49 protein-coding genes, 1 tRNA gene and 2 pseudogenes are annotated in these 51,913 nt (G+C 38.0%); 29 read left to right on the top strand and 23 right to left on the bottom strand.

All coding sequences use genetic code 11. From position 1 onward, the window contains the following. Positions 1-147: transposase (locus FJR05_RS24920; protein ID WP_168644714.1), on the top strand; the 147-nt coding region annotated here is incomplete at its 5' end. 33 nt (positions 148-180) lie between these two features. Here the strand turns inward: FJR05_RS24920 and hsdR are convergent. The 7 genes and pseudogenes from hsdR to FJR05_RS24890 all read right to left on the bottom strand — a co-directional run. Beyond that, a pseudogene (hsdR, locus tag FJR05_RS28095) lies at positions 181-1,751 on the bottom strand (EcoAI/FtnUII family type I restriction enzme subunit R); the annotation flags it as partial. Further along, entirely contained in the window at positions 1,748-2,158 is a 411-nt protein-coding gene (locus tag FJR05_RS24910; protein WP_168646584.1) for a type II toxin-antitoxin system VapC family toxin, read from the bottom strand. The pseudogene hsdR and the gene FJR05_RS24910, both read right to left, overlap by 4 nt. Further along, positions 2,149-2,373, bottom strand: coding sequence for a hypothetical protein (locus FJR05_RS24905; RefSeq protein ID WP_168646583.1), 225 nt, complete (start codon positions 2,371-2,373; stop codon positions 2,149-2,151). The genes FJR05_RS24910 and FJR05_RS24905 overlap by 10 nt, the downstream gene beginning before the upstream one ends. Positions 2,374-2,562: 189 nt before the next feature. Then, the gene (locus FJR05_RS24900) at positions 2,563-3,771 is read right to left on the bottom strand and encodes a restriction endonuclease subunit S (protein WP_168646582.1); all 1,209 of its coding nucleotides are present in this window, start codon (positions 3,769-3,771) and stop codon (positions 2,563-2,565) included. After that, positions 3,768-4,070, bottom strand: a complete 303-nt coding sequence (locus FJR05_RS27485) for a hypothetical protein (RefSeq protein ID WP_254447091.1) — start codon at positions 4,068-4,070, stop codon at positions 3,768-3,770. Before FJR05_RS27485 ends, FJR05_RS24900 begins: the two co-directional genes overlap by 4 nt. Then, complete coding sequence (locus FJR05_RS24895; protein WP_254447089.1) at positions 4,037-5,290, bottom strand: class I SAM-dependent DNA methyltransferase; 1,254 nt, start codon at positions 5,288-5,290, stop codon at positions 4,037-4,039. Before FJR05_RS24895 ends, FJR05_RS27485 begins: the two co-directional genes overlap by 34 nt. Before the next feature lie 274 nt (positions 5,291-5,564). Then, a tRNA-Pro gene (locus FJR05_RS24890) sits at positions 5,565-5,638 on the bottom strand. A 125-nt stretch (positions 5,639-5,763) separates the two neighbouring features. Between FJR05_RS24890 and lipA the strand changes: the two genes are divergently transcribed. From lipA to FJR05_RS24865, 5 genes are all read left to right on the top strand, one after another. Further along, positions 5,764-6,633: a lipoyl synthase gene (gene lipA / locus FJR05_RS24885; RefSeq protein ID WP_168646581.1), complete on the top strand. Its 870-nt coding sequence runs from the start codon at positions 5,764-5,766 to the stop codon at positions 6,631-6,633. A 73-nt stretch (positions 6,634-6,706) separates the two neighbouring features. After that, positions 6,707-7,678, top strand: coding sequence for an NAD(P)H-dependent glycerol-3-phosphate dehydrogenase (locus FJR05_RS24880; RefSeq protein WP_168646580.1), 972 nt, complete (start codon positions 6,707-6,709; stop codon positions 7,676-7,678). A 560-nt stretch (positions 7,679-8,238) separates the two neighbouring features. Further along, on the top strand, positions 8,239-9,471 hold the full coding sequence (gene sigC / locus FJR05_RS24875) for an RNA polymerase sigma factor SigC (RefSeq protein ID WP_168646579.1): 1,233 nt from the start codon (positions 8,239-8,241) through the stop codon (positions 9,469-9,471). Positions 9,472-9,669: 198 nt separating this feature from the next. After that, a complete protein-coding gene (locus tag FJR05_RS24870) occupies positions 9,670-10,125 on the top strand; it encodes a Fur family transcriptional regulator (RefSeq protein WP_096663223.1) in 456 nt (151 codons plus the stop codon). Further along, positions 10,098-10,268, top strand: coding sequence for a hypothetical protein (locus FJR05_RS24865; protein ID WP_168646578.1), 171 nt, complete (start codon positions 10,098-10,100; stop codon positions 10,266-10,268). The genes FJR05_RS24870 and FJR05_RS24865 overlap by 28 nt, the downstream gene beginning before the upstream one ends. A gap of 160 nt (positions 10,269-10,428) precedes the next feature. On the opposite strand, the gene FJR05_RS24860 is transcribed toward FJR05_RS24865, so the two are convergent. Together FJR05_RS24860 and cobN are read right to left on the bottom strand one after the other, a co-directional pair. Then, the gene (locus FJR05_RS24860) at positions 10,429-11,487 is read right to left on the bottom strand and encodes a peptidoglycan-binding protein (RefSeq protein WP_168646577.1); all 1,059 of its coding nucleotides are present in this window, start codon (positions 11,485-11,487) and stop codon (positions 10,429-10,431) included. Between the two features lie 19 nt (positions 11,488-11,506). Continuing rightward, positions 11,507-15,310, bottom strand: a complete 3,804-nt coding sequence (gene cobN / locus FJR05_RS24855) for a cobaltochelatase subunit CobN (RefSeq protein WP_168646576.1) — start codon at positions 15,308-15,310, stop codon at positions 11,507-11,509. Positions 15,311-15,610: 300 nt separating this feature from the next. Here cobN and FJR05_RS24850 point away from each other — a divergent pair, with 300 nt between their 5' ends. The 5 genes from FJR05_RS24850 to FJR05_RS24830 all read left to right on the top strand — a co-directional run bounded on the left by FJR05_RS24850 (position 15,611) and on the right by FJR05_RS24830 (position 18,795). Continuing rightward, the gene (locus FJR05_RS24850; protein ID WP_168646575.1) at positions 15,611-16,489 is read left to right on the top strand and encodes an Rpn family recombination-promoting nuclease/putative transposase; all 879 of its coding nucleotides are present in this window, start codon (positions 15,611-15,613) and stop codon (positions 16,487-16,489) included. 125 nt (positions 16,490-16,614) lie between these two features. After that, positions 16,615-17,214 carry a Uma2 family endonuclease gene (locus FJR05_RS24845; protein ID WP_174783849.1) on the top strand — a complete coding sequence of 200 codons (600 nt, stop codon included), beginning with the start codon at positions 16,615-16,617 and terminating at the stop codon, positions 17,212-17,214. A gap of 209 nt (positions 17,215-17,423) precedes the next feature. Continuing rightward, complete coding sequence (locus FJR05_RS24840) at positions 17,424-17,675, top strand: hypothetical protein (RefSeq protein ID WP_168646574.1); 252 nt, start codon at positions 17,424-17,426, stop codon at positions 17,673-17,675. Beyond that, positions 17,662-18,033, top strand: a complete 372-nt coding sequence (locus FJR05_RS24835) for a type II toxin-antitoxin system VapC family toxin (RefSeq protein WP_168646573.1) — start codon at positions 17,662-17,664, stop codon at positions 18,031-18,033. The genes FJR05_RS24840 and FJR05_RS24835 overlap by 14 nt, the downstream gene beginning before the upstream one ends. 93 nt (positions 18,034-18,126) lie before the next feature. Further along, positions 18,127-18,795, top strand: coding sequence for an N-acetylmannosamine-6-phosphate 2-epimerase (locus FJR05_RS24830; RefSeq protein ID WP_168646572.1), 669 nt, complete (start codon positions 18,127-18,129; stop codon positions 18,793-18,795). Between the two features lie 21 nt (positions 18,796-18,816). On the opposite strand, the gene modB is transcribed toward FJR05_RS24830, so the two are convergent. The 4 genes from modB to FJR05_RS24810 all read right to left on the bottom strand — a co-directional run bounded on the left by modB (position 18,817) and on the right by FJR05_RS24810 (position 23,070). After that, on the bottom strand, positions 18,817-20,613 hold the full coding sequence (gene modB / locus FJR05_RS24825; protein WP_168646571.1) for a molybdate ABC transporter permease subunit: 1,797 nt from the start codon (positions 20,611-20,613) through the stop codon (positions 18,817-18,819). A gap of 132 nt (positions 20,614-20,745) precedes the next feature. Beyond that, the gene (gene modA / locus FJR05_RS24820; RefSeq protein ID WP_168646570.1) at positions 20,746-21,540 is read right to left on the bottom strand and encodes a molybdate ABC transporter substrate-binding protein; all 795 of its coding nucleotides are present in this window, start codon (positions 21,538-21,540) and stop codon (positions 20,746-20,748) included. A 272-nt stretch (positions 21,541-21,812) separates the two neighbouring features. Beyond that, the gene (locus FJR05_RS24815) at positions 21,813-22,646 is read right to left on the bottom strand and encodes a M56 family metallopeptidase (RefSeq protein WP_174783848.1); all 834 of its coding nucleotides are present in this window, start codon (positions 22,644-22,646) and stop codon (positions 21,813-21,815) included. Positions 22,647-22,650: 4 nt separating this feature from the next. Beyond that, positions 22,651-23,070: a BlaI/MecI/CopY family transcriptional regulator gene (locus tag FJR05_RS24810; protein ID WP_168646569.1), complete on the bottom strand. Its 420-nt coding sequence runs from the start codon at positions 23,068-23,070 to the stop codon at positions 22,651-22,653. A 239-nt stretch (positions 23,071-23,309) separates the two neighbouring features. Here FJR05_RS24810 and FJR05_RS24805 point away from each other — a divergent pair, with 239 nt between their 5' ends. The 9 genes from FJR05_RS24805 (at position 23,310) to FJR05_RS24765 (ending at position 31,689) form a co-directional block, all read left to right on the top strand. Continuing rightward, positions 23,310-24,431, top strand: coding sequence for a sensor histidine kinase KdpD (locus FJR05_RS24805; RefSeq protein ID WP_168646568.1), 1,122 nt, complete (start codon positions 23,310-23,312; stop codon positions 24,429-24,431). A gap of 282 nt (positions 24,432-24,713) precedes the next feature. Further along, positions 24,714-25,244 (top strand): universal stress protein, encoded by a 531-nt coding sequence (locus FJR05_RS24800; protein ID WP_168646567.1) that lies wholly within the window; start codon positions 24,714-24,716, stop codon positions 25,242-25,244. Between the two features lie 140 nt (positions 25,245-25,384). After that, entirely contained in the window at positions 25,385-25,897 is a 513-nt protein-coding gene (gene hoxE / locus FJR05_RS24795; protein ID WP_168646566.1) for a bidirectional hydrogenase complex protein HoxE, read from the top strand. Continuing rightward, positions 25,884-27,491 (top strand): NuoF family protein, encoded by a 1,608-nt coding sequence (locus FJR05_RS24790; RefSeq protein ID WP_168646565.1) that lies wholly within the window; start codon positions 25,884-25,886, stop codon positions 27,489-27,491. Before hoxE ends, FJR05_RS24790 begins: the two co-directional genes overlap by 14 nt. An 86-nt stretch (positions 27,492-27,577) precedes the next feature. Continuing rightward, positions 27,578-28,294, top strand: coding sequence for a bidirectional hydrogenase complex protein HoxU (hoxU, locus tag FJR05_RS24785; RefSeq protein WP_168646585.1), 717 nt, complete (start codon positions 27,578-27,580; stop codon positions 28,292-28,294). A gap of 35 nt (positions 28,295-28,329) precedes the next feature. Next, complete coding sequence (locus FJR05_RS24780) at positions 28,330-28,851, top strand: DUF3122 domain-containing protein (RefSeq protein ID WP_168646564.1); 522 nt, start codon at positions 28,330-28,332, stop codon at positions 28,849-28,851. A 12-nt stretch (positions 28,852-28,863) separates the two neighbouring features. After that, on the top strand, positions 28,864-29,409 hold the full coding sequence (locus tag FJR05_RS24775) for an oxidoreductase (protein ID WP_168646563.1): 546 nt from the start codon (positions 28,864-28,866) through the stop codon (positions 29,407-29,409). Between the two features lie 87 nt (positions 29,410-29,496). Continuing rightward, complete coding sequence (locus tag FJR05_RS24770) at positions 29,497-30,111, top strand: CP12 domain-containing protein (protein WP_168646562.1); 615 nt, start codon at positions 29,497-29,499, stop codon at positions 30,109-30,111. Between the two features lie 129 nt (positions 30,112-30,240). Continuing rightward, positions 30,241-31,689: a Ni/Fe hydrogenase subunit alpha gene (locus FJR05_RS24765; protein ID WP_168646561.1), complete on the top strand. Its 1,449-nt coding sequence runs from the start codon at positions 30,241-30,243 to the stop codon at positions 31,687-31,689. Positions 31,690-31,984: 295 nt separating this feature from the next. On the opposite strand, the gene FJR05_RS24760 is transcribed toward FJR05_RS24765, so the two are convergent. Beyond that, positions 31,985-32,347: a pentapeptide repeat-containing protein gene (locus FJR05_RS24760; protein ID WP_168646560.1), complete on the bottom strand. Its 363-nt coding sequence runs from the start codon at positions 32,345-32,347 to the stop codon at positions 31,985-31,987. Between the two features lie 264 nt (positions 32,348-32,611). On the opposite strand from FJR05_RS24760, the gene FJR05_RS24755 reads away from it, so the two are divergent. The 3 genes from FJR05_RS24755 to FJR05_RS24745 all read left to right on the top strand — a co-directional run bounded on the left by FJR05_RS24755 (position 32,612) and on the right by FJR05_RS24745 (position 37,562). Continuing rightward, entirely contained in the window at positions 32,612-33,055 is a 444-nt protein-coding gene (locus FJR05_RS24755; RefSeq protein ID WP_168646559.1) for a hydrogenase maturation protease, read from the top strand. 98 nt (positions 33,056-33,153) lie between these two features. Continuing rightward, complete coding sequence (locus tag FJR05_RS24750) at positions 33,154-35,907, top strand: bifunctional acetate--CoA ligase family protein/GNAT family N-acetyltransferase (RefSeq protein ID WP_168646558.1); 2,754 nt, start codon at positions 33,154-33,156, stop codon at positions 35,905-35,907. Between the two features lie 242 nt (positions 35,908-36,149). Then, a complete protein-coding gene (locus FJR05_RS24745; protein WP_168646557.1) occupies positions 36,150-37,562 on the top strand; it encodes a glycosyltransferase family 2 protein in 1,413 nt (470 codons plus the stop codon). Between the two features lie 43 nt (positions 37,563-37,605). Here the strand turns inward: FJR05_RS24745 and FJR05_RS24740 are convergent, their stop codons facing one another. Beyond that, positions 37,606-38,082, bottom strand: a complete 477-nt coding sequence (locus FJR05_RS24740; RefSeq protein ID WP_168646556.1) for a DUF29 domain-containing protein — start codon at positions 38,080-38,082, stop codon at positions 37,606-37,608. Between the two features lie 147 nt (positions 38,083-38,229). Here FJR05_RS24740 and FJR05_RS24735 point away from each other — a divergent pair, with 147 nt between their 5' ends. Next, positions 38,230-39,747: a TRAP transporter substrate-binding protein gene (locus tag FJR05_RS24735; protein ID WP_168646555.1), complete on the top strand. Its 1,518-nt coding sequence runs from the start codon at positions 38,230-38,232 to the stop codon at positions 39,745-39,747. Positions 39,748-39,871: 124 nt separating this feature from the next. Then, positions 39,872-40,090 carry an addiction module protein gene (locus FJR05_RS24730; RefSeq protein ID WP_168646554.1) on the top strand — a complete coding sequence of 73 codons (219 nt, stop codon included), beginning with the start codon at positions 39,872-39,874 and terminating at the stop codon, positions 40,088-40,090. 31 nt (positions 40,091-40,121) lie between these two features. Here the strand turns inward: FJR05_RS24730 and FJR05_RS24725 are convergent, their stop codons facing one another. The 3 genes from FJR05_RS24725 to FJR05_RS24715 all read right to left on the bottom strand — a co-directional run bounded on the left by FJR05_RS24725 (position 40,122) and on the right by FJR05_RS24715 (position 42,289). Further along, complete coding sequence (locus tag FJR05_RS24725) at positions 40,122-40,376, bottom strand: UPF0175 family protein (protein WP_027404542.1); 255 nt, start codon at positions 40,374-40,376, stop codon at positions 40,122-40,124. Between the two features lie 152 nt (positions 40,377-40,528). After that, positions 40,529-41,377 (bottom strand): Rpn family recombination-promoting nuclease/putative transposase, encoded by an 849-nt coding sequence (locus tag FJR05_RS24720; RefSeq protein ID WP_168646553.1) that lies wholly within the window; start codon positions 41,375-41,377, stop codon positions 40,529-40,531. 87 nt (positions 41,378-41,464) lie between these two features. Further along, entirely contained in the window at positions 41,465-42,289 is an 825-nt protein-coding gene (locus tag FJR05_RS24715) for an Rpn family recombination-promoting nuclease/putative transposase (RefSeq protein WP_168646552.1), read from the bottom strand. Between the two features lie 597 nt (positions 42,290-42,886). Between FJR05_RS24715 and FJR05_RS24710 the strand changes: the two genes are divergently transcribed. Together FJR05_RS24710 and FJR05_RS24705 are read left to right on the top strand one after the other, a co-directional pair. Further along, entirely contained in the window at positions 42,887-44,251 is a 1,365-nt protein-coding gene (locus FJR05_RS24710) for a hypothetical protein (protein WP_217385691.1), read from the top strand. 454 nt (positions 44,252-44,705) lie between these two features. Next, a complete protein-coding gene (locus FJR05_RS24705; protein ID WP_168646550.1) occupies positions 44,706-45,800 on the top strand; it encodes a phosphotransacetylase family protein in 1,095 nt (364 codons plus the stop codon). Between the two features lie 51 nt (positions 45,801-45,851). Here FJR05_RS24705 and FJR05_RS28090 read toward each other — a convergent pair whose 3' ends face one another. The 3 genes from FJR05_RS28090 to FJR05_RS24690 all read right to left on the bottom strand — a co-directional run bounded on the left by FJR05_RS28090 (position 45,852) and on the right by FJR05_RS24690 (position 48,808). Further along, on the bottom strand, positions 45,852-46,799 hold the full coding sequence (locus FJR05_RS28090) for a Ycf66 family protein (protein ID WP_168646549.1): 948 nt from the start codon (positions 46,797-46,799) through the stop codon (positions 45,852-45,854). A 208-nt stretch (positions 46,800-47,007) separates the two neighbouring features. Next, on the bottom strand, positions 47,008-48,414 hold the full coding sequence (locus FJR05_RS24695) for a hypothetical protein (RefSeq protein WP_168646548.1): 1,407 nt from the start codon (positions 48,412-48,414) through the stop codon (positions 47,008-47,010). After that, complete coding sequence (locus tag FJR05_RS24690) at positions 48,407-48,808, bottom strand: hypothetical protein (protein ID WP_168646547.1); 402 nt, start codon at positions 48,806-48,808, stop codon at positions 48,407-48,409. The genes FJR05_RS24695 and FJR05_RS24690 overlap by 8 nt, the downstream gene beginning before the upstream one ends. Before the next feature lie 133 nt (positions 48,809-48,941). Here FJR05_RS24690 and FJR05_RS24685 point away from each other — a divergent pair, with 133 nt between their 5' ends. Both FJR05_RS24685 and FJR05_RS24680 read left to right on the top strand, forming a co-directional pair. Further along, positions 48,942-49,748: an Rpn family recombination-promoting nuclease/putative transposase gene (locus FJR05_RS24685; protein WP_168646546.1), complete on the top strand. Its 807-nt coding sequence runs from the start codon at positions 48,942-48,944 to the stop codon at positions 49,746-49,748. A gap of 4 nt (positions 49,749-49,752) precedes the next feature. Beyond that, positions 49,753-49,992 (top strand): Rpn family recombination-promoting nuclease/putative transposase, encoded by a 240-nt coding sequence (locus tag FJR05_RS24680; RefSeq protein WP_168646545.1) that lies wholly within the window; start codon positions 49,753-49,755, stop codon positions 49,990-49,992. Positions 49,993-50,217: 225 nt separating this feature from the next. On the opposite strand, the gene FJR05_RS24675 is transcribed toward FJR05_RS24680, so the two are convergent. Beyond that, positions 50,218-51,531: a CHAT domain-containing protein gene (locus FJR05_RS24675; protein ID WP_168646544.1), complete on the bottom strand. Its 1,314-nt coding sequence runs from the start codon at positions 51,529-51,531 to the stop codon at positions 50,218-50,220. A 57-nt stretch (positions 51,532-51,588) separates the two neighbouring features. Beyond that, positions 51,589-51,913 (bottom strand): annotated as a pseudogene (locus FJR05_RS24670) (ISAzo13 family transposase); the annotation flags it as partial.

Below are 51,913 nucleotides of genomic sequence, written 5' to 3'. Positions count from 1 at the left end.
CTCAAAAAGCGATGGGTCGTAGAACGCACTTTCGGCTGGCTGATGGGGTGTCGTCGATTGGTCAGAGATTATGAGTTATTACCGGAAACATCAGAGACTTTTATTTACCTTGCCATGATCCGAATCATGGTGAGGCGATTAGCATAAAATTTTACCCATCAAAACTTTTCAAACACCCTCTAAGACAATATTCCGCACATTGCGAGCATCAACTCCGGTAGAAAGTTTTTGAGAAGTGGTTAAAATAGTGGGAATATTTTTTTCATTATCTTGAAACGTTTTGAGGTGTTGTTCTCCTAATTTGCCATCATTGGCTGTAACTCTGTGGCAATAATTAGGATTATTACTAATTTTCATTTGATTGATTAAATCTCTTACCGCTAGGGCATGATCTTGGTTAGCACAAAATACAATAGTTTTTTGATTTTGATCTATTTCCTCCATGAATAGTTGTACTCGGTAGCGTTCCCGTTCTTGAATTTCAATAATGCGATTAAAATCGGTTTCTGTATAAGTTTTTTCATCATCTATTGCCCCTTCTATGACATCATCATCAGGGCTATAAATATATTCATCTAAAGTAGTTTCTATTTCTCTAACTTTAAAGGGAGTTAAAAACCCATCATTAATCCCATCTTTGAGGGCGTAGATATAAACTGGATCACCAAAATAAGCGTAGGTATCGGCGTTGTGTTCCCGTTTGGGTGTGGCAGTTAGTCCTAATTGTACTGCTGGGGAAAAGTATTCTAAAATTCCTCGCCAGGTGCTTTCGTCTTTTGCTCCTCCTCGGTGACATTCATCAATGATAATAAAGTCGAAAAAGTCGGGGGGATAGTCGTTAAATTTGGGGGTGTTGTCTTCGACTTCGCTCAGACAACTGCTCAGAGAACCGCTTGTTTTAGTCATGAATGTTTGGAAAATTGTAAAGAAGATGCTGCCATTTTTGGGAACTCTCCCCCGTTTTTTGATGGTTTCGGGATCTATGCGAACTAGGGCATCATCAGGAAAGGCGGAAAAGGCGTTAAAGGCTTGGTCTGCAAGAATATTACGATCTATAGTATTCTGGGGCGGCGTGTAGGTTTACCGCTCAAGTTCCATCGGCTTTGGAAGAGTTTCCAGGCTAGTTGGAAAGCGATAAAGGTTTTACCTGTACCTGTGGCCATTGTTAATAAAATTCGGTTTTGTCCTTGGGCGATTCCTACGGAGCGCTTCGCTATCGCTTCTAAAACATATTTGATGGCATTATGTTGATAGTATCGAGCCTCCCATGTACCGCTTTTGTCTTCAAAGGGAATAGCTGCAAAGCGATCGCGCCATTCTCGTTCCCTGGTTTCGGTTTCGACTTCGCTCAACCGCCGGACTTCGCTCAACCACCGGGCTTCCCATAGTTCATGGGGTGTGGGATATTTGTTTATATAACCTTCTTTTCCGGTGTGCATATCTACTTGATAGATGCCAACACCATTGGTAGAGTAAGCAAAGCGAGTTTGTAATTTTTCGGCGTATTTTTTGGCTTGTCCTAAACCTTCCGTGTCGGGTAAGTCGCGTTTTTTGGCTTCGATAACGGCGAGTTTTTCCCCACGATAAACTAATACATAATCGGCGATGTCTGCTTTTGCCCGTTTACTGTTGCCAATTAAACGGCCAGGAGCGATGACTTCTCGACGAATACGGCTATTTTCAACTACTCCCCAACCAGCAGCAGTTAAGGCGGGATCAATTAATTCGGCGCGGGTTTCGGCTTCATTCATAGTCTTTGCTGGTGGTTGGGAATTACCTGAATTAGTCCAGTTTGAAATGCTGTATCGTAAGTGATGACGGGTAAACTTTCTAGTTCTGCTTGAGCCATAATCATACGATCAAAAGGATCTCGATGGGCAATTGGTAGGCTTCCTGCTCTGAGCGCATGGGCTGAAGTCATGGGAAGTTCTACAAATCTTGCCCGATGTAATATCTGTGAATATTCCTCAACGATTTGTTTTGCTTCAGGTAGTTTCCCAATGCGGTATTTAGTCGCAATTTCCCAAGCGGAAACACTGCTAACGAAAATGAGATGATCAGGGTTGCAAATGATGTTTCGACATTCGGTATCAAGTTTTGGGTCATCAAAGAACCACCACAACATGATATGTGTATCAATTAGGTAGTTTATTCCCATTGCTGAAGTTCTTCTTCTGGTAAGGGTTCAAAAAAAGCATCGCTGAGTTTTCCTGTTAGTAATCCAGGGGTACGCGGTTTGATTGTGCTTACCGTGAGAGGTTGAGGAGTTTCCCGATCTAAACCTAAGCGAAAGTGGTGAATTATATCATAAATTTCTGCTAATTTATCTTCAGGAATGTCTCGCAGTTCTTCAACTATCTTCTGTATCAACATAAGTTAAACTCTCTGCTAGTAAGTGTACATTTTTTGTCTGAATCAGGATTTCCAGGATTTGAGGATTTTCAGGATTGATTTCCTCGTTTTCTGTCGGTAATAAATACTATTTTATAATATCAATAAACATCCTGTACATCCTTTAATCCTGAGCATCCTGATTCAGACAAAATATTTTTATCATCTTTTCTATTTTTCCCCTTTATCTGTGGTGAGTTCTCCTGTAAATGCTTTTTGTAAGATGGATTGTTTTAGTTCTTTTAATGCGGCGATTTTTTGGCGGTAGATGTTTTCAAGGCGTTGGGTTTCAGTTAGTAAAGTATCAAGTTTTTCAACAATATTCTTTTGTTCTGAAAGTGGAGGTACTAAAATATTCAGTGATCTGATTCCATCTTTGCGTATTGTTTTTGTAGTAGTACCATTTAACCGTTCATAAATTTGCACCTTCCCAAACCGAGATTCTAAAAAGAAATACAAATAATCACTTTGTATTTGATTTAAGTTGGTTCTTAATAAGAATAGGTTCATAGCCAGTGAACAGGGTCTATCTATAGTTGGCATTAGATAAACTTTTCCTGCATTACCTATTTTGCTTATTATTATCTCTCCACCAAATACTTTGCTTTTGCTAAGAAATTCGTAAGCGTGCTTGTCAATATATTTTAAAGAATTAGTAAATTTGTTCTCGAAGTCTGTACTCCGAACCATATACGCATAACCATCATTATCTAATAATCTAACGTTTCGCTTTAATATTTCATAACTTCCATTTGCATGATAATCAGTTAAAGTATCTAACAAATTGCCCAACTTCTTCTCTTCCCACCCTTCGCCTTTTTGACTAAAAATAGAATTTAGATAACTTTCAAATAGTTCCCGTGCATTGCTGAGGTTTTTTTCAGTGTTGCTTATTGCTGTATCAATCCCCTCAAATGCCTCATCTGCGATCGCTACAATTCTCTTTTGCTCTGGAATAGCAGGAAGATAAAGGCTACGATTCTCCATTGCCTCTTTAGTAACGTGAATCATAGTCGTGCCAACACCTTGTTCTGTTTTGATTCTTTCGGTGTCCCACTCAAACCAATAATATAAATATTTCTTATCAACCTTGTCTAAGTTAAGATTGGTCTTCCAAATATGGTAATGATATATAACCTTTCCACCTTTCCAAATACGCGGGCCAAATGATGCTGACCAAGCATATAGTAGATCGCCATCATCACAATATTTACTATCGTCAAGCTCTAAATTTGAGTAATACCAGGAACGATTTGAAAAGAAATTCCCTACACGGAGAACAGGGTACTTACCTTCATGAAGCAATTCTGCTTTTTTGTAAGCTCTACCGTTGATTAAGTTACATATATCTCCAAGGCGTACAAGTTCCCAATTTTTCATAGTATTTCCCCAATTCCTGCCAAAATCTCTGCACTTTCCAGATCCAAAACTGCAATTTCATCTAAAATTTCCTGCGGTTCTCTTAACCTCAATTCCTCCCCCTTATTGGGATTTTTCACCGATAAATCAAAAGTCTCCTGATCAACATCAGCAACATCTACCAGCCAAGACTTTCCCGACACTGCAAAAGTAGCTTGTAACTCCACAAACTCCCGTAAATCATCATCATTCAGGGAATTAGTTTTCCCCATATTCCGCCCCGGATCTAATTGATAATACCAAATCTTTTTAGTCGCCATTTGTTCATTTGTTCATTTATTGACTTACCTTGATTAAAAATCGGCGTAGTCTGAATCGCGTCTAAAGGTTCTGCTTTTTCAAAAAATAAAACAACAGTTTTCACCCCCGCACCGATAAAAGTCCCACCCGGACAATCTAAAACAGTATGTAAATTACAACTACTCAAAAGCTCTTGACGTAAAGCCCGCGAAGCATTATCAGAATTAGAAAGAAAAGTATTTTTAATTACTATCGCCGCCCTACCACCAACCTTCAACATTTTGATAAAATGCTGCAAAAATAAAAACGCTGTTTCCCCAGTTTTAATATTAAAATTGTTCTGTACTTCCTTCCGTTCCTTACCCCCAAACGGCGGATTTGCTAAAATCACATCAAAACGATCTTTATCTTGAACATCGCTGAGATTTTCCGTTAAAGTATTAGTATGAATAATATTCGGCGCATCAATGCCATGTAAAATCAAATTCATGATGGCAATGACATAAGCTAAACTCTTCTTTTCCTTACCCGTAAAAGTATTTTTCTGGAGAATTTCCAGTTGTTTAGTAGTTAATTTCCCTTGCCGTAAATAGTCGTAACTTTCACATAAAAAACCCGCCGAACCGCAAGCACCATCATAAATTTTTTCCCCAATTTTCGGCTTAACAACCTGAATCATGGCGCGAATTAACGGACGTGGTGTATAGTATTCCCCACCATTACGCCCCGCATTTCCCATATTCTTGATTTTCGCTTCATAGAGATGGGATAACTCATGTTTTTCCTGCTGGGATCTAAATCTTAATTCATCAATATATTCCAAAGCATCCCGCAAACTATAACCACTTTGAAACCTATTTTTAATCTCGCTAAAAATCTCACCAATCTTATATTCTATCGTATCTGGACTAGTAGCCCGTTCCTTAAAACCCTGTAAATATGGAAATAACTTGCGGTTGACATAATCAATCAAATCATCACCAGTTAGCGCATGATTTTGATCTAACTTACCATTTTTATCTTTAGGTGCAGCCCAAACAGACCAACGATGAGTTTCATCAATGATAAACTGATAAGATTCCCCCGTTAACTCCGCTTTTTCTGCCTTTTCCTGTTCTAAATCATCCAAATACTTCAAAAACAGCAGCCAAGAAGTTTGCTCAGTGTAATCTAATTCCGTAGTACAACCTGCCTCTTTCCAGAGAACATCATCAATATTCTTAAAAGTTTGCTCAAACATTTAGCTTTATTCTAGAACTTCTATTATTAATAACTTGACTAAAATTCTACACCTACAAGGTTAAATAAAAATTTAAACCTTTGCTCCTTTGTACCTCTGCGCGTGCCTCTTTCAGAGGAACTATGCCTCCGGCACACTACGTGAACGTTAACGCGCAGCGTGCCGTAGGCATAACATAATTTATACTGCCATTAATTATTGTGTTAATTCAAAAAAACTCAAAATCATCGAGTTGACTTTAAAAACAGCCACTACGACATAATCATGTACAAAATCGGGATGACTGGATTCGAACCAGCGGCCCCTTCGTCCCGAACGAAGTGCGCTACCAAGCTGCGCCACATCCCGCCACAAAAATGGCATTATAAGGACATAATACCACAATCAGTACAAAATCACAAACTTTTTCTCTTCTACAAAGGTCTTTGCTTGCTACCATAAGATTTGTATAACTAAAATGGTAAAAGTAGACTGTGACTGTAAAACCAGACTGGTTGAGAGTGAAAGCGCCTCAATGGGAGCGTGTTGGTAACGTTAAAGAAATTTTGCGGGATTTATCCCTGAATACTGTTTGCGAAGAGGCATCCTGTCCCAATATTGGGGAATGTTTCAACGCGGGTACTGCCACATTTTTGATTATGGGTCCAGCTTGTACCAGGGCTTGTCCTTATTGTGATATTGATTTTGAAAAGAAACCCCAAGCCTTAGATCCCACTGAACCCACACGACTAGCGGAAGCAGTGCGGCGAATGCAGCTTAATCACGTCGTGATTACTTCTGTTAACCGAGACGATTTACCCGATGGTGGTGCATCTCAATTTGTTCACTGTATTAATGCTATTCATGAAGTTTCGCCTCATACAACAATAGAAGTATTAATTCCCGACTTATGCGGTAATTGGCAAGCTTTAGAAATAATTCTCCAAGCTAAACCAGAAGTAATTAACCACAACACAGAAACTATCTCCCGCTTATATCGCCGTGTGCGTCCCCAGGGAAATTACGATCGCACAATGGAATTATTACAACGTTCTCGCCAAATTTCTCCCACCACTTACACCAAATCTGGTATCATGGTTGGTCTAGGTGAAACAGATGCAGAAATTCGCCAAGTTATGGAAGACCTACGAAGAGTAGATTGTGATATTTTGACAATTGGGCAATATCTCCAACCCAGTCAAAAACACTTACAAGTATCTGACTTCGTAACACCAGAACAATTTGCAGCATGGCAAACTTTTGGCGAAGAACTAGGATTTTTACAAGTTGTTTCTTCACCATTGACAAGAAGCTCCTATCATGCAGAGCAAGTCAGAGAATTAATGAAACGTTATCCCAGATAGTCAGTTGTTCGTGGTCAGTGGTCAGTTGTTCTACCCCAATCACCAATCACCAATCACCAATTACCAATTACCAATGACCAATCACCAATTATCAAATTCAAAATCCGTCGTTATTCTTGGTGCAGGGGCTTGGGGTACAGCCCTAGCCAAATTAGCAGCGATTAATGGACATCAGGTGCATTTATGGTCACGTTCTGACTCCCAACCTCTAGAAAAAGTATTAGAGGATAAAAATGCTCAAGTTATCTTATCGGCTATTTCGATGAAAGGGGTGAGAGATGTTGCTTCTAGGGTGCAGTCTTTGTCCCTATCTCCACAGACAATCTTTGTTACCGCAACCAAGGGACTAGAACCACATACTACATACACACCTTCGCAAATTTGGCAAGCAGCTTTTCCTGATCATCCTGTTGTGGTTTTATCAGGGCCAAATTTATCTCAGGAAATTGCCCAGGAATTACCAGCAGCCACAGTCGTAGCTAGTACAAATACCAATGCTGCTCAAACTGTCCAATTGGTATTTTCCTCCAGTCGGTTTCGTGTCTATACTAACCCTGACCCGGTGGGCGTAGAATTAGGAGGAACACTGAAAAATGTGATGGCGATCGCTGCGGGTGTATGTGATGGGTTACACTTAGGCACGAATGCCAAAGCTGCCTTAGTCACTCGCGGACTAACCGAAATGGTGCGAATAGGTCAGACTTTAGGCGCGAAAACGGAAACATTTTATGGTTTATCCGGTCTAGGGGATTTATTAGCAACCTGCAATAGCCCCTTAAGTCGCAATTATCAAGTTGGTTATCAATTAGCCAATGGAAAAACGCTGCAAGGAGTCATGGCAAATCTTCCAGGCACGGCCGAAGGTGTGAACACTTGTCGGGTATTAATGGAAATCGCCCAACAACAAGGCATTGCTATTCCCATTACCGAGCAAGTTTACCAACTGCTGGAAGGAGAAGTAACACCAAGACTGGCATTAGATCAACTAATGTTACGAGATATCAAGCCCGAATTTGATAATTTTCCTACAGAACAAATATGGTAAACAGAGGAGAAATGCTGATAGTGTAAGGTGTCCAATTGAAATTAAACGACTACCGCAAAATCCCTGGAAAAAATTTATCAAATTGTCAGGAAATTACTTTTTGAGTGATGTAAATATAACCATGTAGTTTATAAACATCATCACAACTAGATGTATGTTAATAAACAGTTAAAAAAATAACCGTCAATATCTTTAAAGATGGTAGTATTGACTAGGTAACTCCTAATGAAAACTCTGGCTGAAGATTTACAGAGCTACTTGTTCAAGCACACAACTACTGGTAACGAACAACGCATTAAAAATGTATTTTTTTTAACCTAGTACACTGTGGCGAAAATAACTATCTAGTTAAAACAGTCCAAAAGCTGATAAATTAAGTTTTCTTCTCTTCGATCTGTTTGGATTAGTACAAAGTTTTGCAAAGAATTGTACAGTGAAGTCCAAACTATGTTATTTCATGACGAAATTACGGGAACAATAGCAACAGTTAAACAGTTAATTAGCTGACCGTAATTTTAGCTGACCGTAATCTATTGTTACCTGGAGCCATTTGAGACATCATGCCAGCAACATCTTTTTATAAAAATGCCGCCCACGAAGGGCAAAATCCTAGCCCACCCTTGGATATTGAAATCAATAATGATGATTTGCCAGATTTAGACATGGCTGCTGTTGAGTCTGATTTGGCCTTAGCCGCGCAAACTAGCCGACGTAGCACAGATTTGGTGCGTCTCTATTTGCAAGAAATTGGTCGAGTCCGCTTGTTAGGACGAGATGAAGAAGTTGCTGAAGCCCAAAAAGTACAGCGATACTTAAAGATGCGGTTATTGCTGAGTGCGGCTGCTGCTGAGGGAGACGCTATAATTGCTCCTTATTCGCGGTTAATTGAGGTACAGGAGCGGTTGAAATCAGAATTAGGACACCGTCCTTCTTTGGAAAGATGGGCGACTACTGCGGGGATAAATTTACCTGATCTCAAGCCGACTTTAGCCAATGGCAAAAGACGCTGGGCTGAAATTGCTAATTTAACCGTTGAAGAACTAGAAGAAGTTCAAACTCAAGGGCTACAAGCCAAATCGCACATGATTAAGGCGAATTTGCGCTTGGTGGTATCTGTTGCCAAAAAGTACCAAAATCGGGGTTTGGAATTGTTGGATTTGGTACAAGAAGGGACTTTAGGTTTGGAACGGGCTGTTGAGAAGTTTGATCCTACCAAGGGTTATCGTTTTAGTACCTATGCTTACTGGTGGATTCGTCAAGGTATTACCAGGGCGATCGCTACTTCAAGCCGGACTATTCGCCTCCCTGTCCATATTACCGAAAAGCTTAACAAAATTAAAAAGGCGCAACGGAAAATTGCCCAAGAAAAAGGTCGCACTCCGACTTTGGAAGACCTAGCTATTGAGTTGGATATGACAGCTATCCAAGTCCGGGAAGTGTTATTGAGAGTCCCTCGGTCTGTGTCTTTGGAAACGAAGGTAGGGAAGGATAAAGATACTGAATTGGGAGAATTACTGGAGACTGATACAATTACGCCAGAAGAGATGTTAATGCGAGAATCTTTACATAAGGATTTGCATAATCTTCTTGATGATTTAACCAGTCGAGAACGGGATGTTATCTCGATGCGCTTTGGCTTGTCCGACGGTCATGCTTACTCTTTAGCAGAAATTGGTCGCGCCCTTGATTTATCACGGGAAAGGGTCAGACAGATTGAATCTAAGGCTTTACAAAAACTCCGCCAACCCAAACGTCGTAACCTTATCCGCGACTATCTAGAGTCGTTAAGTTAGAAGGTAATAGGTAATGGGTAATAGGTGATAGGTAATAGGTAATAGGTGATAGGTAATAGACAACTGACAACTGACCACTAACAACTGACCACTGACAACTGACAACCAGTAATTATTCTCAATAAGCAATGATTGTTGCAAATCAAGCCAAATATTTGTTATATTCTCAATTAATGAGCTTTGTTGAGAAAATTTAGTATGACTGTCTACACAACTGGTTCACTTAAAGCAGAATTGAACGACCGAGGTTGGCGTTTAACTCCACAGCGCGAAACAATTCTACACATTTTTCAGGAACTCCCGCAGGGTGAACATTTAAGTGCAGAAGACCTATATCATCGCTTAGAAACTGATGGTGAAGGGATTAGTTTATCAACTATTTATCGCACTTTAAAGTTAATGGCAAGAATGGGGATTTTGCGGGAGTTGGAATTGGGTGAAGGGCATAAACATTATGAAATTAATCAACCTTATCCCCATCACCACCATCACCTCATTTGTGTTCGCTGTAATTCGACTATTGAGTTTAAGAATGACTCAGTTTTAAAGATTGGCGGAAAAACAGCGCAAAAAGAGGGTTTTCATTTATTAGATTGTCAAATGACAATTCATGCTGTGTGTCCTAAGTGTCAAAGAGCGTTGATGCCACTTTAGTAAGGCAAGAGGGAATAGGCAATAGGCAAGAGGTAAGAGTAATTACCAATTATCAATTACTAGCCCAAAGTTTGAAGGATGAATTAAGTCGTGGGGAATCTGATGACATCGAGAAAGCGGGAATTAAAAACTTCCGCTTTTAATATAGCGGTATGCACTTGAATGAGATATAGAATCTACAGTAAAAGCTATCCGGTAAGAGATTCTTACCTCCTGACTCCTGACTCCTGACTCCTGCTATATAGTGGTATGCACTTGAATGAGATACAGAATCTACAGTAAAAGTAATCCGGTAAGAGATTCTTACCTGCTGACTGCTGACTGTTGACTGCTGACTTCTGCTATATCTTTGAGACTGATACCATAAAATTCTTGAGCGCGACTAATTGCTTTTTTAGTATCAGATGCCATCATGCCGTTGATTTGACCTTTATAGAAACCTTTTTCATGTAGTCGTCTTTGGATTTCTAGGGTGGTAAAATTACTTTTGGTGGAGTTCTTAACTAAACTGTGTAACTTAGAACGGGTAGTTTGTCCAGCGAGTCCATTGATTTCTAATTTGTATTGTTTTTGAAAGCGTTTTACAGCATCAACTGTATTAGAACCATAGTAACCATTGGGCTGATTTTGGAGAAATCCGGCGGTGATTAGTTGTGCTTGGAGAATTCTGACAGCTTCACCGCGATCGCCTAAACTAAGTATATCTGGGTGATCTGATTTTTGAGAAGTGGTTGTTTGATTTTCATCGGTGACTGCTGGTAATTTAGCTAATGTAGATTTACCAACGACACCATCAACTGTGAGTTGATAAGCCTTTTGGAATCGTTTTACTGCTTCTTGAGTAATTGGACCAAAAATGCCTGTGGAATTACCATAATAAAAACCGGCGATTTTCAAGCGTTCTTGTAAAACTTTGACATCTGCACCTTCGTCACCTTTGCTGAGGAGATTGGGGTTTTTGCGTTTGTTACTTACGGAAATAATATTATTTGGGGTAGTGGAGGTTATCGGGGCTGTACTGATAACTTGGTCATTGGTGATTTCAATTTGAGATATTTCGTTTTGTTCGATATTGTTGACAGAATCACTGTTATTGGTGGTTTCAACTTGAGATATCCAATTTTGTTCGAGATGGTTTATGGTAGCAGAGGTATCATTTTTTTCTAAGGCGAAAACACTACTCACATTATTCAAAATGGATATAGTGATGATCAAGGGAATGATATATTTCCAGGCACTACCAGAAAAGAGTTGCCAATTTGGTGCGTCGGCTGTTTTAAATAAATGACTGAGGGATATTAACTCGGTGGTTTCTTCGTCTTGATTAGCGAAAGCTAAATGTAAATACGCAAGGTTTTCCATATCCAGTTCCTAAATGAAATTATTTTTCTTCAATAGTTGCTTCCGCCTGATGGACTAAATTGCGGAGGTTTTCGAGGGTTTGTATATTCACATCCTGCCATAAACCGCGTTGGTTTGCTTCTAGTAATCTTTCGGCAATATCGCGTAATGCCCAGGGGTTTTTGTCGTGGATAAATTCACAAACTGTAGGATCTTCTAAATAAGCTTCGACAACACCTTGATACATATAATCTTCGACACATTGGGACGTAGCATCGTAAGCGAAGAGAAAATCTACGGTTGCAGCCATTTCAAATGCACCTTTATATCCATGACGCATGACTCCAGCTATCCATTTAGGATTAACGACGCGGGAACGATAAACTCTGGCAATTTCGGCGCTAAGTTGGCGGATTTTGGGCTGGGATGTGTTGGAATTGTCGCCGAAGTAGGTTTGGGGATTTTTACCTTGGAGGGAACGCACGGCAGCGGTTAAGCCACCCTGAAATTGATAATAATCATCGGAATCGAGTAAATCGTGTTCTCGGTTGTCTTGATTGTGGAGGACGATTTGCATTTGCTTTAAACGTTGTTCAAAGGCTGCGGAATTGGGGACTGGGGACTGGGGACTGGGGATTGGGGATTGGGAATTGGTATTTTCCCCAGAATAAGGGTAAGCACTCCAATTGATGTAAGCTTGGGCTAAATCGTTGTCATCTTGCCAATTTTGGGAGGCAATTAAGCCTTGAAGTCCTGCACCATAAGCCCCTGGTTTTGAACCAAAAACGCGATATTGCGATCGCTCTTGGGCTACTTCTAAAGATAAACCTTCTTGAGTCCATTGTTCCGTTTCTTGACGAACTGTATCTGCAAGGGGATTTTGGTCTGGTGGTTCATCTAAAGCGGAAACGGCTTTCACGGCTTGATCAAATAAAGCGATTAAATTGGGAAAAGCATCTCGGAAAAAGCCGGAAATTCTCAGGGTGACATCCACACGGGGACGACCGACAATTGATAATGGTAAAATTTCAAAATCTACTACTCGTCGCGCTGCACCATCCCAAACGGGTTGAACACCGAGTAAGGCTAAGGCTTCGGCTATATCATCACCACCAGTCCTCATTGTGGCTGTCCCCCATACGGATAAACCCAGGGTTTGGGGATATTCTCCATGTTCTTGGGTGTAGGTTTCAATTAGGGTTTCAGCGGCTTTTCTGCCGATATCCCAGGCGGTTTCTGTGGGAATAGCCCGAATATCAACGGCGTAAAAGTTTTTACCTGTGGGTAGGACTTCGGGGCGGCCGCGGGTAGGTGCGCCAGAAGCACCGCTGGGAACGTATTTACCGTCAAGTCCTCGTAAGAGGTTGGTGGTTTCTTCTGTGGTTTTTCGTAGGGCTGGGAGGAGTTTGTCGCTGATCCAATCTGTAGGGGCGCAGGGCCTGCGCCCAGCGATAACTTCTTCCACTAAACGAGCGGCTTCTATTTCTAGGAGTTCGACGACATCGCCGATGATGCGGCAGGATTTAAGTCTCTCGCAGAGGCGCAGAGACGCGGAGAGGGGGGTTGAGAGGTCATCTGTGAGGGGGTCTATGTCTATTTGCCATTGTTGGGCTATGGCTCTAGTAATGCCGATTGAGTGGCGGTTGGGGATGCGGGCGATCGCTACTATGAGGTCTCGTAGTTGTGTTCCTTGGGGACATTGACCGAATATGTGTAAGCCGTCACGGATTTGGGCTTCTTTGAGTTCGCACAAGTAACCGTCTAGGGAGTTTAAAATTAAGGTTTCAAAGTTGGCGATGTCTTGGGGGTTGGTGATTCCTAAGTCTTTATACAGGTTTTCTTTGATGACGAGTTCTTTTATGCGATCGCCTATTGTTGGTAGTCTGGAAGGATCTAAACTTTCTGCTTCGTAATATTCATCAATTAGGTTTTCTACTTGTTGCAATGGTCCATATAATTCGGCGCGTGTCATTGGTGGTGTGAGGTGATCAATGATTACGGCTTGGGCGCGTCTTTTTGCCTGTGAACCTTCTCCAGGATCATTCACAATAAATGGATATAAATGGGGCATTGGTCCGAAGGCAATTTCTGGATAACAAGTATTAGATAAGGCGACACTTTTTCCGGGTAGCCATTCTAAGTTGCCATGTTTGCCAACATGAACTATGGCATCTGCTTGAAAGGATTCTCGTACCCAATAATAAAAGGCTAAATAATTATGGGTTGGTTCTAAATCGGGGGCATGATAATTTAAACTAGGGTCGAGATCATATCCTCTTGATGGTTGAATGCCGACAAAAACGTTACCAAATTGGATTCCAGAAATGGTGATTGGTGATTGGTGATTGGTGATTGGTGATTGGGAAGAATTTTCTTCACTAATTAATCCCCAACGGTCAATAATTTGTTTTTGGATTATTTCTGGTAGGGTAGAAAAATAGTTTTGATATTCTGCTGCTGACAAACTTTGATTTATTGGTTTCCAGTCTTTTCCTTCTGGATCATTGGTAACGCTAGAGGTGAGAATTTGAATTAATTCGTCCCCAGTTTCGGGAATAGTTCCTAATTCATAACCAGCTAATTTTAAGGCTTTGAGAATTTCTACACAACTGGCGGGAGTGTCCAATCCTACGCCGTTGGCAAGGCGACCGTTGGTGTTGGGGTAATTTGCTAAAATTAGGGCTATGCGGCGTTCTTGGGGTGGTTTGACCCGCAATCGTACCCAGTTTGCAGCTAGTTGGGCGACGAATTGAATGCGATCGCTCACGGGTTCATAAACTACGACATCGGTTTCTAATTTATTATTCCGAGTTTGTAAGGTTTTGAAAGACACAGCCCGACTAATAATTCGCCCATCTACTTCTGGTAATGCCACATTTATGGCAATATCACGGGGTGTTAAACCTTGTGATTCTGATTCCCATTGTTCAACGGAACTAGCACAAAGAATTACTTGCAAAACTGGAACATTTAATTTTTCCCAAAGTTCAGTTTGCGGTGTTTCTGTTTCTAAACTTGCTAGAGAAAAACTGGTAGTATTCATCAATAAGCTAACAGAATGATCATCTTTTGCTGCTAATAATTCACATAATTGATCACTAACACCAGGTTCACGCAATGAAGAAACAAAAACTGGTACAGGTTGTAAATTTTTCTCTATCAAAGCATTACATAAAGCATCAATAACTTTAGTATTTCCTGCTAAATAATGGGCGCGATAAAACAAAATCCCCACTTTAGGCTGATTCTTTCTTTCTTCTTCTTCTTTCTCCTGACTCCTGACTCCTGACTCCTGACTCCTCTTATACAATCCCACGCGGGGAATAGTTTGTGGTGGTGGGGGATTAAATGCTGTTGATAGGGATGTATCAGCGATGAATTGCAAAGCGTTGAGGAAATTTTCTGTACCACCTTCTTGAAAGTATTGCCAAATTTTCTGGACAATTTCTGGAGAAACTGTAGATTTGGAAATTAAATCAAAATCAAGTCCGTCATCTCCTGGCATGACAATGAGGTTTGTACCATTACGGTGTACAATTTCCTGTACCACTTCTAAACCATAAGCCCAGTATGAACTTCCTCCTATGAGACGAAGTACAATGACTTGGGCAGATTCTAAAACCTGTTCACCATAATCATCTATACTTACTTGTTGCTGTAGTTGTAATAAGTTGGCTACCCTGATTTGGGGGAATTGACTAGGTAATTTAGGAACTACAGCCGCTAGGGTTTGAATATCAGTATCGGCTGCTGTAATCAATACGAAAGGGGCAGGAGTTTGTTCAAGGAAAAATAAACCTTCTGATTGATTTAATCCGCCTGGTGTAGCGCTGATTCTGTGCATAATTAGTAATTAATGATGGGAATTTTTAGAGGATATTTGAAAAGTTTTAGGCAATGATAAATCTCTACTACATAAACAAAGTCCACCTGCATGGACTAACGAAAAAATAAGATTTTGAAACTCACGTAGGTGAGTTTTGTCTGTGTAGCCGCGACTTCTAGTCGCCAGGTAGATAATAAATTAAACTTTAAATAAGTCTATAAATAAATTCATCAGTAAATAGTAGTTTAACATTGATAACACTTGGCAAATTTATCAGATCAATTTAAAATCATACCCAGTAATTTATAATAATCCCTGATGGTCAAAAAAGCCGATATCAGCACCAAAAAATTAATCAGTCTCAATCCCGAAAATTGGGTAAAATGGGTAACACAAATCCCCGACATTACTACCGGAGAAATTCTTAATTCCGAATTTCAATGGATAAGCAGAGAAAGTGATGTATTAGTCAAAGCCACCAGTCCCCAGTACGGCGAATTTCTTGTTCTCAATGAGTTACAATTACGGTATAAGTCAGAACTGCCCAAAAGAATGCGGGCTTATACAGCGTTAGCAGAGGAAAAATATGACCTTCCCATATACCCTGTATTAATTAACATTCTCAAAGAAAGTGAAACAGAAATTCCTAAACGCTATGAATCAGAGTTTGCTGGCTTACAAGCGCGACAAGACTATCGAGTGATCAATCTTTGGGAAGTTGATGTAAACATAGCCTTGAGTCAACCTATTCCCGCGCTGCTTCCCTTTGTACCAATTCTCAAAGGTGGTGGAGAAGAATCAACAGTTAGACAAGCATTGCAAATGCTTCGTGCTGATGAAAAATTAAGCCAGTTGGAAACGGTTATGGCTTTTTTTGCTACCTTTGTACTAGATAGCGCCTTAGTTCAACAAATCATGAGGTGGGATATGGCAATATTACAAGAGTCTCCTTGGTATCAACAGATTTTCAGAGAAGGTGAAAAGCGGGGTGAACAGCGGGGCGAAAAACTGGGTGAAAGACGAGCTATACTGTCATCCATTGAACTAAGTTTAGAGATAAAATTTAGTCAAGAAGGTTTACAATTTATGCCCAAAATATCACAGGTTGCTGATTTAGAACAGTTAAAAAACATCCAAAGGAGCATTTTAACTGTGAATGGTCTTGATGAATTGCGGGAATTTATGCAAAGAGATTAAACTTCTGCTTTCACATTAGTATTCCCCCTTCAGTTGGGGGGATAATTGATAACTATCCTGAGTTTAATTAAGTTGCTGAATGAATTATTGTATATATATGTTAAAGTCCTGTGGAGTTAAATCTAATGACACAAATTGCAACCACAAATTTAGAATTAATTCAGCTTTTAGCTAATCATCAGGCTTTGACAGATGAGCAATTTATGTTATTGCAGGAAAATGATAATCTTTATGAATATGTGGACGGAGAGCTAATAATTGTAGCAAATTCAGGTGTAGAATATGGTTATTTAGCTCTGACTCTTGGATATTTTTTAACAGGTTTTGTGCGTGATCATAAACTCGGAATAACTTGTGATTCTAGCACAGCTTTTAAAATGAAAACTGGTAACAAAAGATCCCCTGATCTTGCTTTTATTTCTAAGGAAAGATTGCAAGGTTTAAAACGATTACCCAAGGGGTTTTTTGATGGCGCTCCTAGTTTAGCTGTAGAAATTATTTCTCACAATAACACTTTTGAAGAAATTCATAATAAATTAGTAGAATATTTTGAAAATGGAACTCGTTTAGCATGGGTGATATTGCCAGATGAAGAATGTGTATTAGTTTATCGCAAACCTAAGCCATCCCAGCTTTTGCAATTGGAAGATAGTCTTCATGGAGAAGATGTTATTCCTAATTTTAGTTTGCCTTTGATAGAGTTATTTCAAGAATTATCTTTTTAGATATAAATCTTCAACTATACAACATTTAGAAAATTTAGACTTTGCTGGTAAAATCAAGGAACTAATGGAAATTTTGAGGTTAAAAATTGGGCTTTTTATGTGCTACTTAAACTTAGCAATAAATAAATTAATTCTCCGAACACAGATGCTATAATTGCATTATTCTGTAAATAATTAGGAATTAACCCGCCGTTTTAATGGAGGATTTTATGCAAGTTAAAATTGATTTATCTGATGAGTTAGGAAAGCAACTTTTAGAAATGCCTGATATGCAGCTATTAGTACAGAAAGCTGTGGAAAAAATGTTATTGGAAGAGCAACAAAAACACAGTTCGACACCGCTCACTGTAAAATCATCTCAGTTATTAGTTGATCTAGTTAATGATTTGCCTGAATTTCCAACTTTCAAAAATCAAGATCCGTTAAATTTACAAAGAGCATTACGCGATGAATGGGATTAAGTATTTGTTAGATACAAATATCGTGATTAGGTTGCTTCAACGCAATTTAATAATTTTGAATATTTTAAATGATAGGCAAATTCAAATTGGTGAATGTGCTTATAGTGCAATAACTCGCATGGAGTTATTGAGTTTTCCATCTATAACACCCACAGAAAAAGAAGCTATTGTATTTTTATTAAGTCGTATGACATATTTAACAATTACACCAGCAATTGAAAATGAGACTATCAGTTTTAGATATACTCACAAAACAAAACTGCCTGATTCTATTATTGCTGCAACTACCAAGTATCATAGACTTGAGTTAGTAACGTTAGATAAGAAGTTAGCAAATAAGCTGAAATTAGATAACTGACAGCATGACATGATATTCATCAAATTAATAAACATTAATCCTTTTAGTAAATCCTCCTAATCGCCCAAGTTAACTTACAATTAAAAATAAAACATGACTAATTTACCAAAAGGATTAATTGTTTCCTGTCAAGCGCCTGTAAATTCTCCATTACATGATCCTTATGTAATTGCAGCAATGGCACAAGCCGCTGTGAATAATGGGGCTGTAGCTGTGAGAATTGACACTCCCAGTCACATTCAAGCTGTACGGAAAAAAGTCCAAGTTCCGATTATTGGACTTTGGAAACAAGTAATAACTGGTTCTGATGTTTATATTACACCACAATTTCATCATGCTGTGGCTGTATCTGAAGCAGGTGCAGATATTATTGCCATAGATGCTACTACGAGAAATCGTCCTGGTGATGAAAAGTTGACAGATATTATTACTCTAATTCATCAGCAATTAAATAAGCCAGTTATGGCAGATGTTGATACTTATGAGGCTGCACAATTAGCTGTTAATGCAGGTGCGGATATTGTGGGAACTACTCTTTTTGGTTACACGAAAGAAACTCAAGACTTTTCTCCTCCTGGTTGGGAATTACTCACTAAAATTATAGAAAATCTTGATACTTTTGTGATTTGTGAAGGTGGTGTTTCTTCCCCGGAAATGGCTAGAAAGGCTTTGGATTTAGGCGCTAATGCTGTTGTTGTTGGTGGGGCAATTACTGGGATTGATTTGTTAGTTAAAGCTTATGTAACAGAAGTCAGAAGTTAAGAGGTTTTGACTGGATGGGTTTTACTCCATTAAGAGTAATTGCGAAGGTTCTAATTGTACATACCAGGGAAAAGATTGATTTTGAATATTTTCCCATTTTTCTTTATATATTTCTCCTTGTAAGTGATAATCATGGGGATGATTACCAGGAGAATGGAGTTTGAGAAATACTGTCATGCGGTGAGGTGTTTCACTGGTACGCACTAAATAACAGGGGAAGGTGTTTATTTTTTGAGGATCTTTTGTGAAAATTAAATGATGAGCGCGAATACCAACATGAGATAATTGTGAAGGCATTTTTTCTCTGATTTGGAGAGTGCAATCCCAATCAATTGCTTCTATTTGTTGGGAAGATAAAATACTCGCACGGGAAAAGTTTTTACAACCTGTAAGTTGAGCGACATTTATACTTGCAGGATGTTGAAAAATCTCATATTTAGAACCATGATGTGCTTCTTTTCCCTGTTCTAATACTAATAGATTGGGACATAACCGATAGGCTTCTTCCATATTATGAGTAACAAACAAAGTTACTCCAGAATAATCATCGAGAATTTCTGTAACTTGTTGTTCTAATTGACTGCGAAGATGGGTATCTAAAGCGGAAAATGGTTCATCTAAAAGTAGTGCTTCTGGTTTGCTTGCTAAAGCCCTAGCTAATGCTACCCGTTGCTGTTGTCCCCCGGAAAGTTGATGCGGATAGCGATCGCCAAATCCTTGTAATTGCATGGCTATTAACTGCTTTTCTACCTCTTCTTTAACGTTTACAGATTTGGGTATGCCAAAGGCGATATTTTCCGCCACAGTAATATGTGGAAATAGGGCATAGTTTTGGAATAAAAAACCAATTCGGCGTTGATAAATGGGCAGATCAATTTTATTTTCTGAGTCAAATAATACCCGATTATTTAAAACTATTTTTCCTTTACTTGGTGTTTCTATGCCGGCAATACAACGTAAAATCATACTTTTTCCCGCACCAGAACCTCCCAATAATCCCAATGGTTGATTATCTGTGTTTAAGGTAACTTGAAGATGAAAATTGGCTAGTCTTTTGTCAATATCTAAAAATAAGCCGTTTTGGGAAGAGTTTTCTAATAGGAAAGAAGATTTATTTGCTAATTTTATTTGATTTTTAGATGGTTTTGTCAATTTTGATTTATAGGAAAGTTCTTGCCAAAAGTTAGCTAAAATAATCCCAGAAAGGGAAATAATCATCATGGTAATTGACCAAAACCAAGCTTCATTCATTGCCCCAGCTTCTACTGCGAAATATATGGCCATTGGTATAGTTTGAGTTTGTCCAGGGATATTTCCTGCTAACATCAAAGTTGCCCCAAATTCACCTAAAGCCCGGGCAAATGCTAAGGTGGTGGCAGCAATAATCCCCGGAAATGCTAGGGGTAAACTAATCCGCCAAAAAATTGTCAATTCTTTCGCACCTAATGTTCTGGCTACGCGCAATAAATTGGTATCAATTTGACTAAAAGCTGCCAATGCAGTTTTATACATCAATGGGAATGAAACTACTATAGCAGCGATCGCCGCACCATACCAAGTAAATACAACTGTTGTATTGAAGGGTTCTAGCAGTTTACCCACTGGACCATTTTTCCCAAAAAATATCAGCAGTAAAAACCCAACCACAGTAGGGGGAAGAATCAATGGTGCGACAAATATCCCCTCAATTAAAGATTTACCTTTACCACGATATCCCAACATCCAATAAGCAGCAGATACACCCAAAAAGAAAGTGATAAATGTTGCTAGTAAAGCCGTTTTTAATGATATCCAAAGCGGTGATAAATCCTGTGGCATAGTTTTTAATAAAGGTGTTTTTTAAGTAGGTTGTCGTTAAAAATTGTCGTTATGGTAAGGCAAGAGTGAAGAGGTTTTAGGCGACTTTACTTTTCTTTGCACAGATGGGTTTTATTGCGTTTACTTATTTAACTAAGGCAAAATAAATCCATATTTTTTAAATACGGACTTAGCTGGATCACTAGATAAAAATTTAGAAAATTCTTTAGCAGTATTAACATTTTTACTCCGGTTAATAATTGCTAAGGGATAAATAATGGGAGAGTGATATTTTTCATTGGCTGTAACTACAACTTTTACCTGATTAGAGATTTTGGCATCAGTTATATAAACTAATCCTACATCAGCATTACCAGTTTCTACAGATGCTAAAACCTGTCGCACGTTACTAGCAAAAACCAGTTTTGATTTAATTTGTGACCAAATTTTTAACTTTTCTAATACTTGTTGTGCATATTGTCCTGCGGGTACACTTCTTGGTTCACCAATGGCGATTTTTTTGACTTTGCTATCTTTGAGATTATAGAAACTAGTGATACCGACAGCATTTTTAGGTACTACCAAAACTAAATTGTTTTTAGCAATGATATTCCGAGTTCCTGCAACCAAAAATCCTTTTTGTTCTAAAGTATCTATTTGTTTTTTTGCCGCAGATATAAAAATATCCGCCGGCGCACCTTGTTCGATTTGTTGCTGTAATGCCCCTGAACTACCAAAGTTATAATTTATTTTGACGTTTGTTTTACTTTGTTGGTAAAGGGGTTTAATTTCTTCTAGTACCTCTTTTAAACTAGCAGCGGCGGATATAATTAAGTTGGTATTGGATTGTGCGAAAATTGGTGATGAAATTAGTCTAGGTAAGCCAATTGTCAATAGCAAAGTGGCTAATGCTGTAGCAATCAAGACTAATAATTTTCTGCTTTTCATGGGTAAACAGGATGGGGGAAATATTTAGTGCTGGTGTTAACTTGGTATATTTTCACCAAGACTACTATATTAGTTACCAATTTTATTGGTAATGCTGTATTGAGAAAATAAATCTATTTTAGATGATTTATCTTAAAAATTGGACACAGACTGTATCTAAGATTACTTTTTGCCAGATTATATAAATAAATACCTATAATATTTACCAACTAAGTTGGTAGTTATGGTAGTTGAGTTTTTTCCTCCTCTCCAGAAAGTAGAGAGGAAATCATTCAAGTATGAAATACGACTGTAATTAGGGGGAGAAAGGCGAGGAGAAAAATCCGCCAGGAGGGTAATTGTGCTGCTGGTATTGGTTCAGGTGGTGTTAATAAGGCTTCGATTCTTTGTTCCAGGCGATCGCCTGTACCCAAGGCTGCACAACAAATATCTGATACCGTCGAGTTGTTACTAACGACCAATAACAGGGATTCTGCTAATATTAAAGGATCTACTTGGGATGCAGCATAACTATCAGCCCGTAATTCGCGTAAAACTAACAACTCTTGCCATAAAGGCTCAGTATTCGGCAACCAAGCGGTACAAGAACGCATCCAGCCCAGCCAAAAGAACCAAAACGTATCCCTATACTGATAATGCCCTTGTTCGTGGGCTAAAACACTTTCTAGATGGACTGGAGAGAGGGTTTGTAGTAGTCCTTGACTAACGACTAATTCCGGTTGCCAAAAACCCATTTGTCCGGCAAATAAAGCTTGAGTTTGTAGAAGTCGGGCAGATTTACCATCTAGGGTAATTTGAGGGCATTCACGGGCAGATTTAATGGCTTTCCAGCCCCCAAATGCTAGTTTGATACCAAAGATATTAAAAAATCCCAGAAAAATTAAGGACAGGAGATAGCTAAAAGAGTCGGTATACATTCCGCCCATTTTTCCCTGTGTCCCCATGCAGACTACAGATGTAACTGTCATGAAGATGAGTAAGGGGGGAAACAGGAATAAAAATAGGGTTTTCTGCCAGCGTAAATGCCAATTTCCTTGGGGGATTTTGCCAAAAAATCGCAACCACCAAGCAATGGTAACAGCGGTGATAATCATCAGTAGATGCATAATGTTACTTTTCTCCTCTGGCTTCCCGTGCAGCTTGGATGCGTTTAGCGATCGCTTCGATTTGGTCACTAGCAGCTTGATCTAAACTATCAGCAAATGCCGCAATTACATCAGGATTTCCCACTGCTAAAAATCGCTGTAATTGATCATGTGCCTTAATTACTTCTGCTTGTTGTTTAGTCAATAAAGGCTGCCAATAAAAGGCTTTCCCTTGTTTATTGCAAGCTAACCAGCCTTTTTCCGTCAACCGACGGAGAACCGTAGTTACAGAAGTATAAGCCAATTCGCGGTTAGGATCAGCTAAAATGCGATCATGTACATCTTTGACAGTAACAGAACTCAGTTCCCAGACGATATTGAGAATTTCTGCTTCCAATGGACCAAGAGACATTTGTTGGGGACGATAATCGGGTAAAGGAGCCATATTGATAATTGAAGATGTAATCTGGATTTTATCTCGTCTAGAATGCGTCAGACCCAATAATTTGCAAAAAAAAACAGTTTTCTCTCACGCCTTGGTTAAAAATGTGAATTAGGTGCAAGGAATAAGCGTTAAAACTGTTTATTTATCGGTCACTTTTTCAGATTTAATATTATTCTTGCCTCCCTCCAATTTTTCCTCTAATTCTTTCTTCTGACTCCTGACTTCTAGCCCTAGTTATTATGTCTTATCCTCATATACCCTCCCCTGACAGTTCTTATATTCGTCCTGCTCGACGTGGAAAGCATAAAATATTTATTGGTATGGCTCCTGGTGTGGGAAAAACTTACAGAATGCTAGAGGAAGCACATCAACTGCAACAAGAAGGTATTGATGTTGTTGTTGGCATGATCGAAACTCATGGACGCAAAGACACTGCTGTAAAAGCTATAGGATTAGAAGTAGTTCCGAAAAAAGCCAATATTCATAAAAATACCAACCTCCAAGAAATGGACACAGAGGCAATTTTAAACCGCTCTCCCCAACTGGTATTAGTTGATGAATTAGCACATACAAATATTCCTGGTTCATCTAGAGAAAAACGTTATCAAGATGTAGAATTAATTTTAGCAGCCGGCATAGATGTTTACTCTACTGTAAATATTCAACATTTAGAAAGTTTGAATGATTTAGTGGCAGGAATTACGGGTGTTGTCGTCCGAGAACGCATTCCAGATCGATTGCTGGATGAAGCTGATGCTGTGGTTGTCATTGATGTCACTCCAGAAACTTTAGAAGAACGGTTACGGGAGGGTAAAATTTATGCTGCTAATAAAATTGAGCAATCTTTAGAAAACTTTTTTCAGCGTCGTAACCTCATTGCTTTGCGAGAATTAGCATTAAGAGAAGTCGCAGATACAGTTGAGGAAGAAGCAAATACTTCCATCTCTCCTGGGCAAATTCGCACTGTCCATGAACGAGTTTTGATATGTGTATCTACCTATCCAAATTCGCTTCAATTATTACGGCGGGGGGCGCGAATTGCCAATTATATGAATGCTAAATTATATACTGTATTCATTGCTGATCCTGAACGGTTTCTGACTAAAAAAGAAAGTTTACATATTCATACTTGTGAGAAACTATGCGGAGAATTTGGTGGTGAATTTCTTCATGTTAAAAGTTACAATGTTGCTCAAGCGATCGCTCAAGTTGCCGCAACTAATCATATCACCCAAATAGTCATTGGTGAAAGTCAACAACCTCGATGGAAAAGATTTTTTAAACGCTCTTTCACACAACGCTTACTGGAGTTAATTAGAGATCAGCACATAGATTTACATATTATCGCCACAGAGAAATAAATTTTAATATTTCTTAATCTATCTTAAATAAGATGCAATTTTTTTCTTTCTTTTATAGTGTAAATGTCAAACCTTAATTGCCAAATTCTTGATTTATAAATCCAAGAATTGCAGTTAGACAAAGTGTAAAATTTAATTACGAAATTATGTCATAAAAGGCTTTTAGTCCCGACTTCTGCTGTACAATTGTTAGTGGATATTAAAGATGCTTTTACCAAACATTAACCTAAAAAGCTGAATATACTCATTATCATTAGTTAGCAAGCTAACATCGAGGTATATATGTTTAAGAAAATTTTAGTTGCAGTAGATCGCTCGGAGATGAGTGTAAAAGTTTTTGAGCAAGCTTTATCTTTAGCTAAAATCACATCTGCAAATTTAATGCTACTGCACGTTTTATCACAGGAAGAGGAAGGCAGTCCAGAGGCGCTGGTTTTCCCCAATATTGACTACTATCCTGGCTGGAACGAGCAAAGTTTTAAATTATACCAAGAGCATTGGGAAAAATTTAAAAATGAAGGTTTGCAAATGTTACAGTCATGGAGCGCCCAAGCTAATACATCTGGTATTAATACGGAATTTACGCAAAATACTGGTAATCCAGGACGAATGATTTGTGAATTAGCCATTGACTGGAATGCTGACTTAATTATTATGGGACGACGGGGACGTTCTGGAATAGCGGAATTTTTTCTCGGTAGTGTGAGTAATTATGTTTTACATCATGCACCTTGTTCAGTGCAGATTGTTCATGTTCCTATTAGTTCCCAAGCGGTAAATGTTTCTTCAGCAGCTACTACGGTTAGCAAGTAATTCTAGATGAAGCTGCATAGAATCAGATTTTCAGAATTATTAACCGCAGATAAACGCAGATGAACGCAGATAAAGACGGATGAATTAATGGATTTTATGATTCTGTGCAGCCTTAAATAAAGTTGGTCTGTGAAAAAAATATGAAAACATCAGTTCCACCTTCTTCAACTCATCCCAGTGGAGATAAGCGGTTAAAGATTTTAGATGCAACTATTAAGCGTCATCAATACCAACAAGATGCACTTATTGAAATTCTACATCGGGCTTCTGAGCTATTTGGTTATTTAGAACTGGATTTATTGCTGTACATTTCCCATAGTCTGAAGTTACCACCTAGTCGGGTTTATGGGGTGGCTACTTTCTATCATTTGTTTTCCCTAGCACCGAAAGGAGTTCATAACTGTGTAGTTTGTACGGGTACAGCTTGTTATGTTAAAGGCTCAACGGCAATCTTAACAAATGTGGAAGAGTTTACGCAAATTCACGCAGGAGAAACTACCGCCAATGGTCAAATTTCTTTGATGACAGCTAGATGTTTGGGGGCTTGTGGAATTGCCCCTGCGGTAGTGTTTGATGGCGCTATTTTAGGTAATCAAACCCCGGAATCAGTTTGCGAAAAAGTAGGAGAATGGGGGCAAAATGGAACTAAGTGAATTATTAGAAATTGCCCAAAAGGAAATTTCTCAACGAAAATCTGTACAAATTCGCTGTTGTACTGCTGCGGGTTGTCTCTCTTCTGATTCTCAAGCTGTGAAAGACAATCTCGAAACATCTGTGAAAGCTGCGGGTTTAGAAGATACTGTGCAAGTTGCTGGTGTAGGCTGTATGCGTCTATGTTGTCAGGGACCATTGGTACAGGTGGAAAACAAGGAGAATCCCACCTCATCAAAATTGTATGAAAAAGTCACCCCAGAAAATGCCGCAGAAATTATTGCGGGGGTAAATGGAGAAGAAACAAATTTACAACAAGGTGATTTAAGTCAGCCATTTTTTAGCCGTCAATTACCAATTGTGCTAGAAAACAGTGGTAAAATTGACCCCGAACGAATTCAAGCTTACATTGCGGCTGATGGTTATCAGTCCCTTTACCAAGTGTTGCGGGAAATGAAACCCAGTCAGGTAGTGGAAACTATTACTAAAAGCGGTTTAAGGGGACGCGGTGGTGCTGGTTATCCCACTGGGTTAAAATGGGGAACTGTGGCTAAATCCCTCGGTGAGAAGAAGTTTGTAATTTGCAATGCTGATGAAGGTGATCCCGGTGCATTCATGGATAGGAGTGTATTAGAAAGTGACCCCCATCGAGTTTTGGAAGGGATGGCGATCGCTGCCTATTCCATTGGCGCAAATCAAGGCTATATTTATGTTAGGGCAGAATATCCTATTGCTATTAAACGTCTAGAAACTGCCATTCGTCAAGCCCAACGCTTAGGACTTTTAGGTTCACAAATCTTTGACTCACCCTTTGATTTTAAAGTCGAAATCCGCATTGGTGCGGGCGCTTATGTCTGCGGTGAGGAAACGGCGTTAATGGCTTCCATTGAAGGTAAACGTGGTGTCCCCCATCCCCGTCCACCATACCCGGCTGAATCGGGTTTATGGGGCTATCCAACGTTAATTAACAACGTGGAAACCTTTGCCAATATCGCCCCGATTATTCGTAAAGGTGCTGATTGGTTTGCTAATATCGGCATTGGCAAAAGCAAAGGCACAAAGGTGTTTGCATTAGCGGGAAACATCCGCAACACGGGTTTAATTGAAGTCCCAATGGGAACAAGTTTACAAGAAATTGTCGAGGAAATGGGCGGAGGTGTTCCCGACAATGGTATAGCTAAAGCAGTACAAACTGGCGGACCTTCAGGGGGATGTATTCCTGCGTCAGCTTTTGCTACACCTGTGGATTATGAATCCTTAACCGCCTTGGGTTCGATGATGGGTTCGGGTGGGATGATTGTCATGGATCAAACTACAAATATGGTAGATGTCGCTCGTTTTTTCATGGAATTTTGCATGGATGAATCTTGCGGTAAGTGCATTCCTTGTCGTGTGGGAACTGTGCAATTACATGGTTTATTAACAAAGATTAGTCAAGGAAAAGGTTCACTCGCGGATTTAGATTTATTGGAGGAACTTTGCGACATGGTAAAACACACCAGTTTATGTGGTTTAGGACAGTCTGCACCAAATCCAGTTTTTAGCACTTTGCGATATTTTCGAGATGAATATTTGGAATTAGTCAGTTGTCATTAGTCAGTTGTCAGTTGCAAGAGTTCTTTAGCAATTACCAATTACCAATTACCAATTACCAATTACCCATTACCCATTACCAAATTACTATGACTGTCAAAACCTTAACAATCAATGGGGAATTGATTAGCGCTCGTGAGGATGAAACCTTACTCGAAGCAGCGCAGGAAGCTAGTATTCATATTCCCACATTATGCCATTTAGAAGGTGTGGGTGATATTGGTGCTTGTCGTTTATGTTTGGTAGAAATTGCGGGAAGTAATAAATTACAACCTGCTTGCGTGACTAAAGTTACAGAAGGAATGGAGGTGAATACAAATAGCGATCGCTTACAAAAATACCGACGCACAATTATCGAAATGTTATTTGCCGAAGGTAATCATATTTGTGCCGTTTGTGTTGCTAATGGTAACTGTGAATTACAAGATTTAGCCATAGAAATGGGCATGGATCATCTGCGCTTAGAATATCAAAATCCTCAACGTCCTGTTGATACTTCCCATCATCTTTTTGGCATAGATCATAATCGTTGTGTGCTTTGCACTCGCTGTGTTCGTGTCTGTGATGAAATTGAAGGCGCACATACTTGGGATATGGCAGGACGAGGATCAAAATCTCACGTAATTACTGATTTAAATCAACCTTGGGGAACTTCCCAAACCTGTACTTCCTGCGGTAAATGTGTGAATGCCTGTCCCACAGGAGCGTTATTTGATAAAGGTTCAAGTGTCGGGGAAATGAAACATGATCGGGGTAAAATCGAATTTTTAGTAACTGCAAGAAATAAAAAGCAATGGAATCTTTAGTCATTGGTCATTAGCATAATTTAAAATGAAATCTCATGTTACGACATATTCAACAAATATTTAAGCGAATTCTATTCGTGGGAATATTGACAACATTGATATTCCTTGGTTTAGCAAATCTATCATCTGAAAAAGTAATTGCTGCTGTTACTCAAATAGGAAAACCACCAGAAGAAGTTATTTATCGCTCACAAGTAAAATTAGATGATCAATCAGGAAAAGTCTGGCAAATTGTATTATTTAAACAAGTGTATTCAGACCAACCATCTAATATCAACCTTCGTCTAGTTGGCTTTCCTGGTTCTGCGGAATTAATTCACCCCCAACCATTAAGAATTACTACCAATACAGGTAAACTTTGGAATGCTAATGATATATTTTTAAAGGAAGCCCCAGCACCAACTATTGGTCAATATAATTTGACAGAAATCTTACCTCAATTACCTCCAGAATCTTTAACTTTATCTATACCCCTTCCCGGCAAAAACTTTATTAATATCACAGTTCCTATTCATGTTGTCAAAGAATGGCAATCATTAATTTCAACTGAAAACTGAAAAGGTAAAAAAATGACTACAATCAAATTAGCAACAGTGTGGTTAGGTGGGTGTTCTGGTTGTCATATGTCCTTTCTCGATTTGGATGAATGGTTAATCTATTTAGCCGCACAAGTAGATATAGTTTATAGTCCCTTAGCTGATATTAAAGAATATCCCGAAGGCGTAGATATCGTATTAGTTGAAGGGGCTATAGCTAATGAAGAACATTTAGAATTAATTCACAAAATTAGAAAACGGACTAAAACAATAATTTCCTTTGGAGATTGTGCTGTCACCGGTAATGTTACCGCCTTACTAAATCTTGCCGGTGGTGCTGAACCCGCTTTACAATTAGCTTATGTCCAAGAAGCCGATATTAATCAACAAATTCCCCATTCACCAGGTATTGTTCCCCCTTTATTAGATAGAGTTGTTCCTGTACATAAGGTAGTAGATGTTGATATTTATTTACCAGGGTGTCCCCCTTCAGCCCCCCGAATTAAGGCTGCACTTGAACCTTTATTAAGAGGAGAAAGACCCGCTATGGATGGACGAAACATGATTAAATTTGGTTAATTAGTAATTATAACCAAATAAATATCTTCTTTCTTTATCCTGACTCCTGACTCCTGACTCCCGACTCCTATTTTTTCGAGGTAAATTATGTTAACAGCAGCAGATGTAATGACTAAAGATGTGGCCATGATTCGCAGTTCAGCCACAATAAAAGAAGCCGTTGATTTAATGAAATCTAGAGATTGGAGAGCATTAATTGTAGATCGTCGTCATGAACAAGATGCTTATGGCATGATTACAGAAAGCGATATTGTTTATAAAGTAATAGCCTACGGAAAAGATCCCAATGAAGTCCGTGTTTATGAAATTATGACTAAACCTTGTATTGTTGTTAATCCAGAATTAGGTTTAGAATATGTAGCCAGATTATTTGCTAATCATCATCTTCGTCGTGCGCCTGTAATTAGTGGTGAATTATTAGGAATAATCTCACTTACTGACATCTTAGCTCGAAGTAGTTGTTTAGAAAAACCCCGCTCATTTTTCTTAGAAGAAGAATTACAAAATGAAATCAAAAAAGCTCGTCTTGTTTCTGCTGACAAAGGTACTAATTCCCCTGAATCTGCCGCAGCTTGGGATGTAGTAGAAGAAATTCAAGCCGAAATAGCCCATCAACGCGCCAAAAAACCTCTAAAAACAGCTTTTGAAGAATACTGTGATGAGTACCCAGAAGCCGCAGAAGCTAGGATGTATGATTCGTAATTTCAGGTGACATATACGTAGGTTGGGTAGAACGAAGTGAAACCCAACATTATCAAAGTTTTTGTTAGGTTTCCTTGCATCAACTCAACCTACAATTTTCTATTATTCCCAATCATCTATTATTTATTTATGAAAACCATTGTTATTGATCCAGTTACTCGCATTGAAGGACACGCAAAAATTAGTATCTATTTAGATGATGAAGGTCAAGTAAATGATGCTAGATTTCATGTTACCGAATTTCGCGGTTTTGAGAAATTTTGTGTTGGTCGTCCGTTTCCAGAAATGCCGGGAATTACGGCGAGAATTTGCGGTATTTGTCCAGTCAGTCATTTATTAGCATCAGCAAAAACAGGCGACAAAATACTAGCTGTTACAATTCCCAAAACAGCGTCTCAATTACGCCGTTTAATGAATTTGGGTCAAATTGTCCAATCCCATGCCCTCAGCTTCTTTCACCTTAGCGCACCAGACCTATTATTAGGCATGGATAGTGATCCCGAAAAACGTAACGTATTTGGATTAATTGCTGCTGAACCAGAATTAGCTAGAGGTGGGATTCGTTTACGGCAATTTGGACAAGAAATCATTGAATTATTAGGAGGTAAAAAAGTCCATCCTTCCTGGTCTGTTCCCGGTGGAGTCAGCGACCCTTTAGCTGAAGAAAATCGCACTCACATTCAACAACGAATTCCTGAAGCCAAAGCCACTGTAATTAATGCTATAGAGTTATTTAAAGGTTTATTAAAAGATTATGAAAAAGAAGCTCAAACCTTTGGTAATTTTCCTAGTTTATTCATGGGTTTAGTCAGTCCCGAAGGTTTATGGGAAACCTATGATGGGCATCTCCGATTTGTTGATAGTGCAGGAAACATTGTTGCTGATAAACTTGACCCCAGTAACTATCATGAATTTCTCGGTGAAGCCGTTCAAGCTGATTCTTATTTAAAATCTCCCTACTATCGTCCTTTGGGTTATCCTGATAGTAGTGATCATTGTCGTTTAGATAGTGGAATGTATCGAGTTGGACCATTAGCTAGATTAAATATTTGTAGTCACATTGGTACACCTTTAGCAGACGCAGAATTAAAAGAATTCCGCTCTCATGGAAACGGCACTGTTAAATCATCATTTTTCTATCATTATGCCCGGTTAATTGAAATTTTGGCATCAATTGAACACATAGAAATTATCCTTGATGATCCTGATATTCTCTCAACTCGTATCCGTGCAGAAGCTGGGATTAATTGCTTAGAAGCTGTGGGTGCAAGTGAAGCACCAAGAGGAACATTATTTCATCATTATCAAGTTGATGAAAATGGTTTAATGTTAAAGGTGAATTTGATTATTGCTACTGGTCAAAATAACTTAGCAATGAATCGTACAGTTGCCCAAATTGCCCGTCATTTTGTTCAAGGTAGTGAAATAAAACAAGGAATGTTAAACCGTGTGGAAGCTGGAATTCGGGCTTTTGATCCTTGTTTAAGTTGTTCAACTCATGCAATGGGACAAATGCCTTTACTAATAGAATTAGTGGACACAAATGGAACTATAGTTAATCAAATTTATCGTAATTAAGTATCTAGTTTAGATCCCCAACTTCTTAAAGCAGTCAGGGATCTTGGATTTGTATTTATATGATATAATTTGTCATCTTTCCCTGAATTAATCTTAGATTTAACTAAAGTATTTCCAGGAAAAAATTAAGTTATAAAATTAAAATTTGCAAAAATTGATAAAATGTGCTATTTTTATTGTCAAGTGATATAGTGGGGGTTGTGTGATTATTTTAAATAATCTCAGTATAAATAATAAGCGGCCGATATAGCCGCGTCAGTATCTATACTGGTTATCTACCCATTTTCACACCTACTTAAATAGGGTTAAAATTAGTGGGAAAACGGGTATTCTGATCATAATCTGCTTTTTCTAAATGCGTCCCTTCTAAATTAGCTTGACGTAAGTTTGCGGAAAATAACATTGCTCCGCGTAAATCTGCATTTTGTAAATTAGCATCACTTAAATCAGCAAAACTCAAATCACATCCTCGCAAATTTGCACCGCTAAGGTTGGCTTTACTCAAATCAGCATAGCTGAAATTAGAGCCTTTTAAATCCAAACTTTGTAAATTAGCATCACCTAGTTCTGCTTTTTCAAAGTTTCTTTTTCCCATTGCATATTCTTCGACAATCCTCGCAGCACTATTAATTGGCTGTTGAAAATTAACTTCAGGCATAAAACAGCCTCACAATTTATCTAAAAAGTTTAATGGTTTTATGAAAACTATCCAAATTCATAATATAACGAATAAGTAAGAAAATAAATGTCCTGTTCATATAAATTTGTTTTGAGAACGTTTATGTTTTCTGATCATGTAGTCAAATTTTACTCTTAGTCTCCTATACAAAATTAAGAGGAAACTGGATGAAACAAAATTCCTAGAATAGTTAAACGCAGATAAACGCAGATAAAGACGGATGAATTAAGAAGAGGAATAACAATGATGAAAACTACAATAGTGATTGGTTATGGCAATGAATTATGTAGTGATGATGGTATTGGTTATAAGGTAGCAAATATAGTTAATCTTTGGCATCTATCTAATGTCCAATCTTTAGCAGTTCACCAACTTACTCCAGAATTAGCAGCAAATTTGGCAAATGTCAATCTAGCAATTTTTGTAGATGCTAGTCTGAATTCAGAATTGCAAAATGTGCAAGTAGAATCTATACTGCCTACTGAATCTACTATGATCATAGGACATAGCATTAAGCCTACATATCTTTTAGCTTTAACAAAATCTCTCTATGGTTATAGTCCACCAGCTTGCTTAATAACAGTACCAGGGGTTAACTTTGAATTAGGAGATTGTCTTTCCCCAATAGCAGAACAAGGAATTGGTATAGCGTTAACAAAAATCATCAACATTATTAGTAAAGGATAAAAAATTCTATTTCTCTTCCTCTCTGCGACTCTGCGTGAAACAAATTCATACCTTAATGCAGCAAAATCCAAAATAATCACAAATTAATAGGAGTAAGTATGGAAACATCTAACCAAAGAATTAGCAATCAAGTTGATGATATCGTCAATCCCCTAGATGGGATATTTATTCCCAAAACTGTAGCCGTAATCGGTGCTACTGAAAAACCCGGAAGTGTAGGACGAACTTTACTTTGGAACTTAATCACTAATCCCTTTGGAGGGACAGTTTTTCCAATTAATCCTCACCGTCATAGCGTATTAGGAATTAAAGCCTATTCAACTATTTTTGATGTTCCCGAAAAAATAGATTTAGTGGTAATTGCCACACCAGCAGCAACCGTTCCTAAAATTATATCTGATTGTGTGGATATCGGTGTTAAAGGAGCAATAATTATTTCCGCTGGTTTTAAAGAAGCTGGAGAAAAAGGTATCGCTTTAGAACGAGAAATTATCCAACAAGCACAAAGAGGAAAAATTAGAATTATTGGTCCTAATTGTTTAGGAGTAATGAACCCAATTTCTGGTTTAAATGCTACCTTTGCTAGTAAAATAGCGCGTCCAGGAAATGTTGGGTTTATTAGCCAAAGTGGGGCTTTATGTACAGCAATTTTAGACTGGAGTTTTCAAGAAAATGTAGGGTTTAGTGCCTTTATTTCTATTGGTTCAATGTTAGATATAAGTTGGGGTGATTTAATTTATTATCTTGGTGATGACCCCCAGACTAAAAGTATTGTAATTTATATGGAATCCATTGGGAACGCGCGTTCTTTCCTATCAGCAGCGCGAGAAGTTGCTTTAACAAAACCGATAATTGTGATTAAAGCTGGTCGGACACCAGCCGCAGCTAAAGCAGCCGCTTCTCATACAGGATCATTAGCAGGAAGTGATGCTGTTTTAGATGCAGCTTTTCGCCGTTGTGGGGTATTACGAGTAAATAGTATTTCTGATTTATTTGATATGTCAGAAGTATTAGCAAAACAACCCCGTCCCAAGGGTCCCCGGTTAACAATTTTAACTAATGCTGGTGGACCAGGAGTATTAGCAACAGATACATTAATTGAAAGTGGGGGAGAATTAGCAGCAATTTCTCCAGAAATAATGACTTCTTTGAATGAAATTTTACCACCGCAATGGAGTCATAATAATCCGATTGATATTTTAGGAGATGCTGATCCACAACGTTATACAAAAGCTTTAGAAATTGCGGCGAAAGATCCCAATAGTGATGGTTTGTTAGTGATTTTAACACCCCAATCAATGACAGATCCTACTAAAATTGCTGAAGAATTAAAACCTTACTCACAAATGTCAAATAAACCGATTTTAGCAAGTTGGATGGGTGGTGCAGATATAGCTGAGGGAGAACAAATTCTTAACAATCAAGGGATTCCCACTTATGCTTATCCTGATACAGCAGCGCGGATATTTAGTTATATGTGGAAGTCGAGTTATAACCTGCGCGGTATTTATGAAACTCCGGTTTTACCAACATTAATTTGTGATGTGAATACTCGTAATTGTGCCATAGTTGAAAATATTATTCAAACTGCAAGAACAGCAGGAAGAACAATTCTCACGGAATTTGAATCTAAGGAAATTTTAGCAGCTTACGGTATTCCTGTGGTTGCTGGTTGCATTGCGGAAACTGTGGATAAAGCGGTTGAATGTGCGGAAAATTTGGGTTATCCGGTGGTTTTAAAACTTTATTCTCAAACAATTACCCATAAAACTGATGTGGGTGGTGTGCAGTTAAATTTGCAAAATGCGGAATCGGTAAAACTTGCTTTTCAAAATATTGAAACATCGGTAAAAGAGAAAGCCAAAGCTGAAGACTTTCTTGGTGTTATGGTACAGAAAATGATCAAAACTGATGGTTATGAATTGATTATTGGTAGTAGTTTAGATCCCCAATTTGGACCAGTATTATTATTTGGTGCGGGAGGACAATTGGTAGAAGTTTTTCAAGATAGTGCGATCGCCCTTCCTCCTCTCAATACTACCCTAGCACGACGGATGATGGAACAAACCAAAATTTACAAAGCTTTGCAAGGAGTCAGAGGCCGGAAAAGTATTGATATTGCTGCTCTTGAACAATTAATGGTAGAATTTAGTCAATTAGTTGTGGAACAACCTGGGATTAAAGAAATTGATATTAATCCATTGTTAGCTATTCCTCCTACTCCTATACATCCTGGAGGATTAATTGCTTTAGATGCCAGGATAGTTTTACATTCTGCTGATATTGAGGAAAGTCAATTACCAAAATTGGCAATTCGTCCCTATCCTAGTCAATATGTTAGTAGTTGGAAATTGGAAAATGGTACACCAGTTACGATTCGTCCTATTCGTCCAGAAGACGAACCGTTAATGGTAGAATTTCACAAAACTCTATCAGAAGAAAGTGTTTATTTTCGCTATTTTCACCTAATTAAATTAAGTCAACGCATTACCCATGAACGACTAACGCGAATATGCTTTATTGATTATGATCGAGAAATGGCTTTAGTGGCAGAATACCAAAATCCTGAAACAGAAAATAGGGAAATATTAGCAGTAGGAAGATTGAGTAAATTACATGAAAATAATGCGGCGGAATTTGCGATGCTAGTAAGTGATAAATTCCAGCATCAAGGTTTAGGGACAGAACTACTTCGCAGATTATTAGAGGTTGGGAAAAATGAAAAAATTGGTTGTATCTATGCTGATATTTTAGCTGACAATTCAGGGATGCAGCGAGTATGTGAAAACCTCGGTTTCCAAGTTATAACTACAAGTGATACAACTGTATTGAGAGCAGAAATTAGATTTTAAATGGGGTTTTGAAGTTGTATAAAATCAGATTTTTAGAATATTTGACCGCAGATAAACGCAGATAAACGCGGATGAATTGATAGATTGGATGATTCTGTGCAGCTTCATATAAAATTGGGATGATTCCTATTCCTGAGCAAAAAACTTTTCCGCAAGTTTTAATTAGGTAGCCAGGAATCTGTTACAGTATTATTCTGTAAATAAAAGCTACATAGCATAGATGTTTTTGAATTATGTAACCTATGCCAGCGAATTCCTGTCCTGAAAATGATGCTTATAACGGAAACTCTGATCCCCTTGACTCTATCTTCACTGACCTATCAGTAGATGAGGAATCAGAAGTAAGGACAGATTCCGTGTCTCTACCACCAAGCCGATTTAAAGGCCGTAGAGGCAAAGCTGCTCTAGTTTTAACTATAGTCTGGAGTGGCACTATTACCCTGCATTTAGTTTCCTGGGGTTCGATATTTGTCCTGGGACTAACAACAATGCTAGGGATTCACGCTTTGGGGATTATTTTTGCAAAATCCCGCCACCATTCTCAGGAGATAGAGGGAGATTTGCCTTTTATTTCTGTGTTGGTGGCTGCTAAAAATGAGGAAGCGGTAATTGCCAGATTAGTCAAAAATTTGTGTAATTTGGAATACGGTAATGGTCAATATGAAGTCTGGATTATTGATGATAATAGTACGGACAGTACACCGCAATTATTAGCCCAACTCAAGCAGGAATATCAAAAACTTAATGTATTTAGGCGTGATCCTGACGCTAGTGGGGGCAAATCGGGGGCATTAAATCAAGTATTACCGCTGACAAAGGGAGAGATTATTGCTGTATTTGATGCTGATGCCCAAGTGACACCGGATTTGCTATTACAAATAGTTCCGTTGTTTCAAAAAGATCGGGTAGGGGCGGTACAAATGCGAAAAGCGATCGCCAATGCTAAGGAGAATTTTTGGACTAAGGGACAAATGGCGGAAATGTTGTTGGATATTTGGTTTCAACAACAGCGCACTGCTATTGGTGGCATTGGTGAACTCCGAGGGAATGGTCAATTTGTCCGTCGTCAAGCTTTGGCTAGTTGCGGTGGTTGGAATGAGGAAACTATCACCGATGATCTGGATTTAACTATCCGTTTACATCTGGATAAATGGGATATTGAATGCGTTTTTTATCCTCCCGTCGAAGAGGAAGGTGTCACCAATGCTACAGCCCTTTGGCATCAACGTAACCGTTGGGCAGAAGGTGGTTATCAACGTTATTTAGACTACTGGGATCTTATTCTGGAAAACCGGATGGGGACTAAGAAAACTTGGGATTTGTTGATCTTTATGGTGACAATGTATATTTTACCGACAGCAGCAATACCAGATATATTAATGGCGATCGCTCGTCATCGTCCCCCCGTATTAGGTCCTGTCACTGGCTTATCTTTGGGAATGTCAGTTGTAGGAATGTTTGCTGGTTTAAAGCACGTTCGTTCCGATCAACAATTTAAACCATCTACCTATTTAATGTTACTTTTACAAACCCTGCGCGGCAGTTTATATATGTTGCATTGGTTAGTAGTTATGAGTAGCACAACGGCTCGAATGTCTTTCCGACCAAAACGCCTCAAATGGGTGAAAACTGTCCATACAGGTGTTGAGAAATAAGGAAATAAAAACCATAAATTTTGCAGGGTGAAGGATGAATTTTTTATCCTTCATTTTTTTGTATCGGCAACCAATCATCTAAAATTTGTTCTAATGAACCAATGGGGATAACGGGAAATATATCAAGAGGAAGTTGTGAGCGATCAGATGCTTCTTTTCTCGCATTTTGATAACATTCATCAAATATTTCTAAAATGTAAGGTTTTAAACTAGGACTATCTTTAAGTTCATCTTTTATTTGTATACGAAATGTTCTAATTTCACCTTTCCAATGTCCTTGATTACGTTCTCGTTCTTTATCCCAGTATTTGAGTTTTAGTAAATGGACAAACAGCTTAATTAATAAATTTGTAATTGTGCGTTTTTGACTTCTACTTATAGTTTCTAATTCTTCTAATAAATTCTCTAAATCAACAGCAGAAAATTGTCCTGTGCGAAGTTGGTTAATGGTTGTTCTCAGCCACAGGTAATAATCTTGATCGTATAAGGTTTGAGTTGTTGGTTGTGTTGATGTAACCATATACTAGCGAGGATCTTACTATTTCTTTTATTTTAGCTTAATTTGTTTATAGGCTATGATATTGTAGCATTTTAAACTTATATTATTAAATTAGAGGCATGGCTACCTAGCCTAACTTCATAGAGAATCACATACCAGGAGTCAAGGATGTTAGGGGAATTAGTCGAAGTTGTAACCAAGTTGTTTGAAGTCAGCGATAGTTTAAAACAGGCTAGAGGTGCAAAGCGTCAGCGTATTGTAGATTACTTCCACAAGATTGAAGAATGTCTCCAGCATAGTGCAGACGAACTCCGACAAGGTAAAGTGCCTCATGACAAATGGGGAGAACTTGGAGTCTATGCTTTGGATTTGCCAAATACTATTGGTTTAGAAATAGGTCAAGACAGAGCAAATGAACTAGCTGCTTTGCTAAAAGCAACTATAAACAATCTACCTGACCCAAACGACCAAGGAGATATCCAATTTATAGAGACTGCTGCTGGCAAATTTAGAGGACTTGCAGTTACACTTTCAACTCAACCATACAAGCGGGAAAAGCCGATAAATTCCGTAAATCGCAGAATTTTTACATCTACTGCTGCTGGTACACTGGCAGGATTAACTGCTGGTTGGTTAGTTGGTAAGTATCGTTCTACATCTAATAACACTGCAACTGATCTATTTCCGGTTGTTTCGTGGAAAATGCAGACATTCTTAAGCGATAGCGTTAAAAATACTATCCTTTATGACGCTCCAGAAAAAGTCTGTACTTTGGTCAAAAAAATGACGGGTGGTCGCTTTGAGATTACGCTAGAGAGAACTGGAGAGACAGAGGAAATACTAAGAAAAGTTAGTGCAGGTGACATACAGTGTGGCTATGGTGGAATTTACTACAGTACCCCAAAATATAGATCCCTCTTTTTTGGTTGTGCAATTCCTTTTGGATTAAATATTCAAGAACAGATTGCTTGGCTCAATTACAAAAAGAGTTCTAATGATGAATTGACTTATATACAATCAATTTACAAAGATAAATTGGATTTAAATATAATTCCTTTTCCAGCAGGAACAACAGGAGGACAAATGGGAGGGTGGTTTACAGAAAAGGTCAATTCCATAAATGATCTTCAAGGAAAAGTCATGCGTATTCCAGGGCTAGGAGCAGAAGTTTTGCAAAAATTAGGTATGATACCTCATGGTTCTTTGAATCAAGCAATTTCAGTAGATGAATCTATAAAAAAACTTGAACAAGGACTATTTTCTGCTGTAGAGTGGACTGGACCTTATGATGATATGCAGTTAGGGCTACATAACGTAGCAAAGTTCTATTACTACCCCGGTTGGTGGGAGCCAAGCACTACATTTGATGTCCAAGTTAATCTGGATGTTTGGAGAAAATTACCTCCCCACTATCAAGAAATTTTTAAGGCTGCTTGTCATGAAGTTTATATGAATACATTAGTTGAATACGAGCATAAGAATAGTCAGGCATTGAAAGAACTGCCTAACAACGGTGTTGAATTAGTACAGTTTAGTAGTGAAATTCTAAAAGCTGCACAAAAAGAAACCGAGGCATTGTTAAACCTCTACGCCAAACAAGACCCAGTATTTAAAGAAATCTATGACGAGTGGCGTAATTTTAAAGAGCAAATTCGATCATGGTCTCAATTAAACCACATTAATTAAATCTGCCAACCTAGTTGTTAATAGACAGAATGCGATCGCACCTTCAAATTAACTCAAAGCTGAGAGCGATCGCTTATCCTAGAAAATAGATGAATGCCTTATCTTCCTATTGAGGTAACTTAACATGGACATCAGTGTAACTTTAAATGAAATCAAAGCCCTGAGTATTGCAGATAGAATTCGGATTGTACAAGATATTTTAGAAAGTATCGCAGCAGAACAGGCTTATCCCGATTTAACAACAGCGCAAAAACGAGAACTTGATCGTCGGATTACTGATTACGAAGCAAATCCAAATGATGTAATGATATGGGAGAAAATTAAAACTTCAATTAGAGATTAAAGAATCAATATTAATAACAATTTCACTGGTGTTAGGCATTTTCTATATCTGATAATAATTCCTCTGCACTTAAATCAATTAATGGCACTCCATAATCATTTAATTTGAGAATAAAAGTTACTCTCTCTACTCCCAGTAATGCCGCAGCCATACCAGAAGAAAGACGTTTCATTTCATATAGTTTAACTGCCATTGCCCATTTTGCTTCTTGTTCAAACTGTTCTCTAGTTTTACCAACAGCATCAGGTAAAGTTTCTGGATAGTTAATTTTGAGTTGCAAAGACATAATTTACCGTACAGCAAAGGTTGATAAAATTATAACAAAGATGATAATTAACTCAAAGCTGAGAGCGATAGCGAAGCGCTCCGTAGGAATCGCCTATTATGGGGTTAAAGTCGGTAATGCGATCGCAAAGTCTATCAATTGGCATTATTCGCTCAAATTCTTTGAATAGCTTCGTATGATAAACCAGTTGATTCTGCAATAATTTCTATAGCTATATTTTGCTCTTTCAAAGCTTTAGCAACTTTCTCAATTCCTTTCTCGATACCCTTCTCAATACCAGCTTTCTCACCTTCCTCAAAGGCTGTATCAAATACATTTTTCACTTCTAAATACTGCACTAAACTCTTCTTATATTGTTCATACTGCTCCACATTTAAGTGAGATATTTCTGCTATTTCAAACCCTTTTTGAAATATTGGTTCATTTAATATTGCAGGTATATGATTAAAACTTTCCAGATTCTTCAAAAAATACAGCCATTTATCAAAATGCGTTATTAATTCATTTTCCTGTTTATTAAATAATGGCATTTGTAAAAACTTAAAATTTAACTTATCAAAGAAAATATCACCATCTTGATCTTTTAGACATACATCGCGCCTAAATTTAGATGTTGTATTTTCGTCATACTCGAAATCTAAAATGGCGATAAAATAGACGGGTAGTAAAAAGAAATTCCAATCGCCTTTTTCTGATTGTTCACGAATGGGGAATGTGGAATAGAATAAGGCTCTATCTTTGAAATGCTTGATTTTTGCTTTTTGCATTTCCACAATAAACTTATCACCAGTTTTACTTTCGCAATAAATATCAAATATGGCTCTACGTTCTGCTATGGTATCAGCTAGATTTTCTGGATTTTTAAAGGTTAATTGTTGAATTTGATGATGTATGGGTAGAAGTTGGTTGAGAAAATCAATGAGTAAATCTTTACTGCCTTCCTCACCGAACAGTTTCTTAAAGCCGAAATCTGTATAAGGATTAAAGTATTTTGCAGCCATGATTGTTCCCTCAAGTTTATTTTAAGATTCTACCTAATATTTCTTATATAGCACAAAAAAGTGGATTAGTGATCGCAAGTCTTGGGTTCAAATTCTTTGAATAGCTTCGTATGATAAGCCAGTTGATTCTGCAATAATTTCTATAGCTATATTTTGCTCTTTCAATGCTTTGGCAACCTTCTCAATACCGGACTTCTCACCTTCTTCAAAGGCTGTATCAAATACATTTTTTACTTCTAAATACTGCACTAAACTCTTCTTGTATTGTTCATACTGCTCCACATTTAAGTGAGATATTTCCGCTATTTCAAACCCTTTCTGAAATATTGGTTCATTTAGTATTGCGGGTATATGGTTAAAACTTTCTAAGTTCTTCAAAAAATACAACCATTTATCAAAATGCGTTATTAATTCATTTTCCTGTTTATTAAATAATGGCATTTGTAAAAACTTAAAATTTAACTTATCAAAGAAAATATCACCATCTTGATCTTTTAGACATACATCGCGCCTAAATTTAGATGTTGTATTTTCGTCATACTCGAAATCTAAAATGGCGATAAAATAGACGGGTAGTAAAAAGAAATTCCAATCGCCTTTTTCTGATTGTTCACGAATGGGGAATGTGGAATAGAATAAGGCTCTATCTTTGAAATGCTTGATTTTTGCTTTTTGCATTTCCACAATAAACTTATCACCAGTTTTACTTTCGCAATAAATATCAAATATGGCTCTACGTTCTGCTATGGTATCAGCTAGATTTTCTGGATTTTTAAAGGTTAATTGTTGAATTTGATGATGTATGGGTAGAAGTTGGTTGAGAAAATCAATGAGTAAATCTTTACTGCCTTCCTCACCGAACAGTTTCTTAAAGCCGAAATCTGTATAAGGATTAAAGTATTTTGCGGCCATAACTACTCCTTCAAGATTATTTTCATGAAATACTCGTTGAATAACTTTAGAAAACTTTGTCTAATATTTCCTATATAGCACAAAAAATGGGTTTGGTAGTTCTTGTTATGCGTGCCATTACGGTCTATCAATTGGCATTATTCGCTCAAATTCTTTTAATTTATGACTGTCATCAAGGTTGCTCCATTGACGATGCTTCTATTCTATAATGCGATTTATACTCAACACGGCTTAATTACTTGATTTTATGGGTAGGGGTTTAGCTCATGCTTTACCCCTACAAATCTGGGGTTTTCGTGATTTTACAAAAGTCCATATCTCAACCGTTTTTAGTATATCAAATCTGAGATTTTTTCTACTCAATCAAAGGGGATTTGCAAGTTTACTTTCGGGAGATGAGGAAATTAAGGTAAAGTGCAGATAGTGCGATCGCATAAATAATCGAAGTGTTACTCGCTGCAATATACTCTTCAATCCTTGAAACCACTAATCAAATATACAAAATTAGACAGCGTTGGGAACTTAGAAATACCATATTCAGTCCGATACTGTTATAAGCAAAGTCCTAAAATCTACCAATAAATGCAGAAAACAACTATGTCACATAAGTATTTGTTTACTTCTTTGTGCAAAAATGCTCTAACAGTTACAAGTTTCTCTCTCTTAGCTGTTGTGTCAGTTCCCTCTCAGGTTTTTTCTTTAACAACAGAAATACTCGATATACAAGGGAAAACTGTTAACATAGAAGAGAGAAACAACTCATTCACCAATCTCTCCAGTGGAGAAAAATCCAACCTTCTCATTTCTAAAAAAGACGATCATAAACAGAATAATCGTCGGAGAGATCGTGATGATGATGATGACGACGATGATGATGATTACAAAAATAATCGTCGGAGAGATCGTGATGATGACGACGATGATGATGATTACAGAAATAATCGTCGGAGAGATCGTGATTACAGAAATAATCGTAACAGTGGATATGGTAGAAAAGAAAATTATCGCTCATCCAAATACTATCGCAGTAAAGACTGGAATTGCTTATTCAAGATAGGAAGATTAGTCAACTCCAATCAAAAAGCCTTAGTATTACAACTAGATATCCTAGAAAAACCAGTTACTAGATATGCAAATGTAGTTTACACAATCTATGCTCGTCAAAACAATCAGTGGGTACCATTTTACAATACTAGGGGTGCTAGATTGATTGACAAAAAAGCTGGAAAATACTTCTTAAATCCAGAAATCATCGAATTTAGCCAACTACGCCAAGGTAATTTTGACTTATCGAGATCCGACTTAAGAGTTGTCACAGAAATCAACTATGATTCTAACAATAGCCGTAACGAAAAAATAGTCTTTGAAGACGTTTGGAATTATAGCTCAATTACCGAAATTAATAGTATTACTCAGCTAACCAACGTCAGCACAAACACAACCACAACCGCAGATAATTATAATAACAACTCTCGCAGGGGTGATTATTATAATAATAATAGACGCGAAAATCAAAGAAAAGAAAAACGCTATTCATCCAAAGCTTTTAGAGTCAAAGACTGGAATGGCTTATTCAAGATAGGAAGATTAGTCAATTCCAATCAAAAAGCCTTAGTATTACAACTAGATATCCTAGAAAAACCAGTTACTAGATATGCAAATGTAGTTTACACAATCTATGCTCGTCAAAACAATCGCTGGATACCATTTTACAATACTAGGGGCGCTAGACTGATTGACAAAAAAGCTGGAAAATACTTCTTAAACCCAGAAGTCATCGAATTTAGCCAACTACGCCAAGGTAATCTTGATTTGTCGAGATCCGACTTAAGATTTGTTACAGAAATTAGCTATGATTCTAACACCAGCCGTAACGAAAAATTAGTCTTTGAAAATGTTTGGAATTATAGTTCCATTACCGAAATTAATAGTATTGGTCAGCTAAGTATTGTCAACTATTAAAAAGTGAAAAAGCCTTGTTTAACTAAAGTGCTGCTTTAGTTATAGTTTAATCATAATAGACAGATCCAGATTGTAGAGACGTTACATGGAGCGTCTCTACAGGGATTTCATGTTACGCATATTTTATTAAGCCAGCTACATTAATTGTACAGTATCTATCAAGCTTTGGATTACTGATTACGAAGCAAATCCAGATCATCTAATGACATGAGAAGAAATTAAATCTTCAATATCATCGCTTTTGTATACTAACAAGCATAAACTACCTATTTAAGCAAATATTTTTATCTTGATTAAAATCGCTACAATAGCTACCACAGCTAGATTTATTCCCATTTAATTTTAAAAATTTACTTGATTAAGATTGCTAAAGCTATTTACCTTCCGCCTATTGCACTAAAATTAGTAGACACCTAGCTGAGTTGTACAAACTTTTGAAATTAGGAGTGCATACGTGCCAACACTTGCTAAATACTTGCTGGTTGGATCAGTTGAAGCTTACAGTGGCAAATCTGCAACAGTTTTAGGTTTGTCTCATCAGCTAAAACAAAAAGGTTTGGATATCGCTTATGGCAAACCTTTGGGTAATTTTGTCAAGACATCTGCCGGAACAGTAGTTGAAGAAGATGTCCAGTTCATTACTCATAACCTTAACCTGCCAGACAACCGCATTGCTCCCACCTTATTGTCTTTGGATGAAATTACCGCCCAGAAACGCTTACAGGGAGAAGATACAACTAACTATCAAGAGTTATTAGTACAGAAGTATTCACAAATACCAAAGAGTAATTTGGTAATCTTAGAAGGGCCTGCTAATTTATCAGAAGGAAATTTATTTGGATTATCCTTGCTGGAACTGGCAGAAAAATTAGATGCTCCTGTACTGCTAATTAGCCGTTATCAATCATTAACTTCTGTAGAGGCGTTATTGTTTGCTAAACAGCAATTAGGCAAACGGTTAATGGGTGTGGTGATTAACGAAGTCCCTCAAGAAAAATTAGAGTTAGTTCACATACTCTTACGCCCATTCTTAGAAAAACAGGGGATTTCGGTACTAGCAACATTGCCTAAAAGCGATATCCTTCGCAGTGTGAGTGTCGGGGAATTAGTCAAGCAGTTAAACGCGGAAGTTCTCTGTCGGAGCGATCGCCTAGATTTATTAGTCGAAAGTTTAGCCATTGGGGCGATGAACGTCAACTCCGCTGTCAAATACTTCCGCAAACGTCGGAATATGGCAGTAGTCACAGGAGGCGATCGCGTTGAAATTCAACAAGCAGCCCTAGAAACATCTACCCAATGCCTGATCCTGACTGGACAACTGCCACCTCCTGCCTTTATCCTCAACCGTGCCGAAGAGTTAGAAATCCCGATTTTATCAGTGGATCTCGATACCCTCACCACAGTAGAGATAATTGACCGCACCTTTGGTCAAGTCCGCGTCCATGAACCTATTAAAATAGAGTGCATTCGTCAATTAATGTCCGAGCATTTTGATATTGAGCGTTTATTATCCCAACTGGGATTCAATCCAGCGGCAGCAATATCATAAATTGCCCAGACTCCCTTGATTTATCAGAATCAGCAGCGTAAATCCCCTTAATTACTCCTCAATTGGTTTATTTAAAGGTGTCTGTTCTGGCAATGCTTCCCCAACTGGATTAACTTCCTCAACGGTTATATCAGTTTTTTCGGCTGCTTCTGCGGCTAATAACTCCGATGTCACTGAATTTGGGGAACTTATTTCTGGCGAATTTGCCATTTCGCTAGTTTCTTCTATGGCAATAACCACCTCAGTTTGAGTTATCTCTACTACAGTTTCATTTGCCCCGGCTACCTGTGACTCTGAAATCACAACCTCAGTCTGAGTTACCTCTACCACAGTTTCAGTTGACCCTTCTATTGGCGGAATTACCTGTTGTTCTCCTGACTCAATGATTGGGGGTGGGGTTGGTGCTGGTTCTACCATTTCTAAAACAGGTGATTGGGAAAGAGTCTCCTGTGACAAACCTTCCGTTTTCGCTTCAGCTTCATTGACTGAAATAATAGTTACCAAACCATCTGCTAATTTTGAAGGTGGCGTTGCTTTAGTGGTAGTTGTTTGCAAAATCTCTTCAGCAGTTTTAATCACAGGCTTTTTATTCACAGTCTGTTGTATTTTCGCTTTAGCAACACCAAACACACTAGCAACGAAGCTTGATAACTGTCCAAATTTCTCTTTCACAGAAAACTTTGACATTTGTTCTTGAAAACTCACCTTAATTAGCTCAGGGCTGGGGAGAGGAGTTTGTTGTCCTGCGGGAGCAAGTTGTCGCCGTAATGACAGAGTTTGCCAACCAAACCACACCAACAATGCCACACTAGCTAAATGACCCAGTAACAAACCCCCAGTAATCTGAGGTGCAAAAATCCATAATACTAAAGCGTAGAATAGCCCAACACCACTCCAGATAAAATCATTCTTGCGATGGATTTCTGGAAAAAGGAAGGCTGATAAGTAAATGGCGAGACTGCCAAAAGCGACTACCAACGCCAGAAGATAAGCCAGCATTGTTAAATACTCCTTATTGTTTCACTAAAGACAGAAAATAGGGAATAGGTAGGATATTGAATTTCTCCTGCCTTCACTTCAGTTTAGTGGTTTGTTGGCTTAAATTAGCTGCTCAAGCAAGAGCTTGAGCATTTAAATAGATTGAGCAGATTCACAGGCTGGTAGTGATCCGGAAGTAGTGAAAAAGGTAAAAGCTAGGTGAGATAAATTAGCGGCGATCGCGGATGCGGATAATGATCGAGATGATGAAGGCAAAGATGATGCCAATACCTACACTCCAAATAAAAACTTCAACTCTAAACGACAGATTCTCTTTATATGAATTGGGTGTAGCGAGAATTACTGCTGAGGCTATTTGACTGGTGGCTAGTCCCACACCTGCGATCGCTATGGTAGTATTTAAAGTGCGATCGCTTTTCGTTTGCTCTAAATCAATAATACCTTGGACAGTGCTATTAAGATTTTGCAACAGAACTAAACCAGGGCTAAGATTCTCATAATCTGCATCTACTTGAAGTTGATATTTTTGCGCGTAAATTTCACTTTCACTAAACCTCTTTAAAACTTCTAAATCACTACCTGGATATTTTTTGGCGATTTCAACTAATCTTAATTTGTAATTATATAAATTTAGCTTAATTGTGCGACTGTGATTTTCTAAAAAATTTAAAGCAATGGTATAATCGGAGAGATTAATTAAATTGTTTGTCAAAGTTGTTTGTAAATCACTCAACCTTAAATTATTAGTTTGCAATAATCGAGTTAACTGACCAGCTTGTTTAATTGAAGGTTGAACATCAACATATTCTTGTTTGAGAATACGTTTTTGATAGCGACTTTGATAATATGCCCAAACTATTTTATGACGATATTGCCACAGTTTTAAAAAATCTTGATATAATTTCTGTACCTGTTTTCGCATTTCATCAGGTGAAATATGCTCAGGAAATAACCAAATTAAAATATGTTGATTTAATTGTCGAAATTTATTCCAAAAATCTTTACTTTCTACTTCTAAATTTTGGGGATGATACCATACTTCAAAAAGTTTACCTTCACCTAAATTACCTTCACCAATTAAATCTCGTCGCCAATTATAATCATTAACAACTTGAGTATAGCATTTTTGAGCTATTTCTTCTATTTCTACATCAGTTTTAGGGCTGGTTAGCTTTCCCCATAATAACAAAGTTTGGCCAATTGTTCCCGGTTGTTCTCCAATCAATTGATTTATTTCTCTTGTGAGTTTTAAAAACGGTTGATCATCAATATTTTGGACATCATCATTAGGTTTACCATTAGCATCTAATTTACCGGAATAATCAACTAACAATGAATAAGTATCATTAACTTGTAAAGGGTAGTAATAGCCATCTAAAGGACTAGGAAAGTTTCTAATTCCAGTTTCTAGAAGTTCTATATCTTCAGAATCAAAATTTTTATATTTATTAAATTGTGCTACTTTTTGCGTAAACTCCTTTTCATCAAGATCATTGTATATTTTTCGGCAGAAGTTTTCACAATTTTTATTTACCTTGGTTTCATCTTCTCCTAAACCATCTTTCAAATCATAGAGAAATAAATTAATAGTGGGATAAATAATTTGTTCAGTCATTATTTGCGTTACCTGTAATAAATGCGAGAACTTTGGTTATGAAATTGGAGGTGGCAACTTTTTTAGCAGTATCTACAGAATCATAACTATTAAAAACATTAACTGCTGCATTCGTCAATTCATTAGTTGGTTTATTGCTTAAAGGTTCGGGTGGTAAACTTTTGTTTCGTTCACCGATAAGACCGCGAATTTTAAAGACTTCCTGCTGATAAATATGATCTAAATCTGGATAACTTTCAGCTATTAAATCCAAACCACGAATATTGCTAGAATTTAACTCTATAGCTTTACCAATATTATTAATTTGAGATTGAATATCAAAAGGCAGTGGTGTATCTAACTGACCAAGGGCAGTTAAAAAAGCAAATACATTGATAATATCGTTGTCTTTCATGGTAAATTTGGTAGAAGGTAGATACAAAAAACTGGTGGCTTAATTTTATTTGACATCATTTAGGTTAACATTAATCAAACTTTTCAATGTCTACCCTAAATAGCTGAATAGATTGTGAAGGCTTTTCAATATCATGTACGACAATATCTGTAAATATCTCGCCGAGAATTTTAAAGACGATTTAGCAACATGGTTACTAGGTTCACCAATTAAATTAACAGAACTTAGCCCTACAGAATTATCAAATGAACCAATCCGCGCTGATTCACTAATATTATTACAATCGGATAATTTAGTGCTACATATCGAATTTCAAACAGACCCTGAAGATCATATACCCTTTAGGATGTTAGATTACCGGGTAAGAGGGTATCGGCGATTCCCTCATAAAGAAATGCGACAAGTAGTGATTTATTTGCGAAAAACAGGTTCTGAGTTAGTCCATAAAAACAGTTTTAAGTTAAGCAATACTTACCATGATTTTGAAGTTATCCGTCTATGGGAGCAACCAACAGAAAGGTTTATGAGCGTTCCTGGGTTATTGCCATTTGCTGTGCTAAGTCAGACAAAAGATCCTACAATAGTATTAAGCCAGGTAGCACAAGCTGTGGCAGCAATTAAAGACCAACAGCAACAACGGGATATAGCCGCTGCTACCAGTATTTTAGCAGGGTTGGTATTAGATAGAAATGTAATTAAGAAAATCTTTAGGAGTGAGATGATGCGCGAATCAGTGATTTATCAAGAAATTCTTGAAGAAGGCGAGGCCAAAGGTGAAGCCAGAGGTGAAGCTAAAGGTGAAGCTAGAGGTAAGGCTGAAACAGCAAGAAAGGTGGCTTTAAATTTGTTGGGAATTGGGATGAGTTTAGAACAAGTTGCTCAAGTTACTGAATTATCTATTGAGCAGGTTCGGGTTTTGCAACAGGAGACTAAATCATAAAATTATGCGTGAATCAGTGATTTATCAAGAAATTCTTGAAGAAGGTGAGGCCAAAGGTATAGCCAAAGGTAAAGCTGAAGGTAAGGCTGAAGGTAAAGCTGAAGGTAAGGTTGAAGGTAAGGTTGAAACAGCAAGAAAGGTGGCTTTGAATTTGTTGGGAATTGGTATGAGTTTAGAACAAGTTGCTCAAGTTACTGAATTATCTATTGAGCAGGTTAGGGTTTTGCAACAGGAGATTATTTAGGCTGAATTAAATATCTTTCAGAACCCAGATTTCTTTAAGAGGATGTTTGAAAAGTATCAGAATTAATCGAGATCCCCCCAACCCCCCTTTTTAAGGGGGGCTAAATTCCTCAAAGTCCCCCTTTTTAAGGGGGATTTAGGGGGATCTGCGGGTGTCATATCCCACACGAAAAAGTTTTCAAACACCCTCTAAGGAGTCGGGGTTTTTTGTTGGTTTTAAATTAAGTTAAAAGCCTGTAATGGTAAAACCTGCCCAATAATAAGGATTTGCATATAGTTTTTGCTGTTTTTCGGCAATAGACATTGATGGTATGGCTGCAATATATGGGCGAATAAATGGACGTAGTGGTACTTCTTCTCTGGGTAGTTTGGAGAAGATTAATTTATAAATTCTCTCTAGTTTGGCAAATGTTAAATTAGATAACCATTTTTGAGATTTTTTTAATGCCAGCGCTGGTGGTTTCCCTTTTTTTAGTTGCCAATAAAAGTAAACCATAAAAAAGCCACTGGAGATGTCGGGTACAGTCCATAGTGTACTAATGACGGTGTTTACTCCTTGGGCAAGAAAGGCACTGACTAAACCTACATATTCCGCCGTGATGGTTTGTTGGTTGGTAATGGCTGTTTCACAAGCGGAAAGGGTGACAAGTTGATATTTATTTAAGTTGGGAATATTGTAAATTTCTTCTAGTGTTAATAAGTCTTTGCCGCTTAATACTAAAGCAGATTTTAGGGGATTGTTGAAGTTATAAAAACCATGTCCGGTGAAGTGCAAAATACCGTAATTATTTTGCAAGGCGTTGATAACATTTTGGTTGGTGGCTTTCTCTTCGTCGAGTTGTTGAGAAATTGGGAATAGTTGATTGATGGCGGCTGATTCTATTTCTGCGTATGGTAAGCTACCGTAGCCTTCATGATTGGGGTTTTCGATGCTGAGTATGGGTAATTGATGAATTGGGGTGGGGTTGGGGTTGAATTTTTTTAAGTTAATCCCTATTTGGGCGCTGGGTAAATAGCTGATAGTGAAGTTATCAGGAAATATTGCATGGAGTGGGAATAGGTGTAAGTCGCGGTGAGGTATTAAAATTAGGTTTTGAATGGAGTTGGATTCTTGATCATTGATGATGTTGACAATGGCGGCTATGTCGAGAATTTCGCTGAGTTTTTGTAGTGTTGAGGGTAGGTGATCTCGCCAAGTGGGTTGTGCTTCTGGTAGGGAATCTTTACCTTTGCGGTGTTTGCTGTATTCTTCGTTCCAGGTTTTTGTCCAGGTTTCAAATTGCTGTAAGTTTTGGCTGGAGGTTTGCAGAACAACGGGTGGTTTGTTCTCGATGAGGATGAAGGTGTGGAGGGCGTAGGGGCTGAGATGCCAGTAAACTATGGCTGTGGTGGGATTGAGAAGTTGTTGGATTTGGGCTAGTTTGGGTTGATTAGGTATGCAAGTTGAATCTTCAAGCAAATCAGGTAACAGCCAACCTAAACAGGCGTTTTTGCCTTCCTCTGCTAACTCTAAGGCGGCAAACCAGTTACCAGACTGCACGGCTAAATCAACGGTGAATTGTTGAAAACTTACAAATTTTAAGGTTAGGATCGTGGATTAAATAACCTGTAATTCTGGTTTAGCGGTGTAATTCCATTGCGGCAAGAATTCATCAAAAACAATCTTCATGTTTGATTTGAAATCAAGAGCCACTTTTCGACCTGTTTGATAGGTTTTATCGAGAATCGTGGTAAACACTTTAAGTCCTGTGCGAGTTGTTGCCGTTGCCATTAGGTCTTTAACAGTCTGAACACTCTCAAAAATTACCCCCTGACACACGCGAGAAAGATGAGGAAACAAACGATGCTCAATGGGATACTTGGAGGTGTAGGGCGGATAATGAGCGATGCGAATTTCGATGCCCAGTTCATTGACTAACGCC

It is taken from the genome of Dolichospermum sp. UHCC 0259 (assembly GCF_009711935.1).
Taxonomy (GTDB): Bacteria; Cyanobacteriota; Cyanobacteriia; order Cyanobacteriales; family Nostocaceae; genus Dolichospermum.
The sequence above is the reverse complement of the archived record's forward strand: the minus strand, read 5'-3'. Positions and strand labels throughout refer to the sequence as shown.

Coding starts and splice junctions, on each gene's coding strand:
- modB (WP_168646571.1), bottom strand. CDS start 20,613: ATGCCACAGGATTTATCACCGCTTTGGATATCATTAAAAACGGCTTTA.
- FJR05_RS24910 (WP_168646584.1), bottom strand. CDS start 2,158: ATGGGAATAAACTACCTAATTGATACACATATCATGTTGTGGTGGTTC.
- FJR05_RS24695 (WP_168646548.1), bottom strand. CDS start 48,414: ATGACTGAACAAATTATTTATCCCACTATTAATTTATTTCTCTATGAT.
- FJR05_RS24680 (WP_168646545.1), top strand. CDS start 49,753: ATGCGTGAATCAGTGATTTATCAAGAAATTCTTGAAGAAGGTGAGGCC.
- FJR05_RS24860 (WP_168646577.1), bottom strand. CDS start 11,487: ATGGAAAACCTTGCGTATTTACATTTAGCTTTCGCTAATCAAGACGAA.
- FJR05_RS24770 (WP_168646562.1), top strand. CDS start 29,497: ATGTTAACAGCAGCAGATGTAATGACTAAAGATGTGGCCATGATTCGC.
- FJR05_RS24780 (WP_168646564.1), top strand. CDS start 28,330: ATGTTACGACATATTCAACAAATATTTAAGCGAATTCTATTCGTGGGA.
- FJR05_RS24710 (WP_217385691.1), top strand. CDS start 42,887: ATGTCACATAAGTATTTGTTTACTTCTTTGTGCAAAAATGCTCTAACA.
- FJR05_RS24840 (WP_168646574.1), top strand. CDS start 17,424: ATGCAAGTTAAAATTGATTTATCTGATGAGTTAGGAAAGCAACTTTTA.
- FJR05_RS24685 (WP_168646546.1), top strand. CDS start 48,942: ATGTACGACAATATCTGTAAATATCTCGCCGAGAATTTTAAAGACGAT.
- hoxU (WP_168646585.1), top strand. CDS start 27,578: ATGACTGTCAAAACCTTAACAATCAATGGGGAATTGATTAGCGCTCGT.
- FJR05_RS24735 (WP_168646555.1), top strand. CDS start 38,230: ATGTTAGGGGAATTAGTCGAAGTTGTAACCAAGTTGTTTGAAGTCAGC.
- FJR05_RS24810 (WP_168646569.1), bottom strand. CDS start 23,070: ATGGCTCCTTTACCCGATTATCGTCCCCAACAAATGTCTCTTGGTCCA.
- hoxE (WP_168646566.1), top strand. CDS start 25,385: ATGAAAACATCAGTTCCACCTTCTTCAACTCATCCCAGTGGAGATAAG.
- FJR05_RS24715 (WP_168646552.1), bottom strand. CDS start 42,289: ATGGCCGCAAAATACTTTAATCCTTATACAGATTTCGGCTTTAAGAAA.
- FJR05_RS24755 (WP_168646559.1), top strand. CDS start 32,612: ATGATGAAAACTACAATAGTGATTGGTTATGGCAATGAATTATGTAGT.
- FJR05_RS24800 (WP_168646567.1), top strand. CDS start 24,714: ATGTTTAAGAAAATTTTAGTTGCAGTAGATCGCTCGGAGATGAGTGTA.
- FJR05_RS24690 (WP_168646547.1), bottom strand. CDS start 48,808: ATGAAAGACAACGATATTATCAATGTATTTGCTTTTTTAACTGCCCTT.
- FJR05_RS24895 (WP_254447089.1), bottom strand. CDS start 5,290: ATGTTTGAGCAAACTTTTAAGAATATTGATGATGTTCTCTGGAAAGAG.
- FJR05_RS24845 (WP_174783849.1), top strand. CDS start 16,615: ATGACACAAATTGCAACCACAAATTTAGAATTAATTCAGCTTTTAGCT.
- FJR05_RS24725 (WP_027404542.1), bottom strand. CDS start 40,376: ATGTCTTTGCAACTCAAAATTAACTATCCAGAAACTTTACCTGATGCT.
- FJR05_RS24900 (WP_168646582.1), bottom strand. CDS start 3,771: ATGAAAAATTGGGAACTTGTACGCCTTGGAGATATATGTAACTTAATC.
- FJR05_RS24880 (WP_168646580.1), top strand. CDS start 6,707: ATGACCAATCACCAATTATCAAATTCAAAATCCGTCGTTATTCTTGGT.
- FJR05_RS24765 (WP_168646561.1), top strand. CDS start 30,241: ATGAAAACCATTGTTATTGATCCAGTTACTCGCATTGAAGGACACGCA.
- FJR05_RS24720 (WP_168646553.1), bottom strand. CDS start 41,377: ATGGCTGCAAAATACTTTAATCCTTATACAGATTTCGGCTTTAAGAAA.
- FJR05_RS24805 (WP_168646568.1), top strand. CDS start 23,310: ATGTCTTATCCTCATATACCCTCCCCTGACAGTTCTTATATTCGTCCT.
- FJR05_RS24870 (WP_096663223.1), top strand. CDS start 9,670: ATGACTGTCTACACAACTGGTTCACTTAAAGCAGAATTGAACGACCGA.
- FJR05_RS24835 (WP_168646573.1), top strand. CDS start 17,662: ATGAATGGGATTAAGTATTTGTTAGATACAAATATCGTGATTAGGTTG.
- cobN (WP_168646576.1), bottom strand. CDS start 15,310: ATGCACAGAATCAGCGCTACACCAGGCGGATTAAATCAATCAGAAGGT.
- FJR05_RS24760 (WP_168646560.1), bottom strand. CDS start 32,347: ATGCCTGAAGTTAATTTTCAACAGCCAATTAATAGTGCTGCGAGGATT.
- FJR05_RS24775 (WP_168646563.1), top strand. CDS start 28,864: ATGACTACAATCAAATTAGCAACAGTGTGGTTAGGTGGGTGTTCTGGT.
- FJR05_RS24830 (WP_168646572.1), top strand. CDS start 18,127: ATGACTAATTTACCAAAAGGATTAATTGTTTCCTGTCAAGCGCCTGTA.
- FJR05_RS24750 (WP_168646558.1), top strand. CDS start 33,154: ATGGAAACATCTAACCAAAGAATTAGCAATCAAGTTGATGATATCGTC.
- FJR05_RS28090 (WP_168646549.1), bottom strand. CDS start 46,799: ATGCTGGCTTATCTTCTGGCGTTGGTAGTCGCTTTTGGCAGTCTCGCC.
- FJR05_RS24730 (WP_168646554.1), top strand. CDS start 39,872: ATGGACATCAGTGTAACTTTAAATGAAATCAAAGCCCTGAGTATTGCA.
- sigC (WP_168646579.1), top strand. CDS start 8,239: ATGCCAGCAACATCTTTTTATAAAAATGCCGCCCACGAAGGGCAAAAT.
- modA (WP_168646570.1), bottom strand. CDS start 21,540: ATGAAAAGCAGAAAATTATTAGTCTTGATTGCTACAGCATTAGCCACT.
- FJR05_RS24850 (WP_168646575.1), top strand. CDS start 15,611: ATGGTCAAAAAAGCCGATATCAGCACCAAAAAATTAATCAGTCTCAAT.
- FJR05_RS24905 (WP_168646583.1), bottom strand. CDS start 2,373: ATGTTGATACAGAAGATAGTTGAAGAACTGCGAGACATTCCTGAAGAT.
- FJR05_RS24740 (WP_168646556.1), bottom strand. CDS start 38,082: ATGGTTACATCAACACAACCAACAACTCAAACCTTATACGATCAAGAT.
- FJR05_RS24815 (WP_174783848.1), bottom strand. CDS start 22,646: ATGCATCTACTGATGATTATCACCGCTGTTACCATTGCTTGGTGGTTG.
- FJR05_RS24790 (WP_168646565.1), top strand. CDS start 25,884: ATGGAACTAAGTGAATTATTAGAAATTGCCCAAAAGGAAATTTCTCAA.
- FJR05_RS27485 (WP_254447091.1), bottom strand. CDS start 4,070: ATGGCGACTAAAAAGATTTGGTATTATCAATTAGATCCGGGGCGGAAT.
- FJR05_RS24745 (WP_168646557.1), top strand. CDS start 36,150: ATGCCAGCGAATTCCTGTCCTGAAAATGATGCTTATAACGGAAACTCT.